This window comes from Bradyrhizobium centrolobii, from assembly GCF_001641635.1.
In the GTDB taxonomy this organism is placed as follows: Bacteria; Pseudomonadota; Alphaproteobacteria; order Rhizobiales; family Xanthobacteraceae; genus Bradyrhizobium; species Bradyrhizobium centrolobii.
This window is the reverse complement of record NZ_LUUB01000079.1, coordinates 386,106-442,384: the sequence shown is the minus strand read 5'-3', so window position 1 is coordinate 442,384 and position 56,279 is coordinate 386,106. Positions and strand designations below refer to the sequence as shown.

The following is a 56,279-nucleotide window of genomic DNA, read 5'->3' as shown; positions in this document are numbered from 1 at the left end:
AGACAGTTACCGTATCGTCACGCGGGCGAGCACCTCCGGCTTGGTCAGAAACGTACCACCAAGCCGTGGCCGTCATAATCAATAGAACGCCCCCTGCACGGATCGCGTTCAGCATGGGCTCACCAACTAACCGGGGCATGATATGCCCGCGTGAGCGCCTTGGCAAAGGCACGTATGCCTCTTGGGAGGGATTTGACGATGGCATCATCCAGGTTGCGAGTTACTGTGGGCACAGGAACCGCAAAAGCTGCTCGGTGCGGCGCCACCATGTCGCACAATTGGTGCGAGCCCCATATAAGCAGTACTCGCCAACATCGCGGATACTATGGCGCTGGCCAGCAACTTCCTGGCGAGCGTGGCGCTCGTTCCAGCCAGCAGAGCGATTGACCAGAAAAAGAGAGACGCCGCGTAGGCGAGGCCAACCACGACGGCGTTCCTCACGAGAAAGCCGGCATCGAGCTGAAACCCATCAGTCGAGAAGAGCGCGAACACCGCATAGAGCAACACGCAGGTCGTGAGCAGCGCCAGCACTTGCAGCGCAAAACGGCGAGCGGGGCGAACACTTCTGATCCCAACCAGGATCGAGACGAACCAGTAGAATTCCTCGCTCAGGATCACGAAGAGGACAGCCGCTGCACCGATGCGGACCGGCTCCGGGACCTGCCGGGCCATTGTCTGAACGTTAGCGGGCAGAGTGGATCCGGCAGCCCAGACCGCGAGAACAATGACCACAGCAGTAACAAGAGCCATCCAAAGAAACGTGGTGCTGGGCGCTCGCTTCGATGCGTTTTCGAAGCCAGGGGCCGACTCCCGAGTTACCGCCGGGCCACTCTCCGGTTGCCGGCCTCCGACACCGACCGCATCTGTTGCGACCGCCTGCTCGGCTTCGATAAAGATGGCCAATTCCGAGACCGGCCGCCAGCGAAGCGTTTCACGGTCCAGGAACAAGGACTGAGCTTCGACGACACCAGATTGGATGGCCGCGATCCAGTCAGCTAGATCTGACATGTCCCGCTCGAAGCCGTCGGCCCCGATCACCCGATACGAGGTGCCCGTCGGCGGGATGGGCCAGCCGATTTGCCTCGGGCTCCTTCCAATCTCGACCATTTCCGCGGCCACCCCTAGTTCGGGCGCACTCGTATTTGCAACGTTTAGCGCGGGCGAACGTTACATGGATGCTGTCGCAGGCAGACATATCGGGCCAGAGGGTTCATGTGCCCTATGTCAGTTTCCGAGGGCCCGAACATGAACACGAGCGATGCGCCTACTTCGGCGTTCAGGCGCCCGGGCGCGTTATGCGCGCTACTGCTTGCCCTTATTTTTTCGGCTGGAAGTCCTGGCGGCGCGCAGGGTGCCGGTCCGGACTTGCTCGTCTTCGCGGCCGCGAGCCTCAAGACCGTCCTTGATGACGTTAACGCCCATTGGCAGGCGAACGCAGGCAAGCGGGCCGTAATCTCGTACGCGTCCAGCGCAGCGCTAGCCAAGCAGATCGAGCAAGGGGCGCCGGCCGACATTTTCATCTCGGCTGACGAGGACTGGATGGACTATCTCGCCGAGCGCAAGCTGATCAGACCGGAAACGCGCTCGGACCTCGTCGGCAACCGCCTTGTGCTCATTGCACCTAAGGGCGCCGATCTTCACGTCGATATCATTCCCGGATTCCCACTGCCGTCGCTCGTTGGGCATGGGCGCCTCGCAATGGCCAATACGGACGCGGTTCCAGCCGGCAAGTACGGCCGCGCTGCACTCGAGTCGCTTGGGGTCTGGGATTCGGTCAAGGATCGCATTGCTCAAGCCGAAAACGTCCGAGCGGCGCTTCTCCTGGTGTCGCGTGGCGAAGCGCCGCTCGGCATTGTCTACAAGTCCGACGCGGTGTCGGAGCCAGCCGTCGTGACCGTTGGCAGCTTCCCGGAAAGCACTCACCCGCGCATCATCTATCCTGTCGCGGTTGTCGCCGGTTCGACCAAACCTGATGCCGCCGCCGCCTTTATCGACCTGCTGAGATCGCCAGAGGCGCGCAGCATCTTCGAGAAGCAAGGTTTCACGATACTGGAGTGAAGCCTATGTTCACCCTGACGCCGGAAGAGAAGACTGCCCTTGAACTGAGCCTGCGAGTTGCTCTGTGGGCGACAGTCGCGAGCCTACCGCCGGGGCTTCTCATTGCGATGGTGCTGTCGCGGGGAAAATTCTGGGGCAAGTCGATCCTAAACGGGATTGTTTTTTTGCCGCTGGTTCTTCCCCCGGTGGTCACCGGCTATCTTCTGCTTCTACTGTTCGGGCAGCACGGACCGCTTGGCGCGTTCCTCGCTGACAATTTCGGAATCGTCTTCGCCTTCAGGTGGACGGGCGCGGCACTTGCGTGCGCCGTCATGGGGTTCCCATTGCTGGTTCGAGCTCTGCAATTGTCCATAGACGCCATCGACCGCGGGCTCGAGGATGCGGCGGGAACGCTCGGAGCCAGTCCCGGCTGGGTCTTCGTGACCGTGACGCTACCGCTCATCTTGCCCGGCATTATTGCCGGTACGATCCTTTCCTTCGCGCGTGCGATGGGAGAGTTCGGCGCGACGATCACCTTCGTGTCTAACATACCGGGCGAAACGCAAACGCTTCCTACGGCCATCTACACCTTTACGCAGGTCCCGGGCGGCGAATTCGCGGCTTTCCGCCTTACCGCAATCGCGGTCGTGGTCTCGATGTCCGCCCTACTCGCCTCGGAAGCAATCGGGGGGATCGTCGGCCATCGCATCGGGGTCGAGGCATGATCCGGGTCGCGGTGCAGCATCGACTCGGGTCATTCGATCTCAACGCCCAATTCGAGAGCGATGGCCGCGTGACCGCATTGTTCGGGCGCTCGGGATCCGGCAAAACGTCGCTGGTGAATGCCATCGGCGGACTTATCCGCCCGGCATGCGCCCACATCTCGCTCGACGGCGAGATTCTCGTCGACACCGAGCAGCGGGTCTTTGTGGCCAAGCATCGGCGCCGGGTCGCTTATGTGTTCCAGGACGCGCGGCTATTCCCACACCTTACCGTCCGCCAAAATCTGCTTTACGGCCGGTGGTTCACGCCGCCCGCCAAGCGCTTCGGCCAACTTGCGCAGGTGGTTGAGCTGCTTGGGATTGGTCATCTGCTCCAACGTCGTCCCCGGAATCTTTCCGGTGGCGAGAAGCAGCGGGTCGCCATAGGACGGGCCCTGCTGGCCTCGCCCCGGCTGCTCATCATGGACGAGCCGCTCGCTTCGCTCGATGAGGCACGCAAGGCCGAGATCCTGCCTTATCTCGAGCGGCTATACGACGAGACCAAGGTGCCCACCATCTATGTAAGCCATTCAGTATTGGAGGTCGCACGTTTGGCGGATACTCTCGTCGTGATGGCCGAAGGCCGCGTCGAGGCGACCGGACCGACTGCCGACGTCATGGCGCGCCTCGACCTGCCTCCATTTACGGACCTGATCGAAGCAGGGGCGGTGCTCGAAGCGGAGATCCTGAAGCACGACGACTCATTCGGCCTCACCGTGTTGAGCCTGTGCGGGTCGCGCCTGTGGGTTCCGCGTCTCGACCGGCACCGTGTGGGCGCCAAAGTGCGTGTTCATATTCGCGCGCGTGACGTCATGCTGAGCACGCGTCCGCCCGATCGGCTGAGTGCACTTAACGTATTGCGCGGGACCATCGCTGAGATCGGTCCGCAGCGTGGCCCCATCCGGGACGTGCGCCTCGACTGCAGCGGGCAAGCGATCTTGGCCCGCATTACCCGGCGATCGGTCGAAAGCTTACATTTGACGGAAGGTACGACTGTGTATGCTGTGATCAAGGCGGTGGGCCTCGACCGGCAGACATTTGGAGCCGCATCTCGGCATGCCAATGGCGCGGATACGACTGCCATTCCGATTTGACAGCTGCCATGGACGCTAGTTGGAACTTGCGAGGCCTTGCTGTGTTGCCGGCTGGCGGCATCTGACCGGGTTCTGAGCAGGTAAGCGCGTTCAGGAGGAGGCCCAATGTCAGTGCGCAGGTTACAGGGCACGCTGCAGGCGATGCTCGTGCTCGCTTCCGCAGTCCTGACTGCAATGCCTGCTTTTGCCCAGATACGCACTACGCTAAGGGGCCATTCGCTTGCACTGGCCTCGATCGACTACTCGCCGGATGGCCGGTATGTAGCCACGGGCAGTTACGACAAGACGGCGAAGATCTGGGATGCCACCACGGGCGCGGAAATAGCCACGCTGCGGGGGCACAACGCAACCGTCGAAGCGGTCCGCTTCTCACCCGACGGCAGCCTTCTGGCGACGGGCAGTTACGACGGCACTGTGAAGCTTTGGAATTGGGCTTCCGAACGCGAATTGGCCACGCTGCGGGGCCACACCAACATGATCCGGTCGCTGGCTTTCGCCCCCGACGGAAAAACCATTGCGTCAGGGAGCCACGACAACACCATCAAATTGTGGGACGTAGGCAGCGGACAGGAGCGCGCCACGCTTCGACACGATGGTGCAGTGCGATCACTGGCGTTCAGCCATGACAGCAAGATTCTTGCCTCCGGCAGCAACGACTACACGGCCAAACTATGGGACGTGGCCACAGGGCGCGAGCTCGCAACGCTGCGAGGCCATGGGCATGGGATCCGCGGTATCGCGTTTTCGCCCGACGACAAGGTGCTCGTCACCGGCAGCATGGACACGACCGTGCGGCTTTGGGATGTCGCTCAGCGGAAGGAAACCGCCACGCTCGAGGGCACGACGAGCGAGGTTCTTTGCGTGGCGTTTTCACCGGACGGCAAGCTGGTCGCGGCCGGGAGCGTCGACAACTCGTTGAGGATCTGGAACGTCGCAACCGGCGAGGACGTCATGGTGCGATGGAGCGAGGTCGGCGATCGCGTTCGCGGCGTGGCTTTCTCGCCTGACGGCAAATCGCTCGCGACGGCCACAATGGATCATCTCGCCAAGATTTGGGACCTCGACCAATTGCTGAAATCGGGTGTCGAACCTCCCAAGGAAGAGGCTACGCCCAAGGGAGAGGAACGGGCGACCCTGAAAGGACACAAATCTTTCGTCACCGCAGTGGCTTTCACGCCTGACGACAAGATCCTCGCTTCGGCAAGCCACGACCGAACAGTCAAGCTGTGGGACGTAGCGTCTGGCAACGAACTGCGGACGCTGCTCGGCCACAGCGGTGCCATCGTCACGCTCGCGATCTCGCCGGACGGCAAAACCCTCATGACGGGCTCCTATGACCGGACCGCCAAACTATGGGAGCTGCCGTCCGGAAAGGAGATTGCCACGCTGGTCGGGCACGCGAATATTATCCGCGCCGTAGCTATCGCGCCTGACGGCAAAACCGCTGTCTCTGGTGGTTATGATGAAACGATAAAGCTGTGGGATATCGGCGGACATCGGGAGATTGCGACCCTCACCGGCCATACCGGAGGAGTCAAAGCATTGGCCTACTCGCCCGACAGTCGGTTGATCGCTTCGGGCAGCATTGACGGCACCATCAAGCTTTGGGACGTGTCATCGACCAAAGAGGTCGCCACCATCGACGTGCATACCGGCCCCGTCCACTCCGTGGCGTTCTCCCCTGATGGCAAGCTGCTTGCGTCTGCCGGTGCGAGCAACGACGTGCAGCTATTCGAGGTTGAGACCCGCAGGGAGTTGGAGCCGTTCAAGGGCCACACCGCCTGGGTCCGGTTCTGCGCGTTCTCTCCCGACGGGAAGACGCTCGCCTCGGGTGGCCTCGACGACACTGTGCGCCTCTGGGATGTTGTCAGCCGGGTGCAGACGGCCGCGCTGAAGGGGCACCTCAGACGCATTCACTTTGCAACGTTTTCACACGATGGGACGATCGTGGCCACCGCCGGCATGGACGGCACTGCGAAGCTCTGGGACACGCCGAAACGGGCGCCGCCAGACGCCGTATCGAGCAAAGCAACGGAGCAGTGAGGCGACAGGAGGCTCAAGATGGACAACCAACCCCTGGATCGGTTGACCTCTGCGCTCGTCAGCGGCAGTGTCACGGACGAAGAGGAAATGGCTCGGCTCGACCGGCAGCCGGTGATCCAGATCTTGCCGGACGCCAACGTTATCAAGATCGGCGGACAAAGCTTTATCGATCGGGGTCGGGAGGCCGTCTTCCCGCTGATCGATGAGATCGTCGAAAATCTCCCCAAGCACAAGATGATCATTGGCACCGGAGCCGGCACCCGGGCGCGTCATTCCTATAGTGTGGGGCTTGATCTCGGGATGCCCACTGGAGTGCTAAGCGTGCTCGGATTCTTCGTGAGCATCCAGAATGCGAAGATGATCCACTATCTCCTCGCCAGGCATGGAATCCCGTCGATCGAGCCAGCTCAATTCGCTCAATTACCGCTCTACCTCGCCGAGCGCCAGGCCTGCGTATGTGTCGGTATGCCCCCCTACGCGTATTGGCAGCCCAATCCGGAGATCGGCCGCATTCCGCCGCACCGGACAGATGCCGGCTGTTACCTAATCAGCGAAACCTTGGGTTGCCGCTCAATGATCTTCGTCAAGGATGAAGAGGGTCTTTATACGGCCGACCCGAAGAAGGATCCGAACGCCAAGTTCATTCCCAAGATCACCGTCGACGAACTCATGGAGCTCGACCTGGTCGATGTGGTGCTGGAGCGAACGGTGTTCCAACTCATGAAGAACGCCAAAAACCGTCGCTCCGTCCAGGTCATCAACGGCCTGAAGCGGGGCAATTTGACGCGAGCGCTCAACGGCGAGCCGGTCGGAACCCTAATCTCGGCCTGAAGCGAGTATACACCATGGTCGAAAAAGCCAGCACAGAGCAGGAATTCCCGATCGACAGACGCCGCCACGTCCAATCGATGCTCATGCGCGAGAGTCTCCTCGACAAGCAGGTCATGACGTCGACTGAAACTCCCGTGGTGCCAATGCTGCCATTCTGCCACGTGATCAAGATTGGCGGACGCTCGATTCTGGACAATGGGAAGAAGGCCGTTTACCCGCTGGTCGAAGTCCTCGGCAGACTCCTCGAAAATTTCAAACTGGTGATCGGCACCGGCGGCGGCGTGCGCAGCCGACATGTAACCTCGATCGGCATGGATCTCGGTTTACCGACCGGCGTGCTCGCTCAGCTCTGCATCATCGATGCGCTCGGCAATGCGCACATGCTCGGCACGCTTCTGGCGCCGTTTGGCGTGGTCGCCATTCCGCCCGAAATTCTTGGACACATGCTGCCCTTCTTCATCAAATCGGCCCCGGGTGTGATCTGCAATGGTGATCCGCCATTCTCGATTTGGGAGCAGCCTCCTCGGCTCGGACGCATCCCACCACATCGGACCGACGCCGGCACTTTCTTGCTCGCTGAGTGCTACGGCTGCGCGACACATACCCTGGTCAAAGACGTGAATGGGCTTTACGAGTCTGATCCCAAACTCAATCCAGATGCGAAATTTATTGGCGAAATCACCGTCTCGGATCTCAGAAGGCGCAACCTGCCGACGCTTCCCTTTGACCGTGTCCTGCTCGACCTGCTCGCCAACGCGCGCCAGGTCGAAAGCTTTCAAATCATCAATGGGCTACGGCCCGAGCTTCTGGAACGAGCACTGCGCGGCGAACACGTCGGAACAATCGTCCGTAAAGATTGATCCCCAAAGGCGCGCCCCGGAAACGGCTCAACGCCCACGAGGGCGGAGCTGCGGCGCCGAGCCTGCGGCGACTTTGCGGCCGTCGGCGATGTCGAAACCGGCTGCGAACAACCAACTACTTTACTAGGCTCCATTCGCAAGAGCCGCTACCATTGAGCCTACGAAATCGCGGAAAATCGTAGATTGGTGTAGCAAATCGTGGCCCGTGGTAGCGGGCGAGCGCTAGCGCCTTTTCCCGACACCAACCAAACCTACGATGTCTCATCCAATTCCTCCGCCAGGAGCTGCCCTCCCCACTAAGTCGCAGTTTGACCCTTCCGAGACGTGCGTATCTGAGTGTCCGGCAAATCAAGCCGCCGGCTGGAACATTTCCACTTTTTCCTGACCTGTTCGATTGTGGCAGAGCCCCCGCGACATCATCGTGGTGGCGGGTTCTTCGCGAAATCCGCGACGTCCCGCCGAAATTTATCCAGTTGGCGTCCTTTTCCCGCCAGAATTGGTTCAGCTCTCATTCAACGGCAATGCCTATTCTTCCCGGCGTTGGCCTGCTTGTCGAAGCATCAGCCTCTCACTGGGAGACCCTGTCATGAAGCTGAAAACTGCACTTCTGGCGACGGCATTCGCCTTTGCCGCACTTCCCGCGCTCCCAGCGCTCGCTCACGATGACGATGAGCATGGAGCATTTCATGACGAGCTTGGCGAAGCTCATGAACGCGCTCACGAGGAAGGGTTTTCCAGCCGCGCGGAGCATCGCGCCTATCACCGCGCCCTCCGAGACTTGCACGAGGGCTATCATGAGGAACGCGGTGACTATCCAGGCTATTACTACCGGCCGCGTTACTACTATTCCTATCCTCGCTACCGCAGCTATGGATGGTAGCCAGGACCAGGCAATGAGAGGAGAATAAGTCATGCGGGCTAAACTTTTGGCCATCGGCACAGGCATCGGCCTCGCACTTGCCGCGACCGGAGCAATGGCTCACCCCAAATTGACGTCCGCTGTTCCGGCGGCTGATGGCGCGGAACGCGCCGCGTCCCCGACCAAGGAAATTCGTCTGAATTTCTCGGAAGGCGTCATCGCCAAATTCTCGGGCCTGGAGTTGCGTGACGAGAGTGGAAAATCAATTGCGACGGGAACCCCGGCGGCCGATCCGAAGGACAAAAAGCAACTTGTAGTCCCCCTCAGTACGCCGTTGGTAGCGGGCAAGTACCGGGTGATATGGCACGTCGTTTCTGAGGACACTCATCGCGTCAAAGGGGAATACACCTTCACCATCGGCAACTAGCCGTGGAGCCGTGGCTCGTCGTCACCCGGTTCGTGCATTACGGGGCGTCTCTTGTCCTGTTCGGCCTGGCGCTTTTTCCCCTCTACTCTCATGGGCTAGTCGCAAGTCGGAGCGCGGGCAGCCGCGCTGCGGCACTCTCGCTGCCGGTTTCACTCCTCGTACTCATCAGCGGCATTTTATGGTTCATCGGCGTCGCGACCAGCATGACCGAGGCCGAGATGAGTTGGGAAACCGCTGGTCTCATGCTGACGGAAACCTCCTTTGGCGCCGTCTCCTTGTTACGGCTGGGAGCTGCGATAACGGCAATCGGAATCCTCACGTGGCTCCTGCGAGGTTCGCCGAGAAAGCTTGGGCTGCCTCTCGTCGCCATATGCGCAGTTCTGCTAGGCAGTTTGGCGGGTGTTGGCCACACGCAAATAGAGGATGGCCAAGCCTGGGCGGTACACATCTTGTCGGATGCTCTCCATCTTCTTGGAGCAGGCGCCTGGCTTGGCGGACTCGTCGGCCTGCTTGGTCTCATCGTCACGTCTCTCTACGGCGAGATGGCAACGGATCGCCGAGCTTGCGAAGCAGCATTGAATTTTTCGACGATGGGGTACATTGCAGTCGCCACCCTGGTCGCATCCGGCCTAATCAATTCCTGGTTCCTCGTGAGCTCGGTCACCAACCTGATCACTACGTCATACGGCCGGTTGCTCCTGCTAAAGCTTGTTCTCTTTGCAGTTATGGTCGGCCTTGCCGGTTTCAACCGCTTCTTCGTGGTCCCCGCACTCCTTCATTCGACCGCGACCGGCCCCGTGCTGCGCCGGCTCCTGATCAATGTCGCCGCAGAACAGAGCCTTGGCTTCGCCATAGTCCTGATCGTCAGCCTGCTGGGCATCATCGAACCCGCGACCACGTCGTAATCACTCACGCACGGATGCCAGCATCCACGCCGAAGGGCCGCTTGCACCAAAAGCTGCCGACATCCAATCCTTCGCCTGAAGGCAGGAATGAGCCCGCAGCAGCGGTCAGCTCTTACGGCCTTGGAGACCCAAGTTGAAAGGCCACGAACCTTAGTATCTGGCGAAAGCGGCCGAATTCGCGGAAACTCGAACGTGACGCATGTTCGGCGCCACCACCGTACAGCTGGGCTGCATCGAAGAAGTGCGTGCTGACACTTTGTCCGTCGCAAGGTACCGAGCGTCGCTCGGGGTCGAAACGTTTGCTCCAGAGCGACCGCTTCGCGTCAAAAGCTGCCAATCCCACATCGCCGGCCGAATCCGAAGCGCCTAATTGGCAAGAGACAGTCGGCCCTGAGACGCTTCAACGTCTCGCTGAGCAACTCGGCTACCGGAAGGCGGCCGCGACAGGTCCTCGCGGTCAGCGAGCCGACGCTGGTTTATTCCCCCTGGGCTTGCTTTTTTTTGCAGTTGACATGGGTTGATGCCGCCGCCCGAGCGCGTAGGCTTGTGGCAACGAACAATCGATCAGGGGGAGGAACATGCGCCAGCATGCACGGCACGCGGCCTTTGATCGGCTCGCCGGCACTCTTCTCATCGCCTTCATTTCAGTCGCTACACCGGCCAGCGCCCAGCAAGTGATGATCGCCAAAACCGACACGCAGATCGATGCGCTGGATCCCGGCATTAAGCTCTTCCTCCGCGAAAAGATGGCGGAAGGCAACACAGCTTTCACGGACGACAACGTCATCCTCTTTCTGCACGGGGCGACCAGCCCTTCGACCTGCGACTTCGATCTCTCCTATAAGGACTACTCTTGGGCCGACTGGCTGGTGAAACAGGGATACGTCGTCTACATGGGAGACTATCGCAACTATGGCGGCTCGACGCGTGAAGCCGCCATGGACGATCCCCCCGCAAAACATCATCCGTTGACGCGTTCCTATTTTTCGATCAGGTCCTTAAGTTCCTCCGCGAGTAGTTGCGTCGAAGCCCGCAAGGATTCGGTCTCGCGAAGTGGGTCTTGATGAAGTACTTGTGTCGAACGCTTGCGAGTTGCCGAGGAATAATCATGAAGCGTCTAGTTCAATTCGCTGTCGTGGGATTGCTGCTCTCCCTGCCCGTTGACGCGCATACGCCGCAGCAGCCGCCACATCAGCTCTTTAGTGAAGGCGATCTCAAGCTGGAAAGCGGCGAGATGATCGAGGATTTCTCGATCTCCTATGTTACCCACGGTACCCTCAACGCTACGAAATCCAATGCTATCCTGATGGTGACGGCGATCTCGGGCAATCATCACCGGATCGACTTCATGATCGGGCCCGGGAAGGCGCTGGACCCCACCAAATACTTCGTCATCTGCACCGATGCTATCGGCAACGGGCTTACGACGTCGCCAAGCAATTCCAAGACGCAGCCGCGCATGCAGTTTCCAAAATTCACCATCCGTGACATGGTGGAATCGCAATATCGGCTGTTGAAGGAGAAGTTCGGAATTGATCACGTCGTGGCCGTGATCGGTCCCTCGATGGGCGGCATGCAAACACTGCAATGGGGTGTCAGCCATCCCGACTTCATGAACGCGCTAGTAGCCATGGTGCCGCTGGCCCAGACGCCGGCCTGGACGGTCGCGGTGCTTGAGGCCTCGCGCAAGGCGATTATGGAGGACCCCGCCTGGAAGGACGGCAATTACGACACGCCGCCGGAAAAAGGCGTGCGTCTGTGGCGCGACATTCTCAACCTGCTCGCGGCCCGCACGCCCGATATGTATCAGGCCCAATTCAAGAATGGCATCAACGTACTCCCCTGGATGACGGAGCAGGAGAACGCGGTGATGAAGGCCTTCGATGCCAATGACTGGATCTACCAGACCTGGGCCTATGAGCGGCACGACGTGGGCACGACCCCCGGCTTCGACGGCAATACTGCAAAGGCGCTGGCATCAATCAAAGCGAAGACGCTAATTCTCACTGGCACCAAGGATCTGCTCAATCCCGAGTTCGAGCCGAAGCAGATGGGCAAGAACATTCCGGATGTGAAGATGATGACGATCAGTCCAGGCACGGTGACCGGTCACGCTTCGGCCGGCGGCTCAAATCCCGCTGATGTCGAGTTTCTCAACCGCGAAGTCGGCGCTTTTCTCGACAACGTCCCTGGTAACATCAAGAACTGAACTCGTTTGCTGAAGGACTAGGCACACAAGACATCGGGTAAGTGACCTGTATACGCGGACGCGAGCGTCGGCATAGCTGCAACTGGTGTCTAAGTAGGCCTCCGGAAAATGCTGGACTTCCCGTTTTGGCGTTGGGCAATCCGTGGCTCGGCGCGAGGCCATTCTACGCGGAGCGGGCCATGAAAATTGCTACGGCGTCATTGTTGCTGGCAATCGCGCTCCAATTGGAGGCGGCCGTGGGAATTTTGGTTGCTGCTACCCATACATTCACTGAATTCATTCTACCCACCCCTGCCAGCCATCCATCCGCAATTACGCTTGGGCCAGACGGTGCGCTGTGGTTCACCGAGGCCGGGGGCAAGATCGGGCGGATCACGACCGAGGGGAGGATCACGGAGCTTCCGATTAAGCGCGACGGGATCTTGCATTCCATCACAACAGGACCAGACGGCGCGTTGTGGTTCACTGAATTCACGTCAAAGAAGATCGGGCGCATTCCAACAATCGCCACGCCTGAGAACCCCCTACTGACCGAATTCACGGTCCCTGAGTCGGCTACACCGCTGGGCATCACGACCGGGCCAGATGGCGCCTTGTGGTTCACCGAAAAGGCTGGAGGCAAAATCGGGCGGATCACCACGACCGGCGAGGTCACCGAATTCACGATCCCCGCGGCCAAGTGTGGAGAGATCACGACTGGACCAGACGGCGCCCTGTGGTTCACATTCTTTCGTGGCAAAATCGGACGGATTACGACCGCGGGTGAGGTCACCGAATTCCCAATTCCCCCGGCGAATAGTAGCCCCGGCGGTATCACGACTGGGCCAGATGGCGCGCTGTGGTTCACCGAATCGGTCGGTGGCAAAATTGAGCGAATTACCACCGATGGCAAGCTAACCGAATTCGATCTTCCCAATCCCAATGCTCAGCCGTGGGGCATTACGACGGGGCCAGATGGCGCCTTGTGGTTTACCGAAGCCAGTTGCGTTCGCCAGCCAGGTCCGCGCTGCGTCCTTGGCAACAAAGTCGGACGGATAACGACCACCGGTTTAGTCACCGAATTCCCGATCCCGTCGGACGGTAGCGGACCGCACAGCATCACCGCTGGGCCGGACGGCGCACTGTGGTTCACTGAGTATTATGGGAACAGGGTCGGGCGCTTGGTGCTTCCTTGATCGTCAACGCGTGATGGCGCTTTCGTGATCCGCGCCTTCCACGGCGCATTGACGTCCACCGTTAGCGGAAGGCACCGAAGTGAGTTGCCGAGGGCAAAGGCATCCTTGGGGACCGTGTGACTCGAAATCGATCTTACAGCCCCCATTGAAGTGCTATTTCGGACGTCAATTTCGAGTTAGGGCTCAGCCACGCACGCGCCGTGCCAGTCCGAGCCCACGGGCTCTACGACACGGCGGTGGGCCGCTTGGCTTGGACCTTGGCGCCCTCGGCCAGATCGACGGATGGATTGAGGATGACCTGGTCGCCACGTTTGACACCGCTGTCGACTTCAACCTCCGAACCGAAGTCGCGCAGCACGCCGATCTTCCGCAGGTGCACGACGCCGTTTTCGACCACGGCGACCTGCATGCCGCCCGAATTGAAGATCACTGCGTCCGCGGAGATCCGGTAGCTCGGCGTCTTGCGCGGAATGTGCAGTTCCACGGTGCAGTAGATTCCCGACGCAAGCGCGGCGTCTGGGTTCGGGATGTCGACTTCGGTGAGAAGTGTCCTCGAGCCTGGCTGGAGGGCGTCGGCGATTCGCGTGACGGTTCCAGGAAAGGTCCGGTCCGGGATCTCGGGCACGCGCACCACCGCGGCGATGCCGGGCTTCAGGCCGAATGCGGCGTCCTGCGGCACGAACACCTGCGTGCGGATCACATTGCCCTGCTGGAGGGTGAACATGAACGTGCCTGAGGTGGCATCGGCCTGCACCAGGCTGCCGACGTCGATGTTGCGCTGGGTGATGACGCCGTCGAACGGGGCCACGACGCGCTGATACAGCTTCTGTTGGCGGAGCACCTGCAACTGCGCCTCCTCCGCCTTGACGTTGGCTTGCGCCACCGACACGGCGGCCTCCTGGGCCTTGAGCGTCTGCTGGTCGATCGTGCCTTGCTGGGCCGTGAGCCAGCCCTTCTCGACCAGCGGCCGATCGCGATCCCAGGTGACCCTGGCGAGAACCTGGTTCGCCTGCGCCTGCTGGAGCGCCGAATTGAGCTGGGCGAGCGTCGCTTCGGCCTGGGCGATCTGGTGATCGAGCTCGGGGGCAACGATTTCGGCGAGCAACTGCCCTGCCTTGACGTGGTCACCGATATCGACCGCGCGTGTGCCGATATAGCCGCTCGCGCGCGCGAAGATGTTCGCACTGGCGAAGGCAGAGGTTGTCGCCGGCAGCTTCACGACGTCGATATTGTCGCTGGGCTCCACAGTCTCAACGCGGACCTGCGGGACGAAGTCGCGTGCCTGCTCCGCGGTCGCGAGCACCTGGCGGCGCTCTGCATAGTGGCTCCATACGCCAAATGCGAGCGCCGTGCCGGCGACCAGCACCAGGCTGAAGCCGGCGAGGCGCCCTCCCCGACGCTGCCTGCGCGGCGGCGCGACCGTCTCCTTGTCCCGATCCGTCTCCGTCACGCGCTCAACGTCAAATCGTCCGTTGAAGTTCATTCCAGCACCTCGTCAAATACCCCGTGATGTGTCATGCCGTCGTTGCCCTTGCGAAGCATGGCGAACAGGTAGGGCACGACCAGCAGTGTCGTCGGCGTCGCGAACAAGAGCCCGCCGATGACGGCGCGTGCCAGTGCGGCGTTCTGCTCCTCGCCGGCCGCGCCGATCGCCATCGGGATCATGCCGACGATCATGGCAGCCGCGGTCATCAGCACCGGCCGGATTCTCGTGTGGCCGGCTTCGATGGCGGCTTCGAAGGCGGTCTTGCCTGCGAGCTGCTGCTCGCGTGCAAAGGTCACGAGCAGGATCGAGTTCGCGGAGGCGACGCCCACCGCCATGATCGCGCCCATCAGCGACGGCACGTTGAGCGTGGTGCCGGTGATGAACAGCATGGTCAGGATGCCGCAAAGCGTCGCCGGCAGCGCCAGAATGACGACGAAGGGATCGCCGAAATTCTGGTAGTTCACGACCATCAACAGGTAGACGAGGACGGCCGCGAACAGCAGGCCGACACCGAGGTTGATGAACGAGCTGTTCATGCTCTGGATTTGGCCGATGACCTGAATGGTGTTGCCGGGTTTGAGCTGCTTCTGCAGGTCGGCCGTGATCGCGCTGATCCGGCTCGCCACGCTGCCGAGATCGCGGCCCTGGACACTGGCGTAGACTTCGTAGACCGGCTGCACATTGGCCTGATTGGCGTTGGTCGGAATCGAGGTGCGCTTGAACGTGGTGACGTTGCTGAGCAGGCCGGGAATTGGCGTCTCGGTCTGCGCCGATGCCAGCGAGGTCGACACCGGCGTATTGGCGAGATCGTTCAGCGAGCTGATCTGCCGCTCCGGCGTCTGCACCGCAAAATAATAGGGAATTCCCGAGGTCGGGTCGGTCCAGAAGTTCGGCGTGACCTGCTCCGAGGAGCTCAGGCTGACATTGACGTTGGTCGCGATCGTATTGGCATTGAGCCCGAGCTGCGCCGCGCGGGCGCGGTCGATATCGGCGTAGAAGGCCGGCGCGTTCACCTCCTGCTGCAGATGGGCGTCGGCGATCCCCGGGATCGCGGCGATGCGCCGACGCAGCTCGTTGGCGACCTTCAGATTGTTCTCCTTGTCGTAACCGACGGTTCGCACGTCGATCTGGGCCGGCAGCCCGAAATTGAGGATCTGGGTAACGATGTCGGCGGCCTGGAAGTAGAAGGTGTCCTCCGGAAATGCAGCCGGTAGCACCTCGCGCAGTTTGCGCACATAGTCGGCCGTGGGCCGATGGCCCTCCTTCAGCGAAACCAGGATCACGCCGTCATTGACGCCGATGGTCGAGCCGTCGCTGAACGCCAGATTGTAGGCGCGTGCCGGCAGGCCGATATTGTCGACGATCAATGCACGGTCCTTGTCCGGAATGACCTCCCGGATCTTGTCCTCGACCTGCTGGAAGATCTTTTCCGTACGCTCGATACGACTTCCTGCCGGCGCGCGAACGTGAAGCTGGATCTGTCCGCCGTCGATCACCGGGAAGAAATCCCGGCCGACGAAGGGGAACAGCACGATGCCGAGCCCCAGCACGGCGACCATCCCGGCCGGAATGATGAATCGATGCTCGATCAATCCGGTCAGCGAGCGCGAATAGGCGTGGCGCATCACCTCGAAACTCCGCTCGAATGCCGCATGGAATCGCGCGAACAGGCCGCGCGGCGCAGCGCCGGTGAGACCATGGTGCTCGCCCTTGAGCAGAAGACCGATGATGATCGGCGTCAGCGTCCGTGACAGGCCGTAGGAGGCCAGCATCGCGAAGACCACGGCAAGGCCGAGCGGCGTGAACAGATACTTGGCCGGCCCGTCGAGGAAGACGACGGACGTGAAGACGCAGCTGATGGCGAGCGTGGACACCAATGTCGGCACGGCGATGCCGGCCGCGCCATGCAGGGTGGCCTGCGGCAGGGAGAACCCCTCCTCCGTCAGCAGACGATGGGTGTTTTCGATCGTGACCGTGGAATCGTCGACGAGGATGCCCACCGCCAGCGCGAGCCCGCCCAGCGTCATCGTGTTCAGGGATTCGCCGAGGAAGTAGAGCACGATCAGCGAGGTCAGGATCGACAGCGGGATCGAGATCATGACCACGACCGTCGATCGCCATGATCCCAGGAACAGGAGGATCATCAGCGCGGTCAGTCCGGCCGCGATCGCGCCCTCGCGCAGCACGCCCTCCACCGACTGTTTGACGAATACCGACTGGTCGAACAGTTCGTTGATCTGCATGCCCGGGGGCGCGGCCGCGCGGGCGGTTTGCAGAGCCTTGTGGACCGCGTTGACCACGCTGACCGTCGAGGCGTTGCCGTTCTTGATGATGCTGAGCAGCACCGAGCGCCGCCCGTTCTGGCGCACCACGTTCTGCTGCACCAGCCAGCCATCGTGAACCTGTCCGACGTCCTTGACGAAAATGGTGGCGCCGTTCACCACCTTGATCGGGATGTTGTTGAGATCGTCGATAGAGCGCGGCGTCGCGTTGGTCCGGACGACATATTGCTTGTCGCCCATTTTCGCCGTGCCGGCCGGCAGCGTCAGGTTCTGGGCGTTGACCGCGTTCACGACGTCGAGCGGCGTCAGCCCCTTGGCGACCAGCTTGGCGGGATCGATATCGACCATGATCTGCCGGTATTTGCCGCCCGAAGGCGTCGGCAGCGTGATGCCCGGGATCGGCGCCAGCTGCTGACGGATGCGGTAGATGCCGTAGTCATAGAGCTGCTGCTCGCTCAGCGTGTCGGAGCTCAGGCTGATTTGCAGCACGGGCACGCTCGAGGCGTTGAACTGCACGACGATCGGCGGCTGGATGCCGGGCGGCATCAGCGCGCGGATTGCGTTGGTAGCGGAGACGATCTGCGAAATGGCAAGGTCGAGGTTGACGTCGGGCTGGAAGTAGATTTTCTGTACCGACAGGCCGGCCATCGTCTGTGCTTCGATGTTCCTGATGCCGTTGACGTTTGAGCTGATCGAGTACTGGCTGTACGTGGTTACGCGCTGCTCCATTTCCGGCGTGCTGAGGCCGGTATAGCTCCAGATCACGGTCACGACCGGAATGTCGATTTCCGGGAAAATGTCGGTGGGCATCGCGAATATGGTGACGCCGCCCAGAAACAGGATCAGCGCAGCGACCACATAGAACGTATGGGGAAATCGCAAAGCAAAACGAACGATACCCATTCGGACACTCCTCGCCCCGCGGCGGCCGCTTGCGGTCTCCGCGGCATTCAGACCAGCAGTAACGCGTTGCGCGCGGACTACCGCCGCGCGGCCCTGCCTCCTGCGCTTCCTGGATGTTTTTTGGTTCGAGGGTCGACGAAACCCGATCGGAAAACCCTGGTCGCGTTCCCGGCTTCGCGCGGCCAGTGTTACGGTCGAAAGGAGATTTAGAGATCGCAAGTCAGAAGTGAATGCCGGCTACGGCATTGGGTCGTGCGATTTGACCAAAAATCGGTGAGCACCCACGCGCGGAAACTCAAGATCATGCGAGCGCCGCGGCCGTGCGCTCTCGTTGATGGCGCCATATCATTTCGACACTGGTCAAAATTGTGCCTTCCGCCCAAAATGCGGCGCCTCGACGAAGCAATGCAATGAAGATTACCGTACGGTAACAATGGGAGGTTCGTCATGCAGGAGAACGTCGCCCGTCCGCCCCAGTCCCGCCCCATTCCCTTCGATGCCGCCAAGCTCGATCGCCTGATGGAGGCCGCCGGCCTCGATGTCCTGGTCGCGACCTCCAAGCACAATGTGCAGTACCTGCTCGGCGCCGAGCGTGCGATCTTCTTCGACTACATGGATGCGATGGGTGTCAGCCGTTATTTGCCCGTCCTGGTCTACCCCAAAGGCGCGCCCGAGAAGGCCGTCTATGTCGGCCACCGGCTGGAAACCCATCAGCGCGCCGTGGCGCCGCCCTGGGTGCCACAGGTCCGGACCGAGTCCAACGGATCAGTCGACGCCGTCACGCGGGCCGTAGGCCTGATCCGGGACGCAGGCGTGCCGATGAAGCGGGTCGGGGTCGAGATGGCGTTCCTTCCCATGGATGCGGGCCGGGCGCTTGCCGACGCCCTGCCCGGCGCCGAGCTCAAGGACGCGCTGCTGGTGCTGGAGCGGCTACGCGCGGTCAAATCGCCGGACGAGCTTGCCAAGCTCAAGACGGCCTCGGTGCTCGTCATCGCATCCATGCTGGAGGTGATTGCGCAGCACGGCCCGGGCACGACCAAGCAGCAATTGTCGGACGGCTTGCGCATCGCCGAGGCCAATCGCGGGCTCACCTTTGAGTACTGCCTGCTCGCCTGCGGCAATAGTCACAATCGGGCACCGTCATCGCAGCGCTGGGAGCAAGGCGATGTGTTGTCGCTGGACTCCGGCGGCAACTATCACGGCTACATCGGCGACCTCGCACGCATGGCCGTGCTGGGCGATCCCGACGCCGAGCTCAGGGATTATCTGGCCGAGATCGAAGCGGTCCAGCGCGCGGCCTTTGCCGTGGTCCGGCCCGGCGCCCTGGGCGGCGATATCTACGCCGCGGCCGAGCGGCAGCTCGCCCAGATCAGCCAGCGCGGCTGCACTGACTTCCTGGCCCACGGCATGGGTCTGGTCAGCCACGAGGCCCCTCGCCTGACCGCCACGGGCCCGGTTCCCTATGACGATGTCGACGCCCGCTTGCCGCTCGAACCCGGCATGGTGGTGTCGATCGAGACGACGATGAAGCATCCCACACGCGGCTTTATCAAGCTGGAGGACACGGTCGCCGTGACGCCGATCGGCTACGAGATCTTTGGCGAGGGCGGCCGAGGCTGGAATCTTGGCGGCAGCGCGCTTTGACGCCGCAGCTCGGCTAACGCCGGCCGCCGACCTCGTCGATCCGGCGCAGCATGTCGGCGGGATCGTCATAGACTCGGAAGGCGCCGGATTGCCGGAGCTCGTCCGGCCCGTAGCCGCCGCTCAGCAGGCCGACGCCGAGAGCGCGGCAGCGGACGGCCGCCATCATGTCCCAGACGCTGTCTCCGACGACCACCGCCGTCTCGATTGGCGCGTTCAGCCGCGCCGCCGCGGCGAGAAACAGGTCGGGATCGGGTTTCGCGTATTTGACCTGGTCGCGGGTCACCACGGGCGTGCGCTGCGGATCGACACCGAGCGAAGCCAGATTGACGGCCGCGGTCTCCATGCGCCCGCTGGTCGCGATCGCCCATGGAATTTTCGCGTCCGATAACCATCGCAGCAATTCGCGCGCGCCTGGCAGCGGCCGGATCTGGCTGGCCTGCTGCTGGTACGACGCTGCGTGCGCCCGGCGCAGCCGGTCGATGCGTTCTTCGCTTATATCGACCCCGATCTCGCGCAGGAGCTGGTTGGTGAACAGCCCGCCGCTCATGCCGATCTTGCGATGAATGCGCCAGACCGAAAGCTCGATGCCTTCGGAATCGAGTGCGTGTTTCCAGGCCAGCACGTGTTGATAGACGCTATCGACTAGCGTGCCGTCGAGGTCAAACAGAAAGACCGGCTCGATGCGCATGCGATATCTCCGTCGCCAAGCGTCGCGGACCGAGGGGTCCTCGACTCGCTGGCCTGACACTTGGCCTACGATCAACAGAGCCCTTGGTTCCCTCTCGATCCGGCTAAGGCATCACCAGGCGGCGATGTAAGTCCCCTTGAAACGCTTCTCCAGAAACTCCTTCACGGGATCGGAGTGGTAGACCTCGATCAGCTGCTTAACCCAGGGCTTGTCCTTATCCTCCTCGCGGACGGCGAGGATGTTGACCCAGTGGCCGTCGGCGTTCTCACGCGCGATCGCGTCGACTGCCGGATTGAGGCCGGCCTGCACCGCGTAATTATTGTTGATCGAGACGAGGTCGACGTCCTGGAGCGCGCGGGGCAGCTGGGCGGCGTCGAGCTCGACGAAGCGCAGCTTCTTGGGGTTGTCGGTGATGTCGGCGATCGTCGAGGTGACGTCGTTGGGATCCCTCAGCTTGATGACGCCATGGAGCGCCAGGATCATCAGGCCGCGCGCGCCGTTCGAGGGATCGTTGGCGATTGCGACGCGGGCGCCTTCGGGAAGGTCGGTGAGCTTCTTGTATTTCAGCGAGTAGACGCCCTGCGGCGAGCCGATCGTGGTCGCGACCTTGACGATCTTCCAACCGGTCTTGGCGATCTGGTTCTTCAGGTACGGCTCGTGCTGGAACGAGTTCGCCTCCAGGTCTTTCAGCGCCAGTACCTGGTTCGGGATCACATAGTCGGTGAACTCGACCACCTTGATGTCGAGGCCGCGCTCGGCGCCGACCTTTTTCACGACGTCCATGATCTCGGCGTGGGGGCCCGCGGTCACCCCGACCCGGATCGTTTCGCCCCTGGCATGGCCCGCCAGCAGAAGCGCGGCAGCCGCGATCGTCACGAGAAAACGCATCAATGTCTCCGATATCAGAAAGCTTGTGTCAGCGATGCCGCAGCCGGCGGTTGACCCGGCGCGCCAGATAGTCGCCTGCGCTCTGGACGAGCTGCACCAGCGCGATCAGCACCACGACGACGGCAAGCATCATCTCCGGCATGAAGCGCTGGTAGCCGTAGCGGATGCCGAGATCGCCGAGCCCGCCGCCGCCGACCGCGCCGACCATGGCGGAGTAGCCGAGCAGGCTCACGACCGCGAGCGTCAGCGCCAGCAGCAGCCCCGGCAGCGCCTCGGGGATCAGCACCTTGAACACGATCTGGAGCGGCGAAGCGCCGAACGAGGACGCGGTCTCGATCAGCCCGGCATCGACCTCGCGGATCGCGGCTTCGACGAGGCGCGCGATGAACGGTGTCGACGCGATGGTCAGCGGCACGATCGCGGCCGTCGACCCGATCGAAGTGCCGGCCACGAGCCGCGTGAACGGGATGATGGCGACGACCAGGATGATGAAGGGCGTCGAGCGCGTCGCATTGACGACGATGCCAAGCATGGCATTGACGGCGGGTGCCGCGAACAGCTCCCCTTTCCGGCTGGTTGCGAGGAAAACACCGATCGGCAGGCCGAAGGCGGTGCCGAGCAGCGCTGCGATCGAGACCATGAACAGGCTTTCGCCGGTGGCCTGGATGATCAGGTTGATGAGTTCAGGCGACATAGCCGAGCCGCTCCGCGGAAATCTGATGCTGAGAGAGAAAAGCGAGCGCCCTCGTCGCGGCGCTCTCGCCGCCGGGAATGCCCAGGGTCAGCGAGCCGACGTGCTGGCCGCCGATTTCGTCGATGCGCGCCGACAGCAGCGACACATCGAGACCGAGCTCGCGCGCGAGCCGCGCGACCAGCGTATTGCCGGCGCCCGCGCCGCGCACCTGGACGCGGATGACCGCGTGCCCGCTCGCAAGCGGTTCCTGCACAAGCCGGCTCGCCAGCGACACCGGCAGGCTGTCGCCGATCACCTCGGCCAGGAAGGACTGCGTGATCGGATGCTTGGGATGGGTGAAGATGTCGGCGACATGGCCCTTCTCGACGACGCGGCCGCTGTCGAGCACGACCACTTCCTTTGCGAGCTGGCGGACGACCGACATTTCGTGGGTAATCAGCACGATCGTCACCCCAAGCTCGCGGTTGATGTTCGCAAGCAGATCGAGGATCGCGCGCGTGGTCTGCGGATCGAGCGCCGAGGTCGCCTCGTCCGACAGAAGCACGCTCGGCCGCGTCGCGAGCGCCCGCGCAATGCCGACCCGCTGCTTCTGGCCGCCGGACAGCTCTGACGGATAGCGGTCGTGCTTGTCGGCGATTCCGACCAGCGCGAGCAGCTCGGCCACGCGCCCCCGGATCTCGGCTTTGGGCCAGCCCGCGATCTCCAGCGGCAGCGCAATGTTGGCGGCCGCCGTCCGTGACGACAGCAGGTTGAAGTGCTGGAAGATCATGCCGATCGAGCGCTGCGCCAGCCGCAGCTCATGGCCCGCCAGCGCGGAGATATCGCGGCCGTCGACGATGACGCGCCCCGTGGTCGGTTTCTCCAGCCCGTTGATCAGGCGAACCAGGCTCGACTTTCCTGCGCCGGAGCGGCCGATCACGCCCGTGATCGACCCGCGCGGAATGGCGAAGTCGATGCCCTGCAGCGCATTGACGCCGGGCTTGCCGCGATAGGCCGGATAGACCTTTGAAATGTCCTCGAACCGGACCATCGGATCCGGCTCGGCCGCGGCGGGCGAAATCGCCTCACGAGACTCGATCGGCCGTCCGACCGCCAGTGATTGGTGTGCGTTCATCTCATTCACAACAGATCGCCCGCTCGCACATCACTCGGCGCGCGAGGGCAAGTCGCTTCAAGCGACGGGGAAACATTAGGGGCGCGCGGTTCCATGGGAAGCGCGCTGCACTGCAGCACGCACCATCGCGCGTTCGCGGCCGCCTTGCAATTTCGGATATTTGCTGGGAGGTGGAGAAAGCTTTCCCTATGCCTCCCCACGGAAGAAAATTCATCTGCGCTGGCGGCGCAGCCCCACCCCCTACCGGACCGCCTGCAGCCAGGGCAGCACGATCAGCAACAGCCCGGCGAAATAGAGCAGTCCGAAGATCAGGCCAAAGCCCCAGAACTGGCCCTTCCCGATATAGCCGCTGCCGAAATACATCGGCGCGGGTCCCGTCGCATAGGGCGAGATCACGCCCATGAGGCCAAGCGAATACATGCAGAGCATGGCAAGGGTAGCGACAGGCAGCTCGGCGATGCCTGATCCGACCGCGAGCACCACCGGCAGCACGGCCGCCGCATGCGAGGTGATGCTCGAAAAGAAATAATGGATCCAGAAGAACAGCGCGACCAGCAGGATCATCGCGGTTGCCGGCGACAGCCCGGCAAGAGGCTTGGCGTATTCGTTGGCGAACCATTTGATGAAGCCGATCTCGTTGAGGCCCGAGGCCAGCGTCAACAGCGACGTGAAGTAGAAGAACACCTCCCAGGCGCTCTTCTCGCCGACGATGTCGGCGAACTCGATCACTCCCGTAACCAGCATCAGCGAGATCACGATGAACACGACGGTGGTGGCGTTGACGAAGTTGGAGCCGAGCACAGGCAAGTGGATGTCCGGGCTGGAGCCCGCGATCCACAGGAACATCGCGAGTACGATCAGGCCTAACATGATCCACTCGTTGCGCGACATCGGCCCTATCGTCGCGAGTTCCTTCGCCGCCCATTCGGAGATCTCCGGGCTGCGCCTCACCTCCGGCCGGCACACGAGGTAGCTGAGCAGCGGGACCAGCAGCATCAGGATGATGCCGAGCGGCGCGAAGCCGATGAACCACTGGGCCCAGCTTATCTCGACCCCGACCGTCTTCTTGGCGATTGCGAGCGCCGCCGCATTGGGTGCGAGCGCGGTGAAGAACAGCGAGCTCGTGACCGCGGTCGCGGCAAAGGCCGTCCACATCACATAGGTGCCGATCTTGCCGGCGGTCGGTCCGGGCTCCGAGCCATAGATGCGCGGGATGTTGCTGATGATGGGATAGACGATGCCGCCGCTGCGCGCGGTGTTGGACGGTGTCGCCGGCGCCAGCAGGAAGTCCGACATGGCCACCGCATAACCGAGTCCGAGCGTGTTGCGGCCGAGGCGTTGCACCAGCACCAACGCGATGCGCCGGCCGAGTGCGCTCTTGCGGTAGCCGATCGAGAACACGAAGGCGCCGACGATCAGCCACACCGTGCTCTCGGCAAAGCCCGCCAGCATCCAGCGCAGTGACTTGTTGGGATCGGCATCGATATAGCCGCCGACGCCCGCGACCGTGAGCCCGATCAGGCCGACCGCACCGACCGGCATCGATTCCAGGATGAGACCGGTGATGACGGCGGCAAAAACTGCAAAATAGTGCCACTGATTGACGTTCAGTCCCGGAGGCACGGGCCACAGATAGATCGCAAGCCACACCACGAGCGGCGCGATCAACTTCCAGCGAAATCCTTTCGCCTCGGACGCCTGCGAACTGGCGGTCATGGGCCCTCCCCTCAATTTTCGTCGCATTTTGCCGGCCCGTTGCCCGAGCCGATTTTGTCCCCGCGCGGCGTATACGGACTGTCCGCGACGCGATCAATGGCCTGGAATTGAGTTCTACCGTCCCTTGAAGCGCGGCTTGCGGCGCACCAGGAACGCCTCGACGCCCTCCTTGTGGTCCTCCGTGAGGCTTGCGAGCGCGAACTGGTCGACGTCCATGTGGCTTGCGAGATCGTCCAGCGCATGCGCGAGCCGGTTGACGGTGAGTTTTGTCATGGCGACCGAGAGCGGCGGCTGCGCGGCGACCTTCCAGGCGAGGTCCATGGCGGCATCGAATGCCTTGCCGGGATCGACCACCTGCTCCACCAGGTGCCATTCATAGGCCTCGTCCGCCGAGATACGCTGGTCGGCCAGGATCACCGCCTGCTTGGTGCGGGCCGGCCCGATCAGGTGCAGCATGCGCGGGATGCTCTGCCAGCTCATGTTCATTCCGAGCCCGATCTCGGGCACGCGCAGATGCGCGTCGCTCCCCATGACGCGGAAGTCGAGCGCCACGGCAAGCGCCACGCCGCCGCCGATGCAAAAGCCTTCGATGGCCGCAATCGTGATCTGCTCCATTTCCTGCCAGGCATGGGTCAGGCGCGGCCCGAGCTTGAGATGCCGGCGCAGCGCGCCGAGATCCATGTCCTTGCGCGAACGCCCCTCGGCATCCTTCAGGTCGAAGCCGGCGCTGAACGCATCTGCGCCTCCCGTCAGCACCACGACGGAGGTCGCGGCATCATCCTCGAAACTGCGCGCGGCCGCGGTGAGCTGGCGCAGTGCCTCCGGCGACAGCGCGTTGATGCCGTCGCCGCGGTCGAACCGCACCACCGCGATTCGTCCCTCGGGCCCAAGGCCCTTCTCGATCTTCACGAAGTCCGGCATAGGCAACTCCAAAGCAATTTCTGGCCGATGCTAACCCACAAACGGCGTCACGAATACGTGGCCGGATTGCGCTGCAACGAAAGCTCGACAGGCGGGGAAGATTGCGCCAATCTTCCGCCCCATGAGCAGCGATCACGACCACCACGACCATGATCATTCGAAACTGTCCGAGACCGAGCTGCGCGTCCGCGCGCTCGAGACGATCCTGACCGAGAAGGGTTATGTCGAGCCGGCCGCGCTAGATGCCATCATCCAGGCCTACGAGACCAAGATCGGTCCGCATAACGGCGCGCGCGTCGTCGCCAAGGCCTGGACCGATCCGGCCTTCAGGAAGGCGCTGCTGGAGGACGGCAGTAAGGCGATCGGCACGCTCGGCCATGTCAGCCGCGTCGGCGACCATCTCGTGGTGGTCGAGAACACGCCGCAGCGTCACAACATGGTCGTGTGCACGCTGTGCTCCTGCTACCCCTGGGAAATGCTCGGGCTGCCGCCGGTCTGGTACAAGGCCGCGCCCTACCGCTCCCGCGCTGTCAAGGATCCGCGCGGCGTCCTCGCCGATTTCGGCGTCACGGTGCCGAAGGACACCGAAATCAGGGTATGGGATTCCACCGCCGAGACGCGCTTCCTGGTGCTGCCGATGCGCCCGGAGGGCACGGAAGGCTGGAGCGAGGAGCAGCTCGCCGAGCTCGTCACCCGCGATTCAATGATCGGCACCGGCTTTCCCAAAAAGCCCGGAGCGCCGTCGTGAACGGCGTGCACGACATGGGCGGCATGGATGGGTTCGGCAAGGTCGAGCCCGAGCTCAACGAGCCGATGTTCCACGCGGATTGGGAGGCGCGTGTCCTGGCAATGGTGCGCGCGATGGGCGCGGCCGGCGCTTTCAACATCGATACGTCGCGCTTCTATCGCGAGACGCTGCCGCCGCACGTGTACCTCTCGAGCTCCTACTACAAGAAATGGTTCCTCGGCCTCGAGGAGATGCTGATCGAGAAAGGCTACCTCGGCAGGGAGGACGTCGCCGCCGGCCACGCGGTGCAGCCGGCGAAAGCGCTCAAGCACGGCAAGTTCGATCTCGACGATGTCGAGCGCGTCATGGTGCGCGGCAAGTTCGCCCGCCCGGCCCCGGCGCCCGCCAAATTCAAGATCGGCGACCGCGTGCGCGCCAAGAACATTCATCCGGCGACGCACACCCGGCTGCCGCGCTACGTGCGCGGCCATGTCGGCGTCGTCGAGCTGAACCACGGCTGTCACGTCTTCCCGGACTCGGCGGCGATGGAGCTCGGCGAGAATCCGCAATGGCTCTACACGGTGGTGTTCGAGGGCCGTGATCTCTGGGGGGCCGACGGTGATCCGACCTCAAAAGTCTCGATCGACGCATTCGAGCCCTATCTGGACCCGGCGTGATGAGCAGCACGCCTGCTGCCGCCGCGACGGCGGCGATTCCGAGCATTCCGCGCGATGATGACGGCCCGGTGTTCCGCGCGCCCTGGGAGGCGCATGCCTTCGCCATGGCGCTGACGCTGCACGATCGCGGCGTGTTTACCTGGCCCGAATGGGCCTCAGCGCTCGCCGACGAAATCAAGCGCGCACAGGCCGCGGGCGATCCCGACACCGGCGAGACCTACTATCTGCACTGGCTCGCCACGCTGGAAAAGCTTGTCGCAAGCAAGGGCGTCGCATCCACGGAGACCCTGCACCGCTATCGCGACGCCTGGGACCACGCCGCCGACCGCACCCCGCACGGCAAGCCGATCGAGCTGAGGGCGGAGGATTTTGCGCGGTAGTTGCTAGCGGGTTTACGAGGTCACGCTGCTCGCCCCAACCAACACTGTCATTCCCCGCGAAAGCGGGGAATCCAGTACGCCGCGGCTTCTCCGTGTCACGCGAACGCCTCTAGAATACTGGGTCACCCGCTTTCGCGGGTGACGACACCGTCCATGTGGCGTCAGCTCGCCGCCGCGTACTCCTTCCACCCCTTCGCCCGCAGGCTGCACGCCGGGCACTCCCCGCACCCATAGCCCCAATCGTGCCGAGCGCCGCGTTCGCCGAGATAGCAGGTGTGGGACTGCTCGCGGATGAGATCGACCAGCCCCTGCCCGCCGAGGTCGTGCGCCAGCCTCCAGGTCGCCGCCTTGTCGATCCACATCAGAGGCGTATGCAGCTCGAACTTTTTCGCCATGCCAAGCGAGAGCGCGGCCTGCATGGCGCGGATGGTCTCGTCGCGGCAATCGGGATAGCCGGAATAGTCGGTCTCGCACATGCCGCCGACGATATGGGTGACGCCGCGCCGGTAGGCCAGCGCCGCGGCAAAGGTCAGGAACACCAGGTTGCGACCGGGCACGAAGGTGTTCGGCAGGCCGTCCGCGCCCATCGCGATCGCAACATCGCGCGTCAGCGCCGTCTCGGACACGGCCGCCAGCGTCGGGATCGACAGCGTGTGGCTCTCGCCGAGCTTCTCCGCCCACTCCGTACGCACTGCCTTGAGACCGTCGAGCAGGCGATCGCGACAGGCAAGCTCGATGGCGTGGCGCTGGCCGTATTCAAACCCCAGCGTTTCCACGCGCGCAAACCGGCTGAGCGCCCAGGCAAGGCATGTGGTGGAATCCTGGCCGCCGGAGAACAGCACCAGCGCGGTTTCGGATGAAAATGGTTCACTCATGCCCCGCGCTTTAGCACCACGGGCGTGGCCCGCCAATCGGTGGAAATCGGCCCGTTCCGCCGCGTTAGGCTGGGAAATGAGGGCCGCTTTTGGCATAAGGCGGGGAGCTAAGAGAATGGCCTGCAATGACCCCTTCCCGCGACATTTCCCGCCTGATCGAGATCATGGCGGCGCTGCGCGCGCCCGCGACCGGCTGCCCCTGGGAAGCCCAATATACATTTGGCATTTCCGTATGAGTACGACCGAGCCAAAATTTCCAAAAATACCAGGGTGGCGGTTCACCCTGACAGAAACATCCTTTAATGTTTATCGGGCTGATGGCTTCCACGATGATGGTCGTTCCGTCAGCCGCATGGGCACTGACGCGGAGTTGGCGGACCTCATTAGAGACACAGTCGAGGACGCGCGAAATCTTCCGGAAAGACGCAAAACGAGATAGGCCACACCTTACATGACAATAGCGCCCCGTATTTCACTGTGAAGCCCTCCCGCGACATCGCCCGCCTCATCGAGATCATGGCCGCCTTGCGAGCCCCGGGAACCGGCTGCCCCTGGGACCTCGAGCAGAACTTTGCGACGATCGCGCCCTACACGATCGAGGAAGCCTATGAGGTGGTCGACGCCATCACCCGCGGCGATCTCGACGATCTGCGCGAGGAGCTTGGCGACCTCCTGTTGCAGGTCGTGTACCACGCCCAGATGGCCGAGGAGCAGAACGCGTTCGCCTTCGGCGACGTCGTCGAGGCCATCACGCGCAAGATGATCCGGCGCCATCCCCATGTGTTCGTCGACAAGGATGGCAATCTCGCGCCCTCCCACGTCATGGAAGTCTGGGATCGCATCAAGGCCGAGGAGAAGGCCGAGCGTGCCGCGCGCCGGCCGCCGGAGCAGACCTCGCACAAGTCGCTGCTGTCGAGCGTCAAGGCCGGCCTGCCGGCGCTGACGCGCGCCATGGAGCTCCAGCGCAAGGCCTCCACCGTCGGCTTCGACTGGAACGACCCGCGCGCCGTGCTACATAAGATACGTGAGGAAGCCGACGAGATCGAAGCCGCGCTCGACCGCAACGACAAGCAGGAGCTGACGGCAGAAACCGGCGACCTCCTGTTCGCCCTCGTCAACCTCGCACGCCACGTCGACGCCGACCCCGAATCCGCACTGCGCGCGACGAATGCCAAATTCGAGCGCCGCTTTGCCTATATCGAGCGCGCGCTTGAGGCGCAGGGCCGGACGCTGGAACAGGCGTCGCTGGCAGAGATGGATGAGTTGTGGAATGCTGCGAAGCGCAGCGAGCGACCCGCTGCTGGATCCGGCGACACCGCAAGATCACGTTGACACTGGCCCAAAAACGCCAATCCGCATTCCGGTGAAGCTCCCGACCCAGATCAACTCATCCACCATCAAGGCTCCGGTCGCACCGCCAAAGCCCGTGGCCGTGGCAGAGGCGTCGTCCATTGCGATCAGCGGCTCGATTTCGAGGCTGACTGGATCAAGCCGCACGACCTTGAAAGCCAGCGGGCAGCGCTCACCGCGCGCCTCGCAGCCGAACACACGTTCCGGCCGATCCAACTGACCCGCAAGCAGCAGACGGCCATCCGTAGTCCAGCGAAGATTGTCAGGCAAAAAGTCGGTCCCCACGCTTGCAATCGGGCGGCCATGTTCGTCGAGCCGCCAGACGCGGCGTGCCGCCCACTCGCAGACCAGAACCGAACGTCCATCGCTCGATACGGCGATACCGTTGGCGCCGGACATCTGGAGTTCGCCGAACCGATTCCAGCCACGCGAGCGCGACCAGCGCCAGACCTGCCCGGTTTTTTCACCCCGCGCAAAACGCAAGAGAGTATCCGTGTCGCCGGGGTCGAACATGCTGGTCATCACAAACCCGCCATCCTGCATGTGGGCGACTGCGTTGGCCGAGGTTCCCGACGGTTGCACCAGACGCTCTGCCTCTACGACGACGGGCCCCTCGTCACGTAGCTCAAGCAGCAACCGATCGATTGCCTCGCCACCGCCATGGTCCACGACCAGCATTTCGAAGGTCCCCGCGGCAAGCTGACGTGCGGCAATCCCGTGAGGGTTGAAGACGTCGGGTCCCAGCTGGCCCTGCTCTGGCGCGGCGTCCCAGCGGAGTTCGCTCACCGCCGATGGCCGGGTCCGGTCAGCCTTGAACAGGCGGCCCGGATGACGCGCGGATCGCATGGCGCTCACGATAATCCATGGCGTGCCCGGCAATGCGACCAGGTCCTCCGGATTCCAGGCGCCCTCGACAAATCCAAGGAAATCGTAGCTCGCAGTCATCATTCGTACCTTTGTGGTCTCTGTGAAATCGAGAATAAAGGTGCGGCGGTCTGCGATCATCGGGCGGAAATTCGCGACATCGACGAATAGAATTCGCTAATCTCGATCCATGCAAAGTCTCCCATCGCTCGAAACCTTCGTGACCGTCGCGGAAACATTGAGCTTCGCCGCCGCGGCGAGAAAGCTGGGGCTGTCGCCGTCAGCTACCGGAAAAGCCATCGCCGCGCTCGAGACACAGCTAGGCGTACGTCTGTTCAACCGCACCACCCGGCATGTAAGCCTCACCGCGGAAGGCGAACTGCTGCTTGGTCGTGCCCGGCGGCTCCAGGAAGAGTGGAACGAGACTGTAACGCTGCTCTCGGCATCGGCGGGTGTGCCACAGGGACTGCTGCGGATCAGCCTTCCGACCGTCGGCTATCGGTTCCTGGCACCGCATCTCGCCGAATTCACGCGAGCGCATCCGAAGATTCGTCTCGACCTCGATTTTGACGATCGGATCAGGGATGTGGTCGCTGAGGGGTTCGATCTTGCGATCCGTAGCGGGGTCTTGCCGGACTCAGGCTTGATGTCGCGCAAGCTAGGCTCGTTCCGCTTCGTTCTCTGCGCGGCGCCCTCCTATCTGACCGAATTTGGCGAACCCAGCGATTGTGCGGCGCTGTTCAACCAGCGTCTGATCCGCTTTCGGCATCCCGGCACCGACGTCATGCAGTCATGGTTGTTCGCCAACGGCACGCAAGCCGTCGTTGAAGAAACAACCCCCTTCGTCGTCTGCTCTAACATGGAGGCAGTCTGCGCGGCCGCTGTCGCGGGGCTCGGGCTCGCCTGGGCTCCGGATTTCCTCATCAGGGACGCGCTGGACGCGGGCCAACTGCGGATCGTTCTAGACGCTGAAGCCGTCCAGGGGGCCTTCTGGTTGGTTTGGCCGTCGGGAAAGTTCAGCTCGCCGCGCCTGCGCGCGTTCCTGGATTTCGCGGCTGGCCGGTTGCTTGCAGCGTGAGGGGTACGAGCTAGTTGTGCGCGTGATGCGGTACGGCGTCGAAGCGGCTCACCACGATATCCCGCTTGGTCTCGTCCACCCGCACCGTCATGTCGAAGCGGCCGTCGTGCAGCTCCTTCGCCAGCACCTCGGAATTGCGGTGCAGCCAGGAGATGCCGGCGCCATCGGCGGCATCGATGGAGAGGTTGAGCGTGGTGCGTTTTGCAGCGAGCCTCTCCTCGATCGCGGCGAGCAACGCGTCGATCCCCTCGCCTGACACGGCAGAGACCAACATCGCCGGGTGATCCTCCGGCCTGCGCGCGGCGATGTTGAGCAGCTCCTCCCGTTGCTCCGGGTCGAAGCGGTCGATCTTGTTCCAGACCTCGATGATCCGGCCGGAATCATCAGGGTTGATGCCGAGCTGCCGCAGCACCGCGTCAACGTCGCTCTGCTGCGCCTCGGCGTCGTCATGCGAGATGTCGCGCACATGCAGGATGACGTCGGCTTCCAGCACCTCCTCCAACGTGGCGCGGAAGGCCGCGACGAGTTGCGTCGGCAGGTTGGAGATGAAGCCGACCGTGTCGGACAGCATCGCCTTGCCGCCATGCGGGAGGTTGAGCGCGCGCAGGGTCGGATCGAGCGTAGCGAACAGCATGTCGGCGGCCTGCACGTCCGCGCGCGTCAAGCGGTTGAACAGCGTCGACTTGCCGGCATTGGTGTAGCCGACCAGCGCCACGACGCGGTACGGCACGCGCTGGCGACCGGCGCGATGCAAGCGCCGCGTCGCCTGCACCTTCTTCAATTCGTTCTCGAGCCGCGAGATGCGCTCGGAGATCAAGCGGCGGTCGGCCTCAATCTGCGTCTCGCCGGGGCCGCCCATGAAGCCAAAGCCGCCACGCTGGCGTTCGAGGTGGGTCCAGGAGCGCACCAGGCGCGAGCGCTGATAGTTCAGATGCGCGAGCTCGACCTGGAGCGAGCCTTCCTTGGTCTTGGCGCGGCGGCCGAAGATTTCCAAAATCAGCCCGGTGCGGTCGAGCACCTTCGCATTCCACGCCTTCTCGAGATTGCGCTGCTGGATCGGCGACAGCGCACAATCCATCACGACGAGCTCGACCTCCAGGCTCGTGATCAGCCCGGAGATCTCCTCGACCTTGCCTTTGCCGATATAGGTGGCGGGGCGGATCTGGCTGACCGGCGCGATAATGGCGTCAGCGACGACGAGATCGATGGCGCGCGCAAGGCCCGCGGCTTCGTCGAGCCGAGCCTCGGCGTTACGCAGGACATAGCTTTCCGATTGCGCGTCGGCACTTCCCGCACGCACTCGCAAGTAGGGGCCGATGACCAGCACCCGCCCCGTCTGCTTAGCCCCTGCCGACCGCGGACGGTCGGCATCCCCGTCGAAATTCCGGGGTTCCAATCAGATCACTCTCAAGCCGGCTGATCCTCACCGCCTTCGAACAGCTGGATCGGAGCGCCAGGCATGATGGTCGAGATCGCATGCTTGTAAACGAGCTGCGAGTGACCGTCGCGCCGAAGCAGCAAACAGAAATTGTCGAACCAGGTCACAATGCCCTGGAGCTTCACTCCGTTGACCAGAAAGATCGTCAGTGGCGTCTTGGTTTTGCGAACGTGATTAAGGAAGGTGTCCTGTAGGTTTTGTGCGCGGTCTGCCGCCATTGTTTTTATCTCGCTTTGAGTTTCTTTTTATTGCGCCGGTTGCGGCCCTCTTGTGAAATTTGGGGCCTCTCCCGGTTGCCGTCCCTCATGAGATCCCCCTCGGAGGTCCGGCCGTACGATTAGAGGACAGGTAGGCTTATTAGGCAAGCCGCTTCACGCGGCAGAGCCCGCCCTATTGGACCGAAAAACTACGGAAATCGATGTTTTTCCTCGGATATTGTGAACGTGTGACCCGCAAGGGCGCGGGGCGTCAACCGACGCCGAGCGCCTTCAACTTCCGGTGCAGGGCCGAACGTTCCATGCCAACGAACTCTGCCGTGCGAGAAATATTTCCTGAAAATCGGCTGATCTGTGCAATCAGATAGTCGCGCTCGAACACTTCCCGCGCCTCGCGCAGCGGCAGCCCCATGATGTGCTCGCCATTGTTGCTGGTCGGCATCGCCGGCACCATCGAGCCGACGTCCTGCGGCAACATGTCGGCGGTGATGATCACCTCCGGCCCGCCCGCAGCAAGAATCATGACTCTCTCAACGTTATTGCGGAGCTGGCGCACATTGCCGGGCCAGACATGCGATTGCAGCACCGCCATCGCGTCCTGTCCGATCTGGCGCTTGGGCAGGCCGCTGCCGGCCGAAATCTGCTCCATGAAGTAGTCGATCAATTCCGGGATGTCCTCGCGCCGTTCCGACAGCGCGGGCACGCGGATCGGCACCACCGAGAGGCGGTGATAGAGATCCTCACGGAAATGGCCGGCCGCGATCTCCTCCTCGAGGTTACGCGCGGTCGAGGAGATGATGCGTACGTCGACCTGGACCTTGGCTGTGCCGCCAACGCGCTGGAACGACTGCTCGACCAGCACGCGCAGGATCTTGTTCTGGGTCTCGCGCGGCATGTCCGCGATCTCGTCGATGAACAGCGTGCCGCCGTGAGCTTCTTCGAGCGCGCCGGGCTTGCGCGGCTGCTCGCCGTTAGTCTGCTCGACGCCGAACAGCTCGTGCTCCATGCGCTCTGGCGTGATCGCAGCCGCGTTGATCACCACGAAAGGCCCGTCGGCGCGGCCCGAGGCCGTGTGCAGCGTGCGCGCGGTGAGCTCCTTGCCCGCGCCGGCGGGGCCGACGATCAGGATGCGGCTGTTGGCCTTGGCCGCGCGCTCGATGGTCTGGCGCAGCTGGTTCATGCTGGGCGAGCGGCCGACGAGTTGGCTTGCGCTCGGCGCGAGCTGCTTCAGCTCCTTGACCTCGCGCTTCAGTCGCGAGTTCTCCAGCGCCCGGGTCGCCACCAGGATCAGCCGATCCGCCTTGAACGGCTTCTCGATGAAGTCGTAGGCGCCGCGCTTGATCGCGGCGACGGCGGTCTCGATGTTGCCGTGCCCCGAGATCATCACGACCGGCAGGTCGGCATTGTCCTTCTTGACCTGCTCGAGCAGTTGCAGCCCGTCGAGCTTCGAGCCCTGGAGCCAGATGTCGAGGAACACCAGATGCGGTCGGCGGTTGGCGATCTCGGCGAGCGCCGTATCGCTGTCGCGCGCGGTCCGGGTAACAAATCCCTCGTCTTCGAGAATGCCCGCAACGAGATCCCGAATATCGGCCTCATCATCGACAATCAGAATTTCACTTGCCATGGGTCGCGCCTGTGTTGTCAGCTGCCTGTTGAGGCTTCGATTTTCGTTGAGTCATTAGTCTTTTCGGCCGGCCCTTTGGTTCCGGGGGCCGGCTCTTTTGTTTCCTGTTTCGTGTTGGCGGGTGCCGCCTCGGCGACCTCGATCTTCGAGGGATGGCCGGAGATCGCAAAGCGCATCCGCATCCAGGCACCGCGCTGGCCCTCCCGGAAGTCGGAGGCGTCCTTCAGCTCGATGCGCCCGCCATGGTCTTCCAGCACGCGGCCGACGATCGCGAGCCCGAGGCCGGTGCCCTTGGCGCGCGTCGTCACATAGGGCTCGAGGAGCCGCGAGCGCGCGACCTTGGGCAGGCCGATACCGTTATCGATGACGTCGATCAGCACGTCCTCGCCCTCGCGCGACACCACGACGTCGATGCGGCCCTTGCCGTATCCCTTGCCGAGCTCCTCGGCCGGCACCTGCTCGATCGCCTCCGTCGCGTTCTTGACGATGTTGGTGACCGCCTGGGAGATCAGCCGCCGGTCGAACTGGGCGCGCAGCGGATCTTCCTTGAACTCGGCCTCGATATCGATCTCGGGATGGGCGACCTTCATCAGGAACACGGCCTGCCGCACGGTGTCGGCGACGTCCTCGCCTTCCATCACCGGCTTCGGCATGCGCGCGAAGCGCGAGAATTCGTCGACCATGCGCCGGATATCGTCGACCTGGCGTACGATGGTGTCGGTGCACTGATCGAAGATCTGCTTGTCCTTGTCCTCGGTGATGGACTTGCCGAACTTGCGGCGGATGCGCTCGGCGGAGAGCTGGATCGGCGTCAGCGGGTTCTTGATCTCGTGGGCGATGCGGCGCGCCACGTCGCCCCAGGCCGAGGTGCGCTGCGCCGAGACGAGCTCGGTGATGTCGTCGAGCGTGATGATGTAGCTGTCGCGCGGCTGGCTGGTCTTCTCCGCGCTGACGCGGACCGACAGATTGCGCTCCTGCCCGTCGCGCGTGATGGTGATCTGCCCCTGCACCAGGCGCTGGGTCCCTTCCCGCGCGGTCTTCATCATCTCGTCGAGCTCGGGCAGTACGTCGGACAAGGGATGGCCGAGCGTCTCGGACTCGGCGTGCCCGATCAGCTTCTCGGCAGAGCGGTTGAGGATGCCGACGCTGCCGGAGGCATCGACACCGATGATGCCGGCGCTGGCCGAGGAGAGCACCGCCTCGATGAAGCGGCGACGGCTGTCGATGAGATCGCTGGCGTTGACGAGTTCGTCGCGCTGGCTGCGCAATTCCTGCGTCATCTTGTTGAAGGTCTCACCCAGCTGCGCGAGGTCGCCTTCCGACTTATGCACGGGCACCTGCACATGCAGATTGCCGGTCGAGACCGTGTGGGCCGCGTTCATCAGCCGCCGGATCGGCGCCACCAGCGAGTTGGCGAAGTTGAACCCGATCAGCACCGAGGCCATCAGGATGGTGAGCGCGATCACCGCGAACATCAGCGCGAAGGCGACCTGGATGCCGAGCCGGCGAGACTCGATCTGGGCGTATTCGGCGACGCTGAGCTCGGTCTGCTTGAGTTGATCCACCACGCGCGGATCGAGCTGGCGGGCGACGTAGAGGAAGGTGTCGTTGAAGGACCTGAGCCTGATCACGGCAGCGACCAGATTCTGGTCGGGCAGGACGGCGATCTCGGGCTCGTTCTCGTTGACGTTCTTCAAAAATTCCGGATTTGGCGGCGAGAAGGCGAGCGGGATGCCGCCGGTTTCCGCCGACAGGATCGGATTGGCGTCCTTGCCCATGATCATGGCGCCCGGCAGGTTGCGGGCCGCCGCACTCGCCGTCAGGATCTGGAGAAAGGACTGCCGATCGCGGTCAAACAGCAGCGAGACGCGCGCGACGTCATTGGCCATGCCGATGATGTCGCCGCGGATGAGCTGCGCATGCTCCTGCATATAGGCGCGCGCGATGAACAGCGAGTTCTGTATGACCTCCTTGGTCGGTCCCGAGAACAGGCGGTCCAGTCCGCGCTCGATGGTGACGTTGGCGATGACGGCAACCAGCACCGCCGGGAGCACCGCAACGATCGAGAACAGGCCGACGATCTGGACGTGCAGCCGCGCCGCCGCCCGCCCTCGCCGGCGGGCCTGGATCATCTGCCAGACTTCGCGGACGATGATGCCGACCAGGAGCAGGATGGTGCCGGCATTGATCAGCAGGAAGGACCGGACGACCTCGGGTGTCGGCTCGATCCTGGTCAGGCCGGTCAGGACCACGAAGGTTAGAAACGCCGACAGCAGTGCCAGCGCCACGGCAAAAGGTGCCAGCAACCGGCTCAGCGACCAGCGCTTGGGCTCTTCGGCTGGGGCCGTGTCAAAGGATGCGGCCGAGGTATCTGCGCTGGTCATTCCGGCAATGGTGCTGAAAACGGGGATCCGCGGCGAGGCGGACACTGATGCATTCCTACCACAATGTTGCCGAATTGCGACAATTCCGCGGCGTCTAGGCCGTAACGGACCGGCGCATCCACAGCGCTGGCAGGTTTTTGGCGGGCTGGCATGTCGGATCGGCGCCCGTCGGACGGAACGGATTCCCGGCATCACGGCTTGAAGGTGATGGACAGATTCTTCCTCGCGATGATGGTCTCGGCCGTGCTGCTGCTGATCGTGGCCTCAGACCTCCTGGTCAACGGTCCCGGCATGCAGGAGTCGGCCAACGTCCTGCCCGCGGCACCGGCCCGGCTCGTCAGATAAGGACACGCCGCGACCTGCGGTCGAGCGACCAACCCACGCGAGACCGCAGAACATTTCGGTCATTTTCCGACTTCTGCTCACCGCGCCGGCCAGCCAGGCCGGCGCGATTCGGACAGGCTCAGCTCCGCTTTGGTAGGGGGAGCTGAGCCACCGCCGGCCGCTGTGACTAGCTCCCGCTCCGATAAACCTGGATGTCCAGGTCGCGGATTTTCTTGCGCAGCGTGTTGCGGTTGAGGCCGAGCAGGTCCGCGGCGCGGATCTGGTTGCCGCGGGTGGCGGCCAGCGCTGCCGTGAGCAGCGGCACCTCGATCTCCTTGAGAATGCGGTGATAGAGGCCCGGCGGCGGCATGCCGTTCGGGAAACCCTGGAAGTGCGAGGACAGATAGGCCTCCACCGCGCCGCCGAGATTGTCGACGCCCTGCTGGACCGCAGCGCCCGGGCTGACCGAGGGCGGCGCCAGCTCGCCGTCGATGACCGAGGACGTGATCACGTCCTGCGGATAGAGCGCCGCGAGGCGCCGCGCGAGGTTCTCGAGCTCGCGCACATTGCCCGGCCAGCGGTGCTGCTTCAGCCGCTCCAGCGCCAGCGCATCGAGCTTCTTCGGCGGCAGACCATCCTTCTCGGCCAGCGCGAAGAAGTGGCGCACGAGATCCGGCAGGTCCTCGATGCGTTCGCGCAAGGGAGGCAGCCGCAGCGGTACGACGTTGAGGCGGAAGAACAGGTCTTCCCGGAACAGCCCCTGCTGGATCAGGACGCGCAGGTCCTTGTTGGAGGCGGCGACGATCCGCACGTCGGTCTTGATCGGGGTGCGACCGCCGACGGTGGTGTATTCGCCCTGCTGGAGCACGCGTAAGAGCCGTGTCTGCGCCTCCATCGGCATGTCGCCGATCTCGTCAAGGAACAGGGTGCCGCCCTCGGCCTGCTCGAACCGGCCGGAGGCGCGGGTGTTGGCGCCGGTGAAGGCGCCGCGCTCATGGCCGAACAGTTCGGACTCGATCAGGTCGCGCGGGATCGCCGCCATGTTGACCGCAACGAAGGGCCCGTTGCGGCGCTTACCGTAATCGTGCAGCGCACGCGCCACCAGCTCCTTGCCGGTGCCGGACTCGCCCGTGATCATCACGGTGAGGTCGGTCTGCATCAGGCGCGCCAGCACGCGGTAGATTTCCTGCATCGCCGGCGAGCGGCCGACGAGCGGGATCGCCTCCATCTCGGCGTCCTCGTCCGGGCTCGGCGTGCGCTCCTTCGGCTCGGCGAGCGCGCGGCCGACGATTGCGATCAGCTCCTTCAGGTCGAAGGGCTTTGGCAGATATTCGTACGCCCCGCGCTCGGAGGCGCGGATCGCCGTCATGAAGGTGTTTTGCGCGCTCATCACGATGACCGGCAGATTCGGCCGCATCTTCTTGATTCGCGGCAACAGATCGAAAGCGTTCTCGTCCGGCATCACCACGTCGGTGATGACGAGATCGCCCTCCCCCTGGCTGACCCAGCGCCACAGCGTGGCGGCGTTGCCGGTCAGCCTGACTTCATAGCCGGCGCGGGAAAGTGCCTGATTGAGAACCGTGCGGATGGCGGTGTCATCATCAGCGACGAGAATGCTACCTGCGGGCATCGTTAATCCTCATTTTGCCCCCTGTGACGCAGGCGACGACTTCCCGGCAGAGTCGGCGTGACTGCTTTGATCGGCGTGTTTGATCGATGTTGAGTACATCGGCATCAGCACGCGGAAGGTGGTCTTGCGCGGCTGAGACTCGCATTCGATGATGCCCCCGTGATCGCCGATGATTTTCGCGACCAGCGCCAGGCCGAGACCTGAGCCGGTCTGTTTGGTGGTCACGAAGGGATCGAACAGGTTGGGCAGAAGATCGTCCGGCACGCCTGGTCCATTGTCCTTGACGCAGAATTCAAGCGGCAGGGATACCCGTGATTTTTGACCGGGGACTGACAGGCGCACGCCGGGACGGAAGGCGGTGGTGAGCTGGATCTCGGCGTCGGGGACGTCGATCAGGGCTTCCGCGGCGTTTTTCACGAGGTTGAGGAAAACCTGGATCAGCTGGTCCTGATTCGCCAGCACCGGCGGCAGCGAGGGATCGTAGTCCTCGATGAAACGGATGTTGCGGGCAAAGCCGGATTGCGCCAGCCGCTTCACGTGATCGAGCACCGAATGGATGTTGACGGGACCGCGCACCACGGGCCGCTCGTCGCCGAACACCTCCATGCGGTCGACCAGCGTTACGATCCGGTCGGCCTCGTCGCAGATCAGCCGCGTCAGCATGCGGTCTTCCGAGGAGGCCTGCTGTTCCAGGAGCTGCGCCGCGCCGCGGATGCCGGAGAGCGGATTCTTGATCTCATGTGCGAGCATCGCGGCCAGCGCGATCACCGAGCGCGCGGCGCTGCGATGGGTGAGCTGGCGGTCCATCTTGTCGGCGATGGTGCGCTCCTGGAGCATCACCACGATATGGCCCGGCCGCTCCGTGAGTGGCGCGACATGGAGATCGACCTGGCGATCGCCGCCCATGCGTGGCGTGCCGAGATCGACCTTGTATTCGTTGACTGGCGAATTGGAGGCGCGAACCTGGTCGATCAGCGCCAGCAGCGGACTGCCGAACGGTACCAGCTCCTTCAGCGACTGCCGTTTCAAGAACTGCGTCGAGATCTCGAAGAAGGCCTCGGTCGCGATGTTGGCGGCGACGATCTTGCCGTCGGGCCCGATCGTGAGCACGGGATTGGGCAGGGCATCCAGGATCGCGTCGCTGTCGGACGAAAGCGGCCGACGATGTTCAGCGGCTGAGCTCATGCAGCAGCGCTCCATGCGAAGTCGTCGAAGGCATCTTGCAGGGACCGGTGAACGAGGCGCGGATCCTCCGAGGTCAGGATCATCTGGCGCCAGGCTTTCAGCTTCTCGGCCGGCGCGCGGCTTGCTTGCGCGGCGACGTCGAGCGCCCAGCCGAGATGCTTTCGCGCGTGCTTCAAACCAATCCGCAGGCCATAGAGTGCACAGACGCCCTCATAGAGCGTGCGGACATAGCCGAGCTGCTGCTCGAGCGAGGGCAAAGCCTCCGCCGTCCCGCCGTTCAGGCGGCGGCCGATCTGGCCGGGCAGCCAGGGCTGACCCTGCGCGCCGCGGCCGATCATCACGGCATCCGCGCCGGAGGCATCGAGCGCAGCGAGCGCCTTTTCATAGGATGTGATGTCGCCATTGACGACGAGCGGAATGGAGATCGCCTCGCGCACCGCGCGGATCGCGTCCCAGTCGGCCTCGCCCTTGTAGAACTGGCAGCGGGTGCGGCCATGCACGGTGACGAGCTTGACGCCGGCTTCTTTCGCGCGCCGCGCCAATTCCGGCGCGTTGCGGGTGCGGTCGTCCCAGCCGAGCCGCATCTTCAGTGTCACCGGCACTTTCACCGCCGCGATCGTCGCCTCGATCAGGCTGACGGCATGATCGAGATCGCGCATCAGCGCGGAGCCGGACTGGCCGCCGGTGACGTGACGGGCGGGACAGCCCATGTTGATGTCGATGATGTCGGCGCCGCCGGCTTCCGCGATCCGGGCACCCTCTGCCATCCAGTGCGCCTCGCAGCCGGCAAGCTGCACCACATGCGGACCGATTCCGCTCGCTTCGCAGCGCAACCGCGACATCACATGGCCGTTGGCGAGATCGTCGCTGGCGGTCATTTCGGACACGACGAGGCCGGCCCCGAGCTCGGCGGTCAGCCGCCGGAACGGCGAGTCGGTCACCCCTGACATCGGCGCCAGGAAAACCGGGGTGGCGACGTCAATATCGCCTATCTTCAACGGCTTAGCGCCGAATCCTACCGAGCCGGTCACGAAGGTCTCGTTCACAGGACAGGGCCTCATCGCACCTGCCATGGCCAATCTTGCGCACAATTCTTGTGCAGTCAAGCGCCATGCCTACAGTTTAGACAGTTCTTCCAATCTTTCAAGTGCAGTGCAGCAAAATGCTGTTTCCCACAGCGTCGGGAAACCCCCTTTTTTTGCGGCCCTGCCGTGCTAGAGGCATGCCAGCCAATCCACCCTCTCCCCGACCACCACCAGCAATTGAGTAATCGAGCCCTATGGCGAAATCAGAGCGCACTGGAGTCGTTCTCGTCGCAGCCGGTCGCAGCCTGCGCGCAGGCGCCGGCGGGCCGAAGCAATACCGCACGCTCGGCGGCCAGCCCGTGATCTATCGCGCCATGGAGGCCTTCAGCCGCCACGCTGACGTGTTCGCGGTACAGCCGGTGGTCAATCCCGACGACAGCGCCATGTTCACCGCCGCTGTCGCAGGCCTGCGCCACGAGCCGCCGACCAATGGCGGTGCGACCCGGCAGGCCTCGGTGCTCGCCGGTCTCGAAGCGCTCGCAAAGCACAAGCCGGACATCGTCCTGATCCACGACGCGGCGCGGCCCTTCGTCTCGCAGGCCCTGATCTCGCGTGCGATCGAGGCGGCAAGCCGCACCGGTGCGGCAATCCCCGCCATTCCCGTCACCGACACCATCAAGCTCACCGGCGAGGCTGGAAACATCGAGGGCACGCCGGATCGTGCGCGCCTGAGAATCGCCCAGACGCCGCAATCCTTTCGCTTCGACGTCATTCTCGAGGCGCATCGTCGCGCGGCAAAGGAAGGACGCAGCGATTTCACCGATGATGCGGCGATTGCCGAATGGGCGGGATTGACGGTTGCAACCTTTGAAGGCGATGTTGCCAATATGAAGCTCACCACTCCCGAAGACTTCGTGCGCGAGGAAGCGCGCCTGGCCGCCCAGCTCGGCGATATCAGGACCGGCACCGGCTATGACGTGCACGCCTTCGGCGAAGGCGACCACGTCATGATCTGCGGCGTGCGCGTGCCGCACACGAAAGGTTTTCTGGCCCATTCCGACGGCGATGTCGGCCTGCATGCACTGGTCGACGCCATCCTCGGTGCGCTCGCCGACGGCGACATCGGCTCGCATTTCCCGCCGAGCGATGTGAAGTGGAAGGGCGCCTCCTCCGATCAGTTCCTGAAATACGCCATCGACCGCGTCTCGCAGCGCGGCGGCCGCGTCGCCAATCTCGAGGTGACGCTGATCTGCGAACGGCCGAAGATCGGCCCGCTGCGCGACACCATGCGCGCGCGCATCGCTGAGATATCTGGGGTCGACATCTCCCGTGTCGCCGTCAAGGCGACGACCAGCGAGCGGCTCGGCTTCACCGGCCGCGAGGAAGGCATCGCGGCCACCGCGAGCGCCACCATCCGCCTGCCCTGGGGCGCTTAAGCCATGGGCGGCAGCGACGCACGCGCCCTCTCCCGCTCGCTGCTCGATTTGTGCCGGATGCGCAAGCTGACGATCGCAACCGCCGAGTCCTGCACCGGCGGCCTCGTCGCCGGTGCGCTGACCGACATTCCCGGCTCCTCCGACGTGATCGATCGCGGCTTCGTCACCTATTCCAACGACGCCAAGCGGGCGATGCTCGGCGTCGAGGCGAGCACGCTCGCGAATTTCGGTGCGGTCAGCAAGGAAACCGCAACCGCGATGGCGGTCGGCGCGCTGGAGCGCGCCGGCGTCGATCTCGCGGTCTCCATCACCGGCATTGCCGGCCCGGGCGGCGCGACGCCCGGCAAGCCGGTTGGACTCGTCCATTTCGCCGCGGCTGCGCGCGATGGCCGCATCATTCATCGCGAGCACCGTTTCGGCGCGATCGGCCGCGCCGCCGTGCGTCAGCGCTCGGTGGTCGAGGCGCTGCGCATGCTGATGGATCTCGCCCGCGGCCCGCAGGCCCAGGTCAAGCCGCGCCGCGAAACGACGAGCCGCCTGCGCCCCCGCGTCGCCCGTTCGCCGCGACGGCACGCGGTGAAGCGTCGGCGTCCACCGCGGGGATGAGTCTCGGACGAAGGCGACTGGGCCCCTCGCGATGAAGTCACTTTGGCTTAGAACGACCCAGGCCAACCTGCTCTATCATGACATCGCGGGACAGGGCGTTCCTCTGATCTTCATCCATGGATTGGGGTGCGCGTCCTCTTGCGACTATCCCGCGGTCGCCGCCGACCCTGCCCTGGCGGGCAGACGCATTCTGCTGGTCGATCTGCTCGGGTCGGGCTTCAGCGATCGGCCCGCCGCGTTCGGCTACGCAGTTGCCGACCATGCTAGCGCGCTGGCGGATTTCGTGATGCAAGTTGCGCCGGAGGCCGTCGACCTCTTCGGTCACAGCATGGGCGGATCGGTGGCCATCATGGCGGCCAAGCTGCTCGGACAACGCGTTCGGAATCTCGTGTTGAGCGAACCGAATCTCGATCCAGGTGGCGGAATGTTCAGCCGAAAGATCACGACGATGTCCGAGGCGGATTATGTCGCACTGGGGCACGAGGCTCTGATCAAGGCGTCCATACGGGACGGCAATGTTGCCTGGGCCGCATCGCTCTCGCTCAGCGCGCCTGTCGGGGTTCATCGTGGAGCGCAATCGCTTGTCACCGGTACCGACCCGACATGGCGTAGGCTGCTGCTCGGACTAGCGATGCCGAGAACGGTGGTCTTCGGAGAGTTCTCTTTGCCGCAAAGTCCTGACGCGGGCTTACTGCCGCACAGGGCGTAGATGTCGGCATCGTCTCCAAGGCCGGACACGCGATGGCGACGGAAAATCCCGCTGGACTGGCTAGCGCAATATGCCAGGCGCTGACCTGAAGCAGGGATCGAAGCGATACTCGAGACGGCGATTTCCCAAGCGCCTTACGCCGCCGCAAGCAGCGCGCTCGCGTGATCGAGCACGCGCTGCTTGACCGCGTCGGCATCCGACGGCTTCACCGTCGCGCTGACGGTCAATTCCACGACGGGCGCCGTGGGATTTGCGACATCGATCACTTTCGATATGTGGACCGCTGCGTTGGCCCTGTCGTCGATGCGGGGATCTTCGCGCAATTTCTCCAGGATCTGGTTGGCCAGCGTATTGGCTGATCCGGCTCTGACCGGAAATGTCACCTTGATCTCGCCCGTGCCGGGATAGGCACTGTGGTTGACGATGGCTGCGCCCCAGACCTGTCCGTTCGGCAGCAGGATTTGCGTGTTGTCGGGCGCGACCAGCTCGGTCATGAACAACGAGAGCGACCTCACCTTCCCGGCCTTGCCGGCGACCTCGACGTCATTGCCGATGTGAAATGGGCGGAACAACAGCAGCATCACGCCGGCGGCGAGATTGGAGAGCGTGCCCTGCAAGGCGAGGCCGATGGCGAGTGATGTCGCACCCAGCACGGCGACGAGACTTGCAGTCTGGATGCCGAAGAGCTGAAGCACAGCAATGCCGACCACCGCCAGCACGGCGTAGCGCGTGACGCTGGCGACGAACACTGTCACGAGCGGATCGACCCGGTGCGTAACGCCCAGCACGCGGGTCACGAAGCGTTGCATTGCGCCGGACAGATACCAGCCGATCGCAAGCAGCAGAATGGCGTAGAGCGCGTTCAGCCCGTACAGGACGAGCGATGCTTGCAGCGTATCGAGATTGACGGTCATGACGGCTCCAACCGGAACAATCGGTTGAGAACTCGCAACGCCCCGAAATGATCCCCTTCAGCAACCTGCGAAAGTCCACAGACGAGTGCCGCCGGATCACCTATTCCGGCAAAAACAGCATTTTCAGGCTCGGATCTCAATCGGCTCGGATTTCCTCCGCAGTGATCCGATCATTGTCTCGCCCTCTTGGTCCCATGCATGACGGGAAGCTTTTCCTCGATCGCCTTCGCAAGCACCGTGCCCGTGGTGCGGCCGAGCTCCTTCGCGATCACCGTGACCGGTTTGGTGCCTGCGAGCCTCCTGAGCTTGCTGAGCTCTTCCGCGCTCCACGATTGCTTCCAGCGTGCCATGTCCCTTGGTCCTACCCATACAATCCCCCCCCCAAGCGCCGACTCGAACTTTAGTTGAGCAGCCCATGAAATGCAGCTTCGCAGGTGTGCCGCTTGCGGCAAGGGGCGTTCCGCCAGAAGGTCGCACTTTGGCACAAACTGCACTTGTCACTGCCCGTGGAACAAGGCTTGTATTATCGGTTGTGCGCGATGCCTGGCGCCTCGGAGCCTGCAACGTGTTGCGTTGCCCGTCGGGCAAAACACACAAATGGCGGGTCAGGAGCTGGCCCCACAAAGATTCGATCTTACCGAACTTCGGATTTATAGTACTTCGAGCCCACCTCATCCTGGTGGGCGGCCATGGGAGCCAGCCGGCTCTCGGCCTTCCCTGCGCCCTCTGACCCTGGCGGGCGAAGCGCTGACGCAAAGCTCGGGCGAGCTGCGCCGCGAGAATGCGAAGTCGCGTCTGCCGTTTGAAAAATCGCGCGAAGTTTGTCGAAAACGATCATGATCGCGATGCAGCAGGGCGACCAAACGTCATCGTCTCCGTCAGAACTTGCGCGTGACTATATTGGCGCAATAATACGCATCTACGCTGTGGCCAGGAATCAACCTGGTCCAGCATTCTGGAGGGCGACAAGGTGTTCGCTCGCTACGCTGCTTTGGCTTCCGCCATCGCTTACTTGGCCGCCTTTGATGGCGCGGCCGCGCAAACGGCCAACCAGCCGCCCGATACGATGGCGGCGCGGGTGGAAGCCTGCACGCCCTGCCACGGCAACAAGGGCGAAGGCACCAGCGACGTCTATTTCCCGCGCCTTGCGGGCAAGCCGGCCGGCTATCTCTACAATCAGCTTCTCGCCTTCCGGAACGGTCGGCGCAAATATCCGCCGATGAACTATCTGCTGGAGTTTCTGCCCGACCCGTATCTCCAGGCGATGGCAGACTATTTTGCGAGCGAGCATCCCCCGCTACCGCCGCCTGCGCCGAGCGAGGTGAGCAAGGAGGTGCTGGCCCAGGGCGAGCTGCTCGCCACCAGCGGCGATGCGGGGCGCTCGATTCCGGCCTGCGTGAGCTGCCATGGTCCCGGGTTGACGGGCATGACGCCCGGCATTCCCGGCCTACTCGGCCTGCGCGCCAACTACATCAGCGCCCAGCTTGGTGCCTGGCGCTATGGCACCCGGACGGCGAAGTCGCCCGACTGCATGCAGCTTGTCGCCGGTCACCTGACCGAAGCCGACGTTACCGCGGTTGCAGCATGGCTCGCGACGCGGCCGGCGCCGGCGAATCCTGTCCCGGTGCCGAAAGGCACCTATGCGCTTCCCTTCGGCTGCGGCAGCCAGCCCAACTGACGAGGCGGATGATGGGCTCAAAACTGTCGATCACCCTTGTGCTCCTCGCGGCGCTCACGACGGCTGCGCAGGCCCAGGACAAAAGCAGCGACATCATCGCGCGCGGCGAATATCTCGCCCGCGCCGGCGACTGCACCGCCTGCCACACCGCGCCGGAGGGCCGCTTGTTCGCCGGCGGCCGCGCCATGCCGACACCGTTCGGCACGCTCTACACCTCCAACATCACGCCGGATCGCGAGACCGGAATCGGTAAATGGAGCGCCGACGATTTCTACAAGACCATGCACAGCGGCCGCTTCCCGGATGGCGGGCTGATCTATCCGGCGATGCCGTTCCCCTCCTACACCAAGGTCACGCGCGCCGACAGCGATGCGATCTTCGCCTATCTGAAGTCGATTCCGCCGGTGAACCAGAGGAACCGGCCGCACGACCTGCGCTTCCCCTATGACAACCGCCAGCTCATCCTCGGCTGGCGCACGCTCTTCTTCAACGAGGGCGAGTTCAAGCCGGATCCGACCAAATCAGCCGAGTGGAATCGCGGCGCCTACCTGGTCGAGGGCCTCGGCCATTGCAGCATGTGCCATTCGCCAATCAATTTGCTCGGCGGCACCTCACCATCCGACGCCTTCAAAGGCGGGTTGATCCCGATGCAGAACTGGTACGCGCCCTCGCTCACCTCCAATCGCGAGGCGGGCCTCGGCGACTGGAGCATCAAGGACATCACCGATCTGCTCCAGACCGGCGTCTCGCAGCGCGGCGTGGTCTACGGCCCGATGGCCGAAGTCGTGCACAACAGCCTGCAATATCTTAGCGACGAGGATACGAGGGCGATGGCGGTCTACCTGAAGGGTATCTCGGAACCCTCGTCGCCGCCGCCGGCGAGCTCGGCGCTGCCGACGACAGAAAGCAGCCTGCTGATCAGCCTCGGCAAGACCGTCTACGACAAGAACTGCGCGAGCTGCCACGGCGCGCAAGGCGAAGGCAAGCCGCCGCATTGGCCGCCGCTCGCCAACAACCAGTCGATCGAGATGCAGTCGGCGGTCAATCCGATCCGCATGGTGCTCAACGGCGGCTATCCGCCGGGCACCAAGGGCAATCCGATGCCCTACGGCATGCCGCCCTTCGCCGGCCTCCTCTCCGACAACGAGGTCGCCGCCGTCGTCTCCTACATCCGCACCGCCTGGGGCAATCGCGGCACGCCGGTTTCGGCGCGCGAGGCCAACGAGCTGCGCTCGGCACCGCTCAACTGAGGCCCGCCATGTTCAATTCCGATCCGCCGACCAGCCCAGCCACCGCCGATCAGGCCGTCGAGGAGGTCGTCGCGCAAGGCCCGTCCGGCGCGATTGCGCTCGCCGGCATCGCCACGGCCTGCGTGGTAGCGATCTGGCTTGCGTTCTATCTCTTCGTCTTCCTGCCCCGTGGAGCGCTGCAATGAGCGTGCAGGAGGACGGCGGCCATCGCGGCACCGAGATAGCGGCACGCACCGAGCGGCGCTGGGCCACGATTTCCGTGATCATCATCGTGGCGATGGCGCTGCTGGCGGCGTTCGCAGGCATTCATCGCGCGACCATGCCCCAGCCGCGCGTCGAAACCACTGATCCTTCGCGACTGCATTTGTCCGGCGAGTTCGCCGAGAGCAATCTCGGCAGCGTATTGGAGGCCAATGGCGCGGTGACGGTGCGCGCGATCGGTCAGCAATATTCCTTTACGCCGGCCTGCATCGTGGTGCCGGCGGAGACGCCGATCACGCTGCGCGCCACCAGTGCCGACGTCGTGCATGGCATCCTGGTCCAGGGCACCAACATCAACACGATGCTGGTACCGGGCTACATCTCCGAGCAGCTCATGCGCTTCGAGAAGACCGGCGACTATCTGATGCCCTGCCAGGAGTTTTGCAGTTTTGGCCATGAGGGCATGTGGGGCAAGGTCCGGGTGATCGACCAGGCGAAGTTCGCGGAGCTTGCCAAGAGCGGCGGGAGGTTGAGCTGTGTTGGCCAATAGGAAGCTCATCCTCGCTCATTTCTGGTTGGCCTTCGCCGTGTTCGGCGTCGCTCTTATGCTCGGCGCCTGGCAGATGTTCATCCGCAGTCCGCTCGGCACCTGGCTCTCCAATCCAGAGCTCTATTACCGCTCCCTGACCGCGCATGGCACGGTGATGGGGTACGTCTTCCCGACCCTGGTCGCGATGGGCTTTGGCTATGCGATCAGCGAGTCCGCGCTGGAGCAGCGCCTGGTCGGCGTGCGCTGGGGGTGGGCGGGCCTCTGGCTGATCGTGATCGGCAGCATCATGGCAGTGATCCCGGTCGCGCTCGGCCGCGCCTCGGTGCTCTACACCTTCTATCCGCCGCTGATCGGCAGCCCCTTCTATTACATCGGCGTCGTGCTCGTCGTGGTCGGCTCCTGGATCTGGGTCGCGCTGATGTCGATCAATCTGCGCGTCTGGAGACGAGCCAATCCCGGCAAGGCAGTCCCGCTGGCGATGTTCGCCAATGTCGCGGGCTCTTATCTTTGGGCCTGGACCGCGCTCGGGGCGGCGCTCGAGCTGTTGTTGCAGATCATCCCGGTTTCGGTGGGGCTGAAGGCTACGATCGACGCCGGTCTAGCCCGGGTGTTCTTCTCCTGGACGCTGCACGCCATCGTCTATTTCTGGCTGATGCCGACCTACATCGCCTACTACACCATCGTGCCGCGCGCGATCGGCGGGCGCGTCTACTCCGACACCATGGCGCGGATCTCCTTCATCCTGTTTCTCGTGGTTGCGATGCCGATCGGCATGCACCACACCTTTGCCGATCCGCAGGTCGGCGCCGGCTTCAAGTTCATCCATTCGGCCTTCACGGCGCTGGTCGCGCTGCCGACGCTGCTGACGGTGTTCACGATCTGCGCGTCCGTCGAGATCGCTGCGCGCCTGCGCGGCGGCCGGGGCATGTTCGGCTGGATCAGGGCGCTGCCCTGGGACAATCCGATGATGCTGGCGCTCGCCTTCTCCTTCGTCATGCTCGGCTTCGGCGGCGCCGGCGGCCTCATCAACATGAGCTATCAGCTCGATTCGTCGATCCACAACACGCAGTGGATCACCGGCCATTTCCACCTGATCTTCGGCGGCGCCATCGTGATCATGTATTTCGCGATCGCCTATGATCTGTGGCCGCATCTCACCGGCCGCGAGCTCGTCGATCTGCGCCTGATCCGCACCCAGCTCTGGCTCTGGTTCGTCGGCATGATCGTCACGACCTTCCCGTGGCACTGGGTCGGCATCTTGGGCATGCCCCGCCGCATGGCCTATTTCGATTTCGGTGATCCCGCGATCGCGCCGCAGGCGCTCTCGGTGACGTTCTCTGCGATCGGCGGCTTCATCCTGCTGACCTCCGGCATCCTGTTCCTGGTCATCCTGGCGCGCGGCATGCGGTCGCCTGCGGCCGAGGCCGGCGCTTATCGTTTCAGCCTCGCGGTGCATCAGCCGACGACCGTTCCGCTTGCGCTCAACACGCACGCGCTGTGGGTGGCGCTGATGATCGCGCTCACCATCACCAATTACGGCTATCCGATCCTGACACTGGCGATGACCGAGGGCACCTCGGTGCCAGCCGTTTATGTGGGAGCGCAGTGATGAGCGCGCGCGACCTCTTCACCTTCCGCAATCGTCATTTCACGACGAGCACCGGCATCACCGCCGCAATTTTCATTGTGACCGCGATTGCTGGATTCATCGTACTGCCCTTCGCGCAGCACTGGCTTGAGTTCGCAAGTGTCTGGGATGCAATCTGCAGCGCCGCCGGCGTGCCGCAACGCCCCGCGGCCGTCGCCGCGGCGCAGGACAAACGCGTGTCTGAGGTCGTGCTGACCTCGCACACGCTGTCACGACCGAACCAGGAGGCGATCGGCCGCGGCGCGACGCTCGCTCAACGCTGCGCCATTTGTCACGGCCCGACCGGCATCAGCCGCGCGGACTCGCCCAACCTCGCCGGCCAGTACGCCGCCGTGATCTACAAGGAGCTGCACGATTTCCGCTCCGGTGCCCGCACCAATGCTGTGATGTCGCCCTTCGCGGTCAACCTGACGGACCGCGAAATCGCCGATCTCGCAGTCTATTACGCCTATCTGCCGCGGCTGCCGGCCTATCACCCGACGCCGCAGCTTCCAAAGCCCAACATCGTCATCTACGGCGCCCCGATGCGCGGCATTGCGCCCTGCGGCTCCTGCCACGGCAGTCTCGACAACAAGACCGGCAGCCCCTGGCTCGAAGGACAGTCCGAAGCCTATATGAAGGCCCAGCTGCAGGCCTTTGCCGCGGCCGAGCGGCGCAACGACATCAGCCAGCAGATGCGCAATATCGCGCGTGCGATGACGCCGCAGGAGATCGAGGAGGCCGCGGCCTATTACGCCTCGCAACCGCCGGATATCGTGAAGGCAGTGGACTGATCAGGACGAGGCGAGCTTGGGCCGGCCGTAGATGGCATCGGCCCGCTTCTCGAACGCGGCCGAAAAACGCGCGAACGCGGCATCGAACATCGAGCCCATCAGCATCGCCAACATGCGGCTCTTGAACTCGTAGGCGAGGTAAAAGCCGACGTCGCAGACGCCCTCTCCCTTGGGCTCGAACGTCCAGCGGTTTTCCAGCTTGCTGAAGGGCCCTTGCAGATACTCGACCATGATCTTCAGATTGGCGCGATCGAGCGTCACGCGGCTCTTGAAGGATTCCTTGATCAGCTTGAACGACACCGTCATGTCGGCGACCAGCACCTCGGTGCCGTCGGGCTCGGCGACGCGCTGGCGCACCTTCAGCGCGCTGCATAGCGGCACGAATTCCGGATAGCGCTCGACGTCGGCGACCAGATCAAACATCTCGGACGCGCTGTGGTTGACACGGTGCTTGCTCGAAACTCGATGCATTGGACGTCAGCGGGCGTGAGCGGCTCGCGCTGCCTTCAGTCTTGCGAAATCGTCGCCGGCATGATGCGACGAACGGGTCAGCGGGCTCGCCGACACCATCAGGAAACCCTTGGTGTAGGCGACCTTTTCGTAGGACGAAAACTCGTCCGGCGGCACGTAGCGCATCACCGCATGATGCTTGCGGGTCGGCTGGAGATACTGGCCGATGGTCAGGAAGTCGACGTCTGCCGAGCGCAGATCGTCCATCACCTGCTGAACCTCGTGACGCTCCTCGCCGAGGCCCACCATGATGCCGGACTTGGTGAAGATGGCCGGATCGATCTCCTTGACCCGCTGCAACAGCCGGATCGAATGGAAGTAGCGCGCACCGGGCCGCACCGTGAGATAGCGCGACGGCACGGTCTCGAGATTGTGGTTGAAGACGTCGGGCTTGGCCGCCACGACGACCTCGAGCGCCCCATCCTTGCGCAGGAAGTCGGGCGTCAGGATCTCGATCGTGGTCGAAGGACATGCCGCGCGGATGGCGCGGATGGTCCGGGCAAAATGCTCGGCGCCGCCGTCGGCAAGGTCGTCGCGATCGACGGAGGTGATGACGACGTGGGCGAGGCCCAGCTTGGCCACCGCCTCGGCGACGTTCTGCGGCTCGGCTGCATCCAGCGCGTTCGGCAGCCCGGTCTTGACATTGCAGAAGGCGCAGGCGCGGGTGCAGGTGTCACCCATGATCATGAAGGTCGCGTGCTTTTTGTCCCAGCACTCGCCGATATTCGGGCACCCCGCCTCTTCGCACACCGTGTGCAGGCCGTTCGCCCGCACGATGTTGCGGGTGTCGGCATAGCCGCGGGTATTGGGCGCGCGCACGCGGATCCAGTCCGGCTTCGGCGGCGAAGCGGAATCGGGCCGGTTCACCTTTTCAGGGTGGCGTGGGCGCAGCGGGTTCGAGATGGTATCGACAATAACGACCATGGGGTGTCCGGTCTGTTCAAGTCCTACCTAGTAGGTATCGCAGGGCATCGCAACCCGGCTCGCCCTACCTCAGGGAACATGGCAGATATGGGGAATATCCTGCTCTGTTCTCAGACGATTCTCACCTCGAATGGCTCCAAGAAAACGACCGAGATCGGACGCATCCACGCCTCACCTCGGCAAGCCGCTGAAGCGCGCCTTTTTCGGGCGTAGTGTCCATGAGGTCGCCCCCGACCTGATCGGTGCGACCATGCTTATCGACGGCGTAGGCGGCATCATCGTCGAGGTTGAGGCCTATCATCATACCGACCCGGCGGCGCACTCCTTCCGCGGGCCGACGCCGCGAAACCGGGTGATGTTCGGCCCGCCCGGCTTTGCCTATGTCTACCGCTCCTACGGCATCCACTGGTGCGTGAATTTCGTCTGCGAAGAGGAAGGCTCGGCCAGCGCGGTCCTGATCCGCGCGCTGGAGCCGACCCACGGGGTCGCCGCGATGCGCCGCCGCCGCCACCTCGATGATGTGCGCGCGCTGTGCTCGGGCCCGGGCAAGCTGACCGAAGCGCTCGGCATCACCATCGAGCACAACACCCTGCCCCTCGATCGGCCACCGATCGCGCTCCATGCGCGGACGGAGGACGTCGAGGTCGCGTGCGGGATACGGATCGGCATCACCAAAGCGGTCGAGCTACCCTGGCGCTACGGCGTGAAGGGCTCGAAATTCTTGAGCAAGCCGTTTCCAAAGTGAGGGTCATTCCGGGTCTGGTCCCTCGGACCATCCCGGAATGACGGGAACCTCACGACACCTGCTTCAAGCGCTCCAGCGCCTCGAGCAGCTTCGCCTTGCGCGCCAGCGCCGCCTCACGCTTTTCGCGCTCCTCCTCGACGACCTCTTCCGCCGCGTTGGCGACGAATCTCTCGTTGGCCAGCTTGGAATCGGCGCGTTTGATGTCGGCGTCGGCCTTGGCGATCTCCTTGTCGAGACGCACGCGCTCGGCGGCGAGATCGACCACACCCTTCAGCGGCAGCGCGGCCACCTCGCCGCGCACCAGGATCTGCACGGCACCATCGGGCGCACGTTCGGCGAACGAGATATCCGAGAGCCGCGCCATGCGCTTGATGACGTCGGTCCAGCGTGGCGCGCGCTCCTTCGTCTCGGCCGAGGCGCCCGCCAGCACGAGCGCCGTCAACGTCGCCGGCGGGATGTTCATCTCGGCACGCACGGAGCGGATTTGCGTGACCAGATCGATCACCCAGCCGATCTCGGCCTCGGCCGCAGGATCGGTGAAGTCGGCATGGTCGAAGATCGGCATGACGAGAGCTGGCGAGATCAGCGGATCGGTCGGCCCGGCGGCCGCCGCGAGCATCGCGAGCTGCTCCGGCGTCGGCTCGGACGGCTTGAGCGGCCACGGCGCCAGCGCCAGCAGGACTTCGCGGCTGGCCGTCACTTCCCACAGCTCCTCGGTGATGAACGGCATGAAGGGGTGCAGCAGCTTCAGAATCTCGTCGCGCGCCCAGGCGACCATAGCGCGGGTTTCTGCCTTGGCCGGGCCGTCCGGCCCGAGCAGCACGGGTTTTGCGAGCTCGACATACCAATCGCAATAGACGTTCCAGACGAAGCGGTAGATCGCGCCGGCGGCGTCGTTGAAGCGATAGGCCTCGATGGCTTCAGTCACTTCGCGCGTGGTGTGCGCGGTCTCGTGCGCGATCCAGCGGTTCAGCGTCGCCTTTGCCTTCGCCGGCTCGAAACCGTCGGGCACGGCGCAGTGGTTCATCTCCGCGAAGCGGCAGGCGTTCCAGAGCTTGGTCGCGAAATTGCGGTAGCCCTCGACACGGCTGGTGGCGAGCTTGATGTCGCGCCCCTGGGCTGCCATCGCCGCCAGCGTGAAGCGGAGCGCATCCGCGCCGTACTCGTCGATCAGGTGCAGGGGATCGATGACGTTGCCCTTCGACTTCGACATCTTCGCGCCCTTCTCGTCGCGGACGAGGGCGTGGATGTAGACGGTCGAGAATGGCACTTCCTTCATGAAGTGCAGACCCATCATCATCATCCGGGCGACCCAGAAGAAGATGATGTCGAAGCCCGTCACGAGCGCATTGGTCGGGTAGTAGCGCTTCACCTCCGGTGCATCTTCGGGCCAGCCGAGCGTCGAGAACGGCCACAGCGCCGAGGAGAACCAGGTGTCGAGCACGTCCTCGTCGCGGGTGATGAACCCCTCGCGCTTGGTGCGGTCGAGCGCCATTTCGCGCCCTTGCTCCGCCGTGATCACCTCTTGCTCGACGTAGTACCCGAGCGCGTGGCTGACGGCCTCCTCCTCGGTTTCGGCGACGAAGACCTTGCCGTCGGGTCCGTACCAGGCCGGGATCTGGTGACCCCACCAGAGCTGGCGCGAGATGCACCACGGCTGGATGTTCTCCATCCAGTCGAAATAGGTCTTTTCCCAGCTCTTCGGCACGAACGTCGTCTCGCCCGAACGCACTGCCGCGATCGCGGGCTTCGCGAGCGTCTTGGCGTCGACGTACCACTGATCCGTCAGATAGGGCTCGATCACGCTGCTGGAGCGATCGCCATGCGGCACCGTGTGGGTGTGCGGCTCGATGCGCTCGATGAAACCGAACGTCTCCAGCCGCTCGACGATGCGCTTGCGCGCGGCGAAGCGTTCGACCTTGTGAAACTCCTCAGCGAATTGCGAGGCGCCCTCCGGCAGGTCGCGCAGATAATCCTCGTTGCCGACGAGATCGAGGCAACCTTCCTTGTCGAGCACGCTGATCTGGCGCAGCCCGTGGCGCTTGCCGACCTCGAAGTCGTTGAAGTCGTGCGCCGGCGTCACCTTGACCGCACCGGAGCCCTTTTCCGGATCGGAATAGTCGTCGGCGACGATCTGAACTTTGCGGCCAACCAGCGGCAGGATAACGTGCTTGCCGACCAGATTCTGATAACGTTCGTCGTCGGGATGCACGGCCACGCCGGTGTCGCCGAGCATCGTCTCGGGGCGCGTGGTGGCGACGACGATGAAGCTCGAGGGATCGTCCGGGCTGAAGGTCTTGCCCTCGATCGGATAGCGCAGATACCAGAGGCTGCCTTTGACCTCGACCTGCTGCACTTCGAGATCGGAGATCGCGGTGAGCAGCTTGGTGTCCCAGTTCACCAGCCGCTTGTCCTTGTAGATCAGGCCGTCGCGGTGCAGCTCGACGAACACTTTGATGACGGCCTTCGACAGGCCCTCGTCCATGGTGAAGCGCTCGCGCGACCAGTCGCAGGAGGCGCCGAGCCGCTTGAGCTGATTGATGATGGTGTCGCCGCTCTCGGCCTTCCATTCCCAGACCCGCTCCAAGAATTTCTCGCGGCCCATCTCGCGGCGGCCGGGCTCTTGACGCTCCATCAACTGCCGCTCGACCACCATCTGGGTCGCGATGCCGGCATGATCGGTGCCGGGCTGCCACAGCACGTCGCGGCCGCGCATCCGCTCGAAGCGGCACAGGATGTCCTGGAGCGTGTTGTTGAGGGCGTGGCCCATGTGCAGCGATCCCGTCACGTTCGGAGGTGGGATCACAATGGTGAAGGGCGACGCGTCGCGGCGGTCGGGGCGGCCAGCCTTGAACGCAAGGCTGTCCTCCCAGACGACGGACATGCGGGTTTCGATATCGGCGGGCTGGTAGTTTTTCTCGATCATGGGGCTGCTAGAAAGCCGCGCGCGGGGGTCAAGTCAACGGAAAGCTCAGCGGCAAAAGGGCTTTCCGGCCCACCGGACAGACCAGATAGGACATGA

General features: G+C 63.6%; 53 protein-coding genes (1 of these 53 only partly in view). 29 read left to right on the top strand and 24 right to left on the bottom strand.

What is annotated here, in order from left to right; genetic code table 11:
* Nucleotides 1-76, bottom strand: partial view of an efflux RND transporter periplasmic adaptor subunit gene (locus AYJ54_RS28395; RefSeq protein WP_283808714.1) — the start only. 1,151 nt of this gene lie to the left of the window's left edge; 76 of the gene's 1,227 nt are visible here — the first part of the coding sequence; the start codon lies at nt 74-76; its stop codon lies off the left edge, out of view.
* Nucleotides 77-204: 128 nt separating this feature from the next.
* A complete protein-coding gene (locus tag AYJ54_RS28390; protein WP_136623982.1) occupies nt 205-1,107 on the bottom strand; it encodes a hypothetical protein in 903 nt (300 codons plus the stop codon).
* A gap of 105 nt (nt 1,108-1,212) precedes the next feature.
* Between AYJ54_RS28390 and modA the strand changes: the two genes are divergently transcribed.
* The 12 genes from modA to AYJ54_RS28330 all read left to right on the top strand — a co-directional run bounded on the left by modA (nt 1,213) and on the right by AYJ54_RS28330 (nt 13,201).
* Nucleotides 1,213-2,058, top strand: coding sequence for a molybdate ABC transporter substrate-binding protein (gene modA, locus AYJ54_RS28385; RefSeq protein WP_430641446.1), 846 nt, complete (start codon nt 1,213-1,215; stop codon nt 2,056-2,058).
* A 5-nt stretch (nt 2,059-2,063) separates the two neighbouring features.
* Nucleotides 2,064-2,762: a molybdate ABC transporter permease subunit gene (gene modB / locus AYJ54_RS28380; RefSeq protein ID WP_063704121.1), complete on the top strand. Its 699-nt coding sequence runs from the start codon at nt 2,064-2,066 to the stop codon at nt 2,760-2,762.
* Nucleotides 2,759-3,892, top strand: coding sequence for a molybdenum ABC transporter ATP-binding protein (gene modC, locus AYJ54_RS28375; RefSeq protein ID WP_063704119.1), 1,134 nt, complete (start codon nt 2,759-2,761; stop codon nt 3,890-3,892). Before modB ends, modC begins: the two co-directional genes overlap by 4 nt.
* Nucleotides 3,893-3,997: 105 nt before the next feature.
* The gene (locus AYJ54_RS28370) at nt 3,998-5,935 is read left to right on the top strand and encodes a WD40 repeat domain-containing protein (RefSeq protein ID WP_063704117.1); all 1,938 of its coding nucleotides are present in this window, start codon (nt 3,998-4,000) and stop codon (nt 5,933-5,935) included.
* An 18-nt stretch (nt 5,936-5,953) separates the two neighbouring features.
* Nucleotides 5,954-6,766 carry an amino acid kinase family protein gene (locus AYJ54_RS28365; protein ID WP_063704116.1) on the top strand — a complete coding sequence of 271 codons (813 nt, stop codon included), beginning with the start codon at nt 5,954-5,956 and terminating at the stop codon, nt 6,764-6,766.
* A 14-nt stretch (nt 6,767-6,780) separates the two neighbouring features.
* Entirely contained in the window at nt 6,781-7,626 is an 846-nt protein-coding gene (locus AYJ54_RS28360) for an amino acid kinase family protein (protein ID WP_063704114.1), read from the top strand.
* A 586-nt stretch (nt 7,627-8,212) separates the two neighbouring features.
* Nucleotides 8,213-8,506, top strand: a complete 294-nt coding sequence (locus AYJ54_RS49835; RefSeq protein WP_136623981.1) for a hypothetical protein — start codon at nt 8,213-8,215, stop codon at nt 8,504-8,506.
* A 31-nt stretch (nt 8,507-8,537) separates the two neighbouring features.
* On the top strand, nt 8,538-8,912 hold the full coding sequence (gene copC, locus AYJ54_RS28350; RefSeq protein WP_063704111.1) for a copper homeostasis periplasmic binding protein CopC: 375 nt from the start codon (nt 8,538-8,540) through the stop codon (nt 8,910-8,912).
* Between the two features lie 2 nt (nt 8,913-8,914).
* On the top strand, nt 8,915-9,817 hold the full coding sequence (gene copD / locus AYJ54_RS28345; protein ID WP_063704109.1) for a copper homeostasis membrane protein CopD: 903 nt from the start codon (nt 8,915-8,917) through the stop codon (nt 9,815-9,817).
* Nucleotides 9,818-10,395: 578 nt separating this feature from the next.
* Nucleotides 10,396-10,881, top strand: a complete 486-nt coding sequence (locus AYJ54_RS28340) for an alpha/beta hydrolase family protein (protein ID WP_063704108.1) — start codon at nt 10,396-10,398, stop codon at nt 10,879-10,881.
* 44 nt (nt 10,882-10,925) lie between these two features.
* Nucleotides 10,926-12,026, top strand: a complete 1,101-nt coding sequence (locus AYJ54_RS28335; protein ID WP_063704107.1) for an alpha/beta fold hydrolase — start codon at nt 10,926-10,928, stop codon at nt 12,024-12,026.
* Nucleotides 12,027-12,205: 179 nt separating this feature from the next.
* A complete protein-coding gene (locus AYJ54_RS28330) occupies nt 12,206-13,201 on the top strand; it encodes a Vgb family protein (protein WP_201724269.1) in 996 nt (331 codons plus the stop codon).
* Nucleotides 13,202-13,424: 223 nt separating this feature from the next.
* On the opposite strand, the gene AYJ54_RS28325 is transcribed toward AYJ54_RS28330, so the two are convergent.
* The gene (locus tag AYJ54_RS28325; RefSeq protein ID WP_063704105.1) at nt 13,425-14,684 is read right to left on the bottom strand and encodes an efflux RND transporter periplasmic adaptor subunit; all 1,260 of its coding nucleotides are present in this window, start codon (nt 14,682-14,684) and stop codon (nt 13,425-13,427) included.
* The gene (locus tag AYJ54_RS28320; protein ID WP_063704103.1) at nt 14,681-17,872 is read right to left on the bottom strand and encodes an efflux RND transporter permease subunit; all 3,192 of its coding nucleotides are present in this window, start codon (nt 17,870-17,872) and stop codon (nt 14,681-14,683) included. Before AYJ54_RS28320 ends, AYJ54_RS28325 begins: the two co-directional genes overlap by 4 nt.
* A gap of 447 nt (nt 17,873-18,319) precedes the next feature.
* Between AYJ54_RS28320 and AYJ54_RS28315 the strand changes: the two genes are divergently transcribed.
* Entirely contained in the window at nt 18,320-19,516 is a 1,197-nt protein-coding gene (locus tag AYJ54_RS28315) for a M24 family metallopeptidase (RefSeq protein WP_063704101.1), read from the top strand.
* Nucleotides 19,517-19,529: 13 nt separating this feature from the next.
* On the opposite strand, the gene AYJ54_RS28310 is transcribed toward AYJ54_RS28315, so the two are convergent.
* From AYJ54_RS28310 to AYJ54_RS28285, 6 genes are all read right to left on the bottom strand, one after another.
* Nucleotides 19,530-20,204, bottom strand: a complete 675-nt coding sequence (locus AYJ54_RS28310; protein WP_063704099.1) for an HAD family hydrolase — start codon at nt 20,202-20,204, stop codon at nt 19,530-19,532.
* A 111-nt stretch (nt 20,205-20,315) separates the two neighbouring features.
* Nucleotides 20,316-21,092, bottom strand: a complete 777-nt coding sequence (locus AYJ54_RS28305) for a MetQ/NlpA family ABC transporter substrate-binding protein (RefSeq protein ID WP_063704097.1) — start codon at nt 21,090-21,092, stop codon at nt 20,316-20,318.
* A 28-nt stretch (nt 21,093-21,120) separates the two neighbouring features.
* A complete protein-coding gene (locus AYJ54_RS28300) occupies nt 21,121-21,786 on the bottom strand; it encodes a methionine ABC transporter permease (protein WP_063704095.1) in 666 nt (221 codons plus the stop codon).
* A complete protein-coding gene (locus tag AYJ54_RS28295) occupies nt 21,776-22,900 on the bottom strand; it encodes a methionine ABC transporter ATP-binding protein (protein ID WP_063704093.1) in 1,125 nt (374 codons plus the stop codon). The genes AYJ54_RS28300 and AYJ54_RS28295 overlap by 11 nt, the downstream gene beginning before the upstream one ends.
* A 240-nt stretch (nt 22,901-23,140) precedes the next feature.
* Entirely contained in the window at nt 23,141-24,616 is a 1,476-nt protein-coding gene (locus AYJ54_RS28290; RefSeq protein WP_063704091.1) for a DASS family sodium-coupled anion symporter, read from the bottom strand.
* A 114-nt stretch (nt 24,617-24,730) separates the two neighbouring features.
* Nucleotides 24,731-25,537, bottom strand: coding sequence for an enoyl-CoA hydratase/isomerase family protein (locus tag AYJ54_RS28285; protein ID WP_063704089.1), 807 nt, complete (start codon nt 25,535-25,537; stop codon nt 24,731-24,733).
* A gap of 121 nt (nt 25,538-25,658) precedes the next feature.
* Here AYJ54_RS28285 and nthA point away from each other — a divergent pair, with 121 nt between their 5' ends.
* The 3 genes from nthA to AYJ54_RS28270 are packed head-to-tail and all read left to right on the top strand — an operon-like array spanning nt 25,659 to nt 27,321.
* Nucleotides 25,659-26,285, top strand: a complete 627-nt coding sequence (gene nthA, locus AYJ54_RS28280) for a nitrile hydratase subunit alpha (protein ID WP_063704087.1) — start codon at nt 25,659-25,661, stop codon at nt 26,283-26,285.
* Nucleotides 26,282-26,941 carry a nitrile hydratase subunit beta gene (nthB, locus tag AYJ54_RS28275; RefSeq protein ID WP_063704086.1) on the top strand — a complete coding sequence of 220 codons (660 nt, stop codon included), beginning with the start codon at nt 26,282-26,284 and terminating at the stop codon, nt 26,939-26,941. The genes nthA and nthB overlap by 4 nt, the downstream gene beginning before the upstream one ends.
* Complete coding sequence (locus AYJ54_RS28270) at nt 26,941-27,321, top strand: nitrile hydratase accessory protein (protein ID WP_063704084.1); 381 nt, start codon at nt 26,941-26,943, stop codon at nt 27,319-27,321. Before nthB ends, AYJ54_RS28270 begins: the two co-directional genes overlap by 1 nt.
* Before the next feature lie 161 nt (nt 27,322-27,482).
* Here AYJ54_RS28270 and queC read toward each other — a convergent pair whose 3' ends face one another.
* On the bottom strand, nt 27,483-28,196 hold the full coding sequence (gene queC / locus AYJ54_RS28265; RefSeq protein WP_063704083.1) for a 7-cyano-7-deazaguanine synthase QueC: 714 nt from the start codon (nt 28,194-28,196) through the stop codon (nt 27,483-27,485).
* A 477-nt stretch (nt 28,197-28,673) separates the two neighbouring features.
* Here queC and mazG point away from each other — a divergent pair, with 477 nt between their 5' ends.
* Complete coding sequence (mazG, locus tag AYJ54_RS28260) at nt 28,674-29,528, top strand: nucleoside triphosphate pyrophosphohydrolase (protein ID WP_063704081.1); 855 nt, start codon at nt 28,674-28,676, stop codon at nt 29,526-29,528.
* Here the strand turns inward: mazG and AYJ54_RS28255 are convergent.
* Nucleotides 29,520-30,551: an SMP-30/gluconolactonase/LRE family protein gene (locus tag AYJ54_RS28255; RefSeq protein WP_063704079.1), complete on the bottom strand. Its 1,032-nt coding sequence runs from the start codon at nt 30,549-30,551 to the stop codon at nt 29,520-29,522. The two genes, mazG and AYJ54_RS28255, sit on opposite strands and share 9 nt — an antisense overlap.
* 49 nt (nt 30,552-30,600) lie before the next feature.
* Between AYJ54_RS28255 and AYJ54_RS28250 the strand changes: the two genes are divergently transcribed.
* Nucleotides 30,601-31,488, top strand: coding sequence for a LysR family transcriptional regulator (locus AYJ54_RS28250; RefSeq protein ID WP_063704077.1), 888 nt, complete (start codon nt 30,601-30,603; stop codon nt 31,486-31,488).
* Nucleotides 31,489-31,498: 10 nt separating this feature from the next.
* Here AYJ54_RS28250 and hflX read toward each other — a convergent pair whose 3' ends face one another.
* The 4 genes from hflX to AYJ54_RS28230 all read right to left on the bottom strand — a co-directional run bounded on the left by hflX (nt 31,499) and on the right by AYJ54_RS28230 (nt 37,149).
* Complete coding sequence (gene hflX, locus AYJ54_RS28245; RefSeq protein WP_063704076.1) at nt 31,499-32,884, bottom strand: GTPase HflX; 1,386 nt, start codon at nt 32,882-32,884, stop codon at nt 31,499-31,501.
* 11 nt (nt 32,885-32,895) lie between these two features.
* Entirely contained in the window at nt 32,896-33,144 is a 249-nt protein-coding gene (gene hfq, locus AYJ54_RS28240) for an RNA chaperone Hfq (RefSeq protein WP_007591126.1), read from the bottom strand.
* Nucleotides 33,145-33,394: 250 nt separating this feature from the next.
* Nucleotides 33,395-34,765 (bottom strand): nitrogen assimilation response regulator NtrX, encoded by a 1,371-nt coding sequence (ntrX, locus tag AYJ54_RS28235; protein WP_063704074.1) that lies wholly within the window; start codon nt 34,763-34,765, stop codon nt 33,395-33,397.
* Between the two features lie 17 nt (nt 34,766-34,782).
* Nucleotides 34,783-37,149 carry a sensor histidine kinase NtrY-like gene (locus tag AYJ54_RS28230; protein ID WP_063704287.1) on the bottom strand — a complete coding sequence of 789 codons (2,367 nt, stop codon included), beginning with the start codon at nt 37,147-37,149 and terminating at the stop codon, nt 34,783-34,785.
* Nucleotides 37,150-37,299: 150 nt separating this feature from the next.
* On the opposite strand from AYJ54_RS28230, the gene AYJ54_RS28225 reads away from it, so the two are divergent.
* On the top strand, nt 37,300-37,494 hold the full coding sequence (locus tag AYJ54_RS28225; protein ID WP_063704072.1) for a hypothetical protein: 195 nt from the start codon (nt 37,300-37,302) through the stop codon (nt 37,492-37,494).
* Between the two features lie 166 nt (nt 37,495-37,660).
* Here the strand turns inward: AYJ54_RS28225 and ntrC are convergent, their stop codons facing one another.
* Genes ntrC through dusB form a run of 3 tightly spaced genes read right to left on the bottom strand, consistent with a single transcriptional unit; the run spans nt 37,661 to nt 41,286 of the window.
* Nucleotides 37,661-39,103, bottom strand: coding sequence for a nitrogen regulation protein NR(I) (gene ntrC, locus AYJ54_RS28220; protein WP_063704070.1), 1,443 nt, complete (start codon nt 39,101-39,103; stop codon nt 37,661-37,663).
* A gap of 9 nt (nt 39,104-39,112) precedes the next feature.
* Entirely contained in the window at nt 39,113-40,288 is a 1,176-nt protein-coding gene (locus tag AYJ54_RS28215) for a two-component system sensor histidine kinase NtrB (RefSeq protein WP_063704284.1), read from the bottom strand.
* A complete protein-coding gene (gene dusB / locus AYJ54_RS28210; protein WP_201724273.1) occupies nt 40,285-41,286 on the bottom strand; it encodes a tRNA dihydrouridine synthase DusB in 1,002 nt (333 codons plus the stop codon). Before dusB ends, AYJ54_RS28215 begins: the two co-directional genes overlap by 4 nt.
* Nucleotides 41,287-41,567: 281 nt before the next feature.
* On the opposite strand from dusB, the gene AYJ54_RS28205 reads away from it, so the two are divergent.
* From AYJ54_RS28205 to AYJ54_RS28195, 3 genes are read left to right on the top strand one after another with little or no spacing between them, the layout of a single operon-like run.
* A complete protein-coding gene (locus tag AYJ54_RS28205) occupies nt 41,568-42,749 on the top strand; it encodes a bifunctional 2-C-methyl-D-erythritol 4-phosphate cytidylyltransferase/2-C-methyl-D-erythritol 2,4-cyclodiphosphate synthase (protein WP_063704068.1) in 1,182 nt (393 codons plus the stop codon).
* A 3-nt stretch (nt 42,750-42,752) separates the two neighbouring features.
* Entirely contained in the window at nt 42,753-43,355 is a 603-nt protein-coding gene (locus AYJ54_RS28200) for a CinA family protein (RefSeq protein WP_063704067.1), read from the top strand.
* Between the two features lie 31 nt (nt 43,356-43,386).
* Nucleotides 43,387-44,064, top strand: coding sequence for an alpha/beta fold hydrolase (locus AYJ54_RS28195; RefSeq protein ID WP_201724267.1), 678 nt, complete (start codon nt 43,387-43,389; stop codon nt 44,062-44,064).
* Between the two features lie 134 nt (nt 44,065-44,198).
* Here AYJ54_RS28195 and AYJ54_RS28190 read toward each other — a convergent pair whose 3' ends face one another.
* Both AYJ54_RS28190 and AYJ54_RS28185 read right to left on the bottom strand, forming a co-directional pair.
* The gene (locus tag AYJ54_RS28190; protein WP_063704065.1) at nt 44,199-44,978 is read right to left on the bottom strand and encodes a mechanosensitive ion channel family protein; all 780 of its coding nucleotides are present in this window, start codon (nt 44,976-44,978) and stop codon (nt 44,199-44,201) included.
* A 170-nt stretch (nt 44,979-45,148) separates the two neighbouring features.
* Nucleotides 45,149-45,328, bottom strand: coding sequence for a hypothetical protein (locus AYJ54_RS28185; RefSeq protein ID WP_063704063.1), 180 nt, complete (start codon nt 45,326-45,328; stop codon nt 45,149-45,151).
* A gap of 620 nt (nt 45,329-45,948) precedes the next feature.
* On the opposite strand from AYJ54_RS28185, the gene AYJ54_RS28180 reads away from it, so the two are divergent.
* The 6 genes from AYJ54_RS28180 to AYJ54_RS28160 are packed head-to-tail and all read left to right on the top strand — an operon-like array spanning nt 45,949 to nt 51,078.
* Complete coding sequence (locus AYJ54_RS28180) at nt 45,949-46,656, top strand: c-type cytochrome (RefSeq protein ID WP_063704061.1); 708 nt, start codon at nt 45,949-45,951, stop codon at nt 46,654-46,656.
* A gap of 11 nt (nt 46,657-46,667) precedes the next feature.
* Entirely contained in the window at nt 46,668-47,906 is a 1,239-nt protein-coding gene (locus AYJ54_RS28175; RefSeq protein WP_063704282.1) for a cytochrome c, read from the top strand.
* 8 nt (nt 47,907-47,914) lie between these two features.
* Nucleotides 47,915-48,091 (top strand): hypothetical protein, encoded by a 177-nt coding sequence (locus tag AYJ54_RS51460; protein ID WP_201724266.1) that lies wholly within the window; start codon nt 47,915-47,917, stop codon nt 48,089-48,091.
* Nucleotides 48,088-48,657 (top strand): cupredoxin domain-containing protein, encoded by a 570-nt coding sequence (locus AYJ54_RS28170; protein ID WP_063704059.1) that lies wholly within the window; start codon nt 48,088-48,090, stop codon nt 48,655-48,657. The genes AYJ54_RS51460 and AYJ54_RS28170 overlap by 4 nt, the downstream gene beginning before the upstream one ends.
* Nucleotides 48,644-50,266: a b(o/a)3-type cytochrome-c oxidase subunit 1 gene (locus tag AYJ54_RS28165; protein ID WP_063704057.1), complete on the top strand. Its 1,623-nt coding sequence runs from the start codon at nt 48,644-48,646 to the stop codon at nt 50,264-50,266. The genes AYJ54_RS28170 and AYJ54_RS28165 overlap by 14 nt, the downstream gene beginning before the upstream one ends.
* Complete coding sequence (locus AYJ54_RS28160; protein ID WP_063704055.1) at nt 50,266-51,078, top strand: c-type cytochrome; 813 nt, start codon at nt 50,266-50,268, stop codon at nt 51,076-51,078. Before AYJ54_RS28165 ends, AYJ54_RS28160 begins: the two co-directional genes overlap by 1 nt.
* Here AYJ54_RS28160 and AYJ54_RS28155 read toward each other — a convergent pair whose 3' ends face one another.
* Both AYJ54_RS28155 and lipA read right to left on the bottom strand, forming a co-directional pair.
* A complete protein-coding gene (locus AYJ54_RS28155; RefSeq protein ID WP_063704053.1) occupies nt 51,079-51,549 on the bottom strand; it encodes a type II toxin-antitoxin system RatA family toxin in 471 nt (156 codons plus the stop codon).
* Between the two features lie 6 nt (nt 51,550-51,555).
* Nucleotides 51,556-52,512 (bottom strand): lipoyl synthase, encoded by a 957-nt coding sequence (gene lipA / locus AYJ54_RS28150; protein ID WP_063704051.1) that lies wholly within the window; start codon nt 52,510-52,512, stop codon nt 51,556-51,558.
* Between the two features lie 130 nt (nt 52,513-52,642).
* Between lipA and AYJ54_RS28145 the strand changes: the two genes are divergently transcribed.
* Nucleotides 52,643-53,257, top strand: coding sequence for a DNA-3-methyladenine glycosylase (locus tag AYJ54_RS28145; protein ID WP_063704049.1), 615 nt, complete (start codon nt 52,643-52,645; stop codon nt 53,255-53,257).
* Between the two features lie 49 nt (nt 53,258-53,306).
* On the opposite strand, the gene AYJ54_RS28140 is transcribed toward AYJ54_RS28145, so the two are convergent.
* The gene (locus AYJ54_RS28140; RefSeq protein ID WP_063704047.1) at nt 53,307-56,183 is read right to left on the bottom strand and encodes a valine--tRNA ligase; all 2,877 of its coding nucleotides are present in this window, start codon (nt 56,181-56,183) and stop codon (nt 53,307-53,309) included.
* Between the last annotated feature and the right edge of the window lie 96 nt (nt 56,184-56,279).

What these genes read in the sequence shown, in the direction of transcription:
- AYJ54_RS28390 (WP_136623982.1), bottom strand. Translation starts at nt 1,107, where the DNA reads ATGGTCGAGATTGGAAGGAGCCCGAGGCAAATCGGCTGGCCCATCCCG.
- modA (WP_430641446.1), top strand. Translation starts at nt 1,213, where the DNA reads ATGTGCCCTATGTCAGTTTCCGAGGGCCCGAACATGAACACGAGCGAT.
- modB (WP_063704121.1), top strand. Translation starts at nt 2,064, where the DNA reads ATGTTCACCCTGACGCCGGAAGAGAAGACTGCCCTTGAACTGAGCCTG.
- modC (WP_063704119.1), top strand. Translation starts at nt 2,759, where the DNA reads ATGATCCGGGTCGCGGTGCAGCATCGACTCGGGTCATTCGATCTCAAC.
- AYJ54_RS28370 (WP_063704117.1), top strand. Translation starts at nt 3,998, where the DNA reads ATGTCAGTGCGCAGGTTACAGGGCACGCTGCAGGCGATGCTCGTGCTC.
- AYJ54_RS28365 (WP_063704116.1), top strand. Translation starts at nt 5,954, where the DNA reads ATGGACAACCAACCCCTGGATCGGTTGACCTCTGCGCTCGTCAGCGGC.
- AYJ54_RS28360 (WP_063704114.1), top strand. Translation starts at nt 6,781, where the DNA reads ATGGTCGAAAAAGCCAGCACAGAGCAGGAATTCCCGATCGACAGACGC.
- AYJ54_RS49835 (WP_136623981.1), top strand. Translation starts at nt 8,213, where the DNA reads ATGAAGCTGAAAACTGCACTTCTGGCGACGGCATTCGCCTTTGCCGCA.
- copC (WP_063704111.1), top strand. Translation starts at nt 8,538, where the DNA reads ATGCGGGCTAAACTTTTGGCCATCGGCACAGGCATCGGCCTCGCACTT.
- AYJ54_RS28340 (WP_063704108.1), top strand. Translation starts at nt 10,396, where the DNA reads ATGCGCCAGCATGCACGGCACGCGGCCTTTGATCGGCTCGCCGGCACT.
- AYJ54_RS28335 (WP_063704107.1), top strand. Translation starts at nt 10,926, where the DNA reads ATGAAGCGTCTAGTTCAATTCGCTGTCGTGGGATTGCTGCTCTCCCTG.
- AYJ54_RS28330 (WP_201724269.1), top strand. Translation starts at nt 12,206, where the DNA reads ATGAAAATTGCTACGGCGTCATTGTTGCTGGCAATCGCGCTCCAATTG.
- AYJ54_RS28325 (WP_063704105.1), bottom strand. Translation starts at nt 14,684, where the DNA reads ATGAACTTCAACGGACGATTTGACGTTGAGCGCGTGACGGAGACGGAT.
- AYJ54_RS28320 (WP_063704103.1), bottom strand. Translation starts at nt 17,872, where the DNA reads ATGGGTATCGTTCGTTTTGCTTTGCGATTTCCCCATACGTTCTATGTG.
- AYJ54_RS28315 (WP_063704101.1), top strand. Translation starts at nt 18,320, where the DNA reads ATGCAGGAGAACGTCGCCCGTCCGCCCCAGTCCCGCCCCATTCCCTTC.
- AYJ54_RS28310 (WP_063704099.1), bottom strand. Translation starts at nt 20,204, where the DNA reads ATGCGCATCGAGCCGGTCTTTCTGTTTGACCTCGACGGCACGCTAGTC.
- AYJ54_RS28305 (WP_063704097.1), bottom strand. Translation starts at nt 21,092, where the DNA reads ATGCGTTTTCTCGTGACGATCGCGGCTGCCGCGCTTCTGCTGGCGGGC.
- AYJ54_RS28300 (WP_063704095.1), bottom strand. Translation starts at nt 21,786, where the DNA reads ATGTCGCCTGAACTCATCAACCTGATCATCCAGGCCACCGGCGAAAGC.
- AYJ54_RS28295 (WP_063704093.1), bottom strand. Translation starts at nt 22,900, where the DNA reads ATGAACGCACACCAATCACTGGCGGTCGGACGGCCGATCGAGTCTCGT.
- AYJ54_RS28290 (WP_063704091.1), bottom strand. Translation starts at nt 24,616, where the DNA reads ATGACCGCCAGTTCGCAGGCGTCCGAGGCGAAAGGATTTCGCTGGAAG.
- AYJ54_RS28285 (WP_063704089.1), bottom strand. Translation starts at nt 25,537, where the DNA reads ATGCCGGACTTCGTGAAGATCGAGAAGGGCCTTGGGCCCGAGGGACGA.
- nthA (WP_063704087.1), top strand. Translation starts at nt 25,659, where the DNA reads ATGAGCAGCGATCACGACCACCACGACCATGATCATTCGAAACTGTCC.
- AYJ54_RS28270 (WP_063704084.1), top strand. Translation starts at nt 26,941, where the DNA reads ATGAGCAGCACGCCTGCTGCCGCCGCGACGGCGGCGATTCCGAGCATT.
- queC (WP_063704083.1), bottom strand. Translation starts at nt 28,196, where the DNA reads ATGAGTGAACCATTTTCATCCGAAACCGCGCTGGTGCTGTTCTCCGGC.
- AYJ54_RS28255 (WP_063704079.1), bottom strand. Translation starts at nt 30,551, where the DNA reads ATGATCGCAGACCGCCGCACCTTTATTCTCGATTTCACAGAGACCACA.
- AYJ54_RS28250 (WP_063704077.1), top strand. Translation starts at nt 30,601, where the DNA reads ATGCAAAGTCTCCCATCGCTCGAAACCTTCGTGACCGTCGCGGAAACA.
- hfq (WP_007591126.1), bottom strand. Translation starts at nt 33,144, where the DNA reads ATGGCGGCAGACCGCGCACAAAACCTACAGGACACCTTCCTTAATCAC.
- ntrX (WP_063704074.1), bottom strand. Translation starts at nt 34,765, where the DNA reads ATGGCAAGTGAAATTCTGATTGTCGATGATGAGGCCGATATTCGGGAT.
- AYJ54_RS28230 (WP_063704287.1), bottom strand. Translation starts at nt 37,149, where the DNA reads ATGACCAGCGCAGATACCTCGGCCGCATCCTTTGACACGGCCCCAGCC.
- AYJ54_RS28225 (WP_063704072.1), top strand. Translation starts at nt 37,300, where the DNA reads ATGTCGGATCGGCGCCCGTCGGACGGAACGGATTCCCGGCATCACGGC.
- ntrC (WP_063704070.1), bottom strand. Translation starts at nt 39,103, where the DNA reads ATGCCCGCAGGTAGCATTCTCGTCGCTGATGATGACACCGCCATCCGC.
- AYJ54_RS28215 (WP_063704284.1), bottom strand. Translation starts at nt 40,288, where the DNA reads ATGAGCTCAGCCGCTGAACATCGTCGGCCGCTTTCGTCCGACAGCGAC.
- AYJ54_RS28205 (WP_063704068.1), top strand. Translation starts at nt 41,568, where the DNA reads ATGGCGAAATCAGAGCGCACTGGAGTCGTTCTCGTCGCAGCCGGTCGC.
- AYJ54_RS28200 (WP_063704067.1), top strand. Translation starts at nt 42,753, where the DNA reads ATGGGCGGCAGCGACGCACGCGCCCTCTCCCGCTCGCTGCTCGATTTG.
- AYJ54_RS28195 (WP_201724267.1), top strand. Translation starts at nt 43,387, where the DNA reads ATGAAGTCACTTTGGCTTAGAACGACCCAGGCCAACCTGCTCTATCAT.
- AYJ54_RS28190 (WP_063704065.1), bottom strand. Translation starts at nt 44,978, where the DNA reads ATGACCGTCAATCTCGATACGCTGCAAGCATCGCTCGTCCTGTACGGG.
- AYJ54_RS28185 (WP_063704063.1), bottom strand. Translation starts at nt 45,328, where the DNA reads ATGGCACGCTGGAAGCAATCGTGGAGCGCGGAAGAGCTCAGCAAGCTC.
- AYJ54_RS28175 (WP_063704282.1), top strand. Translation starts at nt 46,668, where the DNA reads ATGGGCTCAAAACTGTCGATCACCCTTGTGCTCCTCGCGGCGCTCACG.
- AYJ54_RS51460 (WP_201724266.1), top strand. Translation starts at nt 47,915, where the DNA reads ATGTTCAATTCCGATCCGCCGACCAGCCCAGCCACCGCCGATCAGGCC.
- AYJ54_RS28170 (WP_063704059.1), top strand. Translation starts at nt 48,088, where the DNA reads ATGAGCGTGCAGGAGGACGGCGGCCATCGCGGCACCGAGATAGCGGCA.
- AYJ54_RS28160 (WP_063704055.1), top strand. Translation starts at nt 50,266, where the DNA reads ATGAGCGCGCGCGACCTCTTCACCTTCCGCAATCGTCATTTCACGACG.
- AYJ54_RS28155 (WP_063704053.1), bottom strand. Translation starts at nt 51,549, where the DNA reads ATGCATCGAGTTTCGAGCAAGCACCGTGTCAACCACAGCGCGTCCGAG.
- lipA (WP_063704051.1), bottom strand. Translation starts at nt 52,512, where the DNA reads ATGGTCGTTATTGTCGATACCATCTCGAACCCGCTGCGCCCACGCCAC.
- AYJ54_RS28145 (WP_063704049.1), top strand. Translation starts at nt 52,643, where the DNA reads ATGGCTCCAAGAAAACGACCGAGATCGGACGCATCCACGCCTCACCTC.
- AYJ54_RS28140 (WP_063704047.1), bottom strand. Translation starts at nt 56,183, where the DNA reads ATGATCGAGAAAAACTACCAGCCCGCCGATATCGAAACCCGCATGTCC.